Below are 57,671 nucleotides of genomic sequence, written 5' to 3'. Positions count from 1 at the left end.
ATTCAAGGATGAAAATTGTACTAAATGTAGATATAACAACTATTATGTTGTTTTAATGATATAAAAATATTTAATTTTTAAAGAAAGAATTTTCGGAATAATAAATATTATTATATATTGAGAAAGTAAAAAAATAGAAAAATATCAATTGAATCCCAAAAAATTACGTGTGAATATTATAGATATAAATAACACCTTGATATTTCAGATGAGTTTTCTACAAATTTAGATATTTATTGAATTAGGAGGATTGATAGTGCTAAAAATGTAGTTTGTTGCTAATTCAGTATTTTATATGCATCCATGGGATTTTAGAACGCACAGTTATTATTTGCTAGTAAGCATTTTAATATCAAATCTTTTGGGGAAGTGATAAGTAATGGTCACAGTATTAAATAATGAAACTAAAAGTTTATTAGTTGATAAAATTGCAAATAAAAATGCGTGTATTGGATATGTAGGCCTAGGTTATGTTGGACTACCATCGGCTCTTAAATGTTTAGAAGTAGGTTATGCGGTAAGAGGTTTTGATAAAAATTCAGCAAAAATAAGAAAACTAGAACGTGGAATAAGTTATATCAGTGATATTCAAGATACTGAAATCCAAGATGCTTTACATACAAATAGATTTTTTGTTAGTACAGAAATGAATTATATAAACGAATGTGATGTTGTAGTTATATGTGTTCCTACACCATTAGAAAGAACTAGTAAACAACCAGATTTAACATATATTCATTCAGCAGTTGATGAAATAGTTAAATACATTAAAAAAGGTACATTAATTGTCTTAGAAAGTACTACTTATCCAGGTACTACAAGAGAAGAAGTTTTATACAAATTAGAACAGAAAACTAATTTTAAAATTGGTGTAGATATATTTGTAGCATACTCTCCAGAGCGAATCGATCCTGCAAATCAATCTTATTCAATTCAAGATATTATAAAAATCGTAGGTGGAGTTACATCTAATTGTACCGATTGTGCAGCAGCTTTCTATAGTAAATTAATTAAGGATATTCATAAGGTAAGCAGTCCAGAAGTAGCAGAGACAGCTAAGTTATTAGAAAATACGTATCGTTTTATAAATATCGCTTTTATTAATGAAATGACACAAATTTGTAATGAGTTAAACATAAATATCTGGGAAGTAATTGATGCCTCAGGAACTAAGCCATTTGGATTTCAAAAATTCTATCCTGGCCCTGGCGTAGGAGGACACTGTATTCCGATTGATCCTATTTATTTTAAGTGGATTGCAAATAATAAGGATTTAGCAACAAAAATGATTGATGTGGCAAGAGAAATTAATGAAAACATGCCTAAGTACGTTCTTAATAGAGCACTACAGTTACTAGATGATAAAGATGGTAAGGATATTCTTATGGTTGGAGTTGCATATAAAAAGAATGTTAATGATGCTAGGGAATCGCCAGCTTTGGATATTATGAATGATTTAATGATAGAAGACTATAACGTGGATTATTACGATCCGTTTATAGAGGAACTCATTGTGGGCGATAACACATTGAAAAAATCTATAGATTTAAACTTAAGTCAATTAGACAAATACACTTTAATTATTGTTCATACAGATCATGATTGCATTAATTTTAAATTGCTTAATGAGGTAAATTGTTTAATTTTAGACACAAGGAACATATTTAAAGATGAATCAGTATATAAAAAAAATATTATAAGTTTGTAGGTGTTTACATGGTAGAGTTTATTCCTTTTTATCGACCGGAAATCAATGATGAAGATATAGAGAGGGTAGTTTCTGCCCTTAAATCTGGATGGCTTTCAAAGGGGCCAAAAGTGATAGAGTTTGAAGAGAATTTAAAAGAATATCTGAATACTGAACATGTAGTAAGTTGTAATTCAGGGACTGCCGCATTACATTTAGCATTACTGTCTCTGGGAGTTGGATTAGAAGATGAAGTAATAGTTCCAAGCTTTACTTTTTGTTCTAGTGTAAACGTTATTATGCATGTAGGTGCAAAACCTGTATTTGTAGACATAGATGAAGAGAATTTATGTCTTGATCTTCAAGATGTTAAAAGAAAAATCACTAAAAAAACTAAAGCAATTATTGCAGTTCACTTTGCTGGATATCCGGCTAAATTAAAAGAACTTCAAAAATTATGTAAAGAATACGGACTGTTTTTGATAGAGGATGCAGCGCATGCATTAGGAACAAAATATGATAATACTTTAATTGGTACACATGGAGATGTTATTTGTTTCAGTTTTTATGCCACAAAAAATATAACAACAGGTGAAGGTGGAGCGTTAGTCACTAAAAATGAATCGATTGCTGAAAAAGCTAGATTATATGGTTGGCATGGTATCACCAAAAATGCATGGAATCGTTATGGTGAAGAAGGAAACTGGCGTTATGATGTTCTATTACCTGGGTTTAAATATAACATGATGGATCTACAAGCTAGTTTGGGTATTAGTCAGTTAAAAAGAGCTGATGAAATGATTGAAAAACGTAAGAGAATAGCTGAAAGGTACCAAGAGGAATTAAAAGAGGTTCAAGAGTATATAACGTTACCTAATTATACTAACGATCCAAGTGTAAAACACGCATGGCATTTATTTGTTATAAAAATTAATTCTAATTCTCCTGTTAGTAGAGATCAGGTAATTCAAGAAATGAAAAAGAGAAATATTGGGCTTAGTGTTCACTTTATTCCTGTTCATATGCATCCGTATTATGAAGAGAGATTTAACGTATATTTACCTAAAACGGAAGAGATATTTAATCAAATTATTTCATTACCACTGTATAGTGCTCTTACAGACAATGAAGTTGAACATATTATAACGTCTTTAAAAAGTCTATATCAATTAAAAATAGGGAGGTAAATATTTATGAAAATTGGGGTTATTGGTGGCAGCGGATTTATTGGTAAGCATGTTACAAAGGAGTTATTAGCAAGGGGTTATGAAGTAGTTATATTTGATAAATTTAAACCAAGTATTGATGTTCCTTTTAAGGAAATTGATATTTTAGATATTGCAACTTTAAGAGAAAATCTTATTAATGTCGATGGGGTAATTCATTTAGCTGCATTAGTGGGTGTTGATAATTGCCGTTTAAATGAAGAAGATGTAGTGAGGGTGAACTTTGAAGGTACGAAAAATATTGTACAGGTTTGTAGCGAAAATAGTATAGAAAAATTATTATTTTCTTCCAGTTCAGAGGTATATGGGGATGGCGTGAGTGTTCCGTTTAAAGAAAATGATATTAAAATGCCAAAATCAGCTTATGGAAAAGCTAAACTAATGTCCGAAGATTATTTGAAAGAATATGCTAGTGATAGTTTGAAAATCAGAGTGGTACGTTATTTTAATGTATACGGTTCACAACAAAATGATAACTTTGTAATTTCTAAGTTTTTAAAACAAGCTCATAGTGGTGAAGATATTACTATTTATGGAGATGGACAGCAAATTAGATGTTTTAGTTATATAAGTGATATTGTTAACGGAACTATACTAGCCTTTGAATATGAAGGAGAGAACTTTGCAGATTTTAATGTTGGCAATAACAAACCTATATCTATGGAAGAACTAGCAATAAAAATTAATGAATTAATGGGAAATAAAAGTAAAATTAAATTTCTTGATTTAGGTGAAGAGGGAGTCAGAAATTCTAGCATTGAAATCTTTAGAAGAATTCCTTCAATAGAGAAAGCTAAATTATTTTTAAACTATCAACCAATTATTTCATTAGATAAAGGACTAGAGAAAATAATAGGGGAGAAGTATGGAAACACAGTATCTATATCCTAAGAACCCAAAGAAGATTAAGTATCCTATATATTCTTCTTTTTGGAGTATATCTGATCATGTGTTTTTTTTGAAAAGTGTATATAGACCTAATGATTCTAACCTTAAAAAAAATCTTCAAGATTTTTATCCGGATGCAGAAATTATATTAACTAATAGCGGTACATCTGCATTAGTGGTTGGTTTAAAGTACTTAAAAGTAGCAAAGGGAGATGAAGTGATTCTATCAAACTTTAATTGTCCTAATGTGATAGAAGCAATATTAACAGTGGGAGCAAAACCTGTATTAATTGATTTAAATACAAATCATTCAATTTCTCTTAATAAAATAAAAAAACATTTGAATGCTAATACAAAGGCAATTATTCTTACACACTTGTATGGATGTCATGACGATTTAGAAATTATTGACTGGGCTAGAGAAAATAATATTTATATCATCGATGATGCTGCACAAGCAATGTTTTCTTATCAAAATGGAAAGCCAGTTGGTAGTTTAGGCGACATTGGTATTTTAAGTTTTGGTGGAACGAAACCAATCCCTAGTATAGGGGGAGGGGCGTTACTACTTAATCGTACCATAAGTGAATTGTGTGACATGGATGAAGAAAAGAAAGAAGAAGTGATTTTAGATTATAAGAATCATTTAAAAACACAATTGGCTATAAGAATAAAAAAGAGTAGAGTACTGAGTTTATTTACTAATTATTGGAGGGAATTCGAGATTCTGCCCTTCTATAATAATAGTAAATTAGATTCTTTACCGGAGAAAGCGGACGTTATAAATCCAAAAAGAATGTCTATAGTACGTTCATTATTAATTGATAAACACCTACAAAAAACAAAGAGGATTTTAGACATAAATATATGTAACGCTAGTCTGTGTTATACAATGCTGCAGGAAATTGAAGAAAAGTATGGCGTTAAGATTATATTTTCAGCTCAGAACGTTTATTTGAACTATTTTACCATTATATTCAAAGAACCATCTGATAGGTATGAGTGTTCTGTACATTTAGCGGAAAAAGGTATACAAACTTGTTGGAATTATTTACCCCTGAGTGAGATCCCTATTTTTTCGAAGTACGCAACTGAGTCAGAAAATATAGATTATTTATGGCCAAGGGTATTATCAATACCTTTTAAATATCCTTTAGTGAATAAGGACCTTAAGTATATATGTAGTCAAATTCTGAAATATTTAGAGAATAAGAATTAAAAGGTGATTATATGGAAATCGAAATATGTACTGACGCCCAATATTGGGATGCCTGTATGGAAGAATACAATGGTTCTGTATTTCATAGTTACGAATGGGGAAAGTTAATGGAATTATTACCTGGTGTTCAATTTTTCCCAGTACTAATAGAAACACGAGATACAGTAGTTTTAACTCCTATGTATGTACAGGATGGTAGGCTTTTGGGAAGTTTAATTGGTTATGGAGGTCCAATAATAATTGGCCAAGACAAAATAGATTTTTCAGTTTATGAATCCATAATAAATAAGAAGTTTGAAAATAAAATTCAAAAGCTTTTATTACCTATAACGATAAATCCTTTTCAAAGTTATAGTAAGGAAAAGTGGGATTATAAAGAAACTTATATGTTAGACCTACCAAATAGGTTTGAAGATTTATGGACATCGTGTTCTGGGAAAGCTAGGACAAGTGTTAGGTATGCACGTAAACAGAATGTTGAAGTTCGTCCTATAACTGTAGCGGAATTAGATGAGTTTTACCAATTATATCAAGAACATAATAATAGTATAGGAGCGAGTTATTCATTTAGTAGAGAGTTTTTTTATCATTTAGTCCTTAATTTACAAGAAAAAATCCTTTTCTTAGGGGCATTCTTAGAAGAAGAACTAATTAGTTCCAGCATTTTTATAATGGATAAACAGGTTTTATATTATTGGATTAATATTAATAATACCAAGGGGAAAAATTCGCAATCTTCATATTTACTACTAAATGATGCGTTTGAATTAGCAATTCATAATAAATTAAAGTATGCGGATTTAGGATATTCACATAATAAAGGGATTGCTAGACCTAAGATATACTGGGGGGCAGCTTTGAAAAAATGTTTTTGTTTAAAAGAGGGGATTTAAACTATGATTATTAGTGGCCACCAACCAAGTTACTTACCTTGGTATGGTTTTTTTGAAAAAATTCATAAATCAGATGTGTTTGTATTTCATGATATAGCACAATTTGAAAAAAAAGGTTTTTTAAATAGGAATCGTATTAAAACTTCACAAGGAGCGTCTTGGCTAACGGTTCCAATACAAATGAAGAATTATAAAGAAATTCCATTTAATAAGTTAAAGATAGACAATACTCAAGATTGGGAACGGAAGCATTGGAAAGCGATAAGAATTAATTATTCTAATGCACCTTACTTTAATGTATATAAGGATTATTTAGAAAGTTTTTATTCAGAAGATTGGCTTAATTTAAATGATATGAACATGAATTTTATTCATTTTATTATCCATGAATTAAACATTGATACGGAGCTATATTATGTATCAGAGTTAGAAGGGATTACAGGTAAGAAAAGTGATTTTGTATTAGAGTTGTGTCAGAAATTTAGTGCCAGTACTTATTATTCTGGAAGTTTAGGGCAAGATTATTTAAACGAAAACGATTTTGAGAACGAGAATATAGAAATTATTTACCAAAGAATAAGAGATTATTCGTACAAGCAATTATTTGGGGAATTTATACCACATTTATCTATTTTAGATATTTTACTAAATTGTGGGCCAAAGGAAACAGAAAAATTAATTAAAGGAGTCTAAAATTCTATGAATGTACTTGTATTTGCCGCTCATCCGGATGATGAAATAATTGGTGTTGGTGGAACAATAGCGAAACACGTGAAACAAGGTGATGATGTACATGTTGTAATACTTGCAGAGGGAAAATCTTCTAGAGCTAAAGAATATAAAGAGCTAGATTTAGAGGTTAAGAACTTATCTTATAAAGAAACAGAGGGGGCATGTACTACACTTGGTGTAAAAAGTTTTGCAAGACTAGATTTCCCTGATAATCGTCTTGATACATTCCCTTTACTTGATGTAGTGAAAGAGATTGAACATCACATTAAAAAAATAAATCCTACAATTATTTATACTCAATATGGTGGAGATATAAATATTGATCATACTGTTGTTTACAGAGCAGTAATGACAGCGACACGCCCTCTGCCAAATACTAATATCAAATGGGTATTTGCATATGAAACTTTATCTTCTACAGAGTGGAATTATAATGAAAAAGATAAGTTCCTTCCTAATTATTTTGTGAATATTGAAGATCATTTGGAGGAGAAATTAAGTGCGATGAGACATTATGAATCTGAGTTAAGGGAATTTCCTCATCCACGCTCTATAGAAGCAATGAGACATAACGCATTTGTATGGGGTGCCAAATCTGGATACCAAGCGGCTGAGGCATTTATGTTAGTAAGGGGGACATGGTAGGTGAAGAGAATATGTTAATACCACAGGTCCCGTTCTTTGGTTTAGATAGTAAACAGATTGATTTAAAATGGGTTGAAAAAGGCTATGGATTAGAAGCAAATATTTTTGATGGGAAATCTTTATTTGATAACTCATATACAAAAAGGTTTTCTGAGGTCCTTTCTTTTGTTCAAACCCTTAATCCATCCTTGTTAACGCTGCATTTTCCTACTGATAATGCAGACTATCTCAATGATGAATTTATTAAAAAGCAACTATATGAATTTATTGACCTTGCTATAAAGTATAATGCATCTGGTATAACGGTGCATGCTAATCAATTCATGAATGTCGCGGAATTTCAGTGCTATAATCTTCTTGATAATAGAAAAAGGATTATAGAGTTCTTTAACATGCTAGATGAAGAAATAAAAGGAACTGATATATGGATTGGCGTTGAAAACCTACCCATTATTGGAAACTTGGGCGATGATTTTGATCCTATATTTATATATCCCGAAGATTTTACTGATTTGGTTAATTTGGAGTTATCTAACGTTGGAATAACATGGGATATATGTCATTGGTCTATAACCTATCTTACACGTTTAGGTATTTCTAAATTATTAAGGCAAGAGGAAATTGAATATAAGGATTTTCATAAGTATTTAAGCTTAATGGATCATATTAAACATTTTCATTTTAGTTCTTTTAAGCATTTAACGATTCCTTATAGTGAGGTACGTTGCTTTGAGGGAGAGAATCCGGTTAATGGATCTATTGATGAAAATTTATTACATGAAACTTTATTAAAAGTGAAGAACAATACCTTGGATAAAAACATAGGAATTGTATTTGAGGTTCAGGAAACTGATTATACGAATAGAAAGAGGTCATGGGAGACTCTTAATTGGTTTCAAAAGAATATTGCTGGTATGCAAACAAAAATGAATTTTTTGGAGATATAAAAAGCAATATCAGTTTATTTATTTTTACATGCAATTTGAGTTAGAGATTATTTTAATGAACCTTTTCTTCTAAGTAAGTGTGTTAGGAGGGAAGGTTTTACTATTAATCTTTTTTAATTATAGGGAGGACAAATGAAGAAACTAATTCTGACAAAGAAGTCTATTGTAACTTTTGGGGTTGTATTGCTTTTCCTTTTTAGTAATTTATCTGGAAAAGCAATACCAGTACATGCTATGACTAAGAACGACCAAAGTTCTCTCATGGCAGATAAAGTTCGTGCTAGTCGAGCTATTGAACATACACGTTTTCTGTCTGAGAAAATTGGTCCACGTCCAAGCGGGACTAAGGAAGAACATAAAGCAGCTATATACATTGGAGATACATTAAAAAAATTAGGGTATGAAGTTGAGTATCAGGCATTTCCTGTACCAGATCAATATATTGGAAGTATCTCTTTTAGTATGTATGGAGAAAAAGAATGGCAAGTTGGAGCAGCATCTAATGCATCTATACCTAAAGATCCTGTCGTGGGGAAGGTAGTTTCTATAGGAAAAGAGAATGATATTAAAAATTCACCTGAATCAATTCATGGGAAAATAGTATTATTGGAACAAGCTGATACGTATGAGAAATATAATGAACAAGTTGAGTATGCAGCAGAAAAGGGAGCAAAAGCTGTATTGTTATATAGTACGATTGGGGATAGGGGCAACTATGGAGAAGCCTTTAACCCAGTTTTAAAAAAGAAACAAGAAATACCTGTATTTGGGCTTGCTTATAATCAGGGAATAAGAATGAAAGATAAGATAGTGCATAATAAAAATATAGTTAGTTTAAAGGCAAAACACGAAATGAATTTGAGTTCATTAAATGTTATTGCGACAAAAAAGCCCAAATACAAGACAGATAATGAGGATGTAGCAATAATGAGTGCTCATTATGATAGTGTTATCGGAGCACCTGGAGCAAATGACAATGCTTCCGGCGTAGGACTTTTATTAGAGTTAGCATACAATTTTAAAGATATAGAGACTAATAAAGAAATTCAATTCATAGCCTTTGGAGCAGAAGAAAATGAATCTTTAGGTGCTTACCATTATGTTAATCAATTATCTACAACAGATAAGAAACATATTCTAGGGGTTTTTAATGCAGATATGATAGCGACAAGTTACAAACAGGCTAAGGACTTATATGCAATGACACTAGATGGTTCTCAAAATGAAGTAACAAATACTGCGGTAGCTACTAGTAAGGCATTAGGGAAATCGGTTGTATTAACTGGAAAGTTTGATTCTAGTGATCATGTGCCATTTTACGAAGCTGGAATTTCCTCGGCACTATTTATTTGGATGGATGTAGAGAGTTGGAATCCCCTAATTTATCATGTTGAAAAGGTATTCCATACACCTCAAGATACCGTTTTAGAAAATATTTCTCCTCAACGTATGCAGGAGGCACTAGAAATTATAGGGACAAGTTTGTATTACTTTATCAAAAGATAGGTTTTTCGGAGGTTTCAGCATAGCCGGCTAAATTTAGGTTTTAATAATAATATAGTAAAACTTTTGTTGGGATAAAAATATACTTTGAGCATAGGCGAGGTAACTATATGAGGAGTACATGGAAAGAATTAAGGGGGATGGACCTTAATGTCTGGATCCGCTTTATCGGGGAAGCTTTAAACGGTATTGCAATGATGATGTTAATGCCATTTTTTGCATTATATTTGAAGGACAAAGTGGATTCTCTACTTGAGGTAGGTATAATTATAGCCTTATCTCCAATTGCAGCAAGTATTGGTTCATTAATTGGAGGGCATATAGCAGATACTTATGGTCGGAAACCAACTATGGTGCTCTCTATGGCGAGTAATGGGCTACTAATGCTTGTTTTTTTGTTTATTGATGGTTTTATAGCATATGCCATTTTATCTATTGGTTTAGGACTATGTAATTCTTTCTTTGAACCAGCGGCATCTGCAATGGTTACCGATGTAACAGAACCCGAAAAAAGAACTGAGGCATATGGATTACTTAGAATGGCTCATAATATAGGAGCTGCGATAGGCCCTATAATTGGTGCAGCAGTTGTGGTTATATCAAAAGATGTCATATTTTTGATTACTTCTGGGACCATGCTGTTTTATACAATATTAATGTTATTGTTTCTAAAGGAAACAAAACCTAAAAATATCATAATACATGAGGAAACACATAAACAGTCAATAAGATTTACGTTAAGAGTTGTTATAAGAGATAGAATATTTCTATTTTATATAGTGACGGGAATCATTATATTTATGGGATTCTCACAATCGGAAGGTATGTTACCACTTCATTTTAGTAATGAGGATACAATGATTTTTGGAAATAGTAATCCATTTCCATATTTAATGACTTTAAATGGCTTATTGGTTGTATGTTTTCAATTTCCTATTTCAAAGTGGTTAACTCACAAATCAATTGGTAAATCAATGCTATATGGTGCCATTCTTTTTGGCGTCGGTCTTTTAGCAATAGGGTGGTTACCAAAGTGGTTTCATGTAATAGACGCAAATGATTTAGGGATCCTAAGCTCATTATTAATAGCTTATACAGTTTATACAGTAGGGGAAATGATTATGTCACCTGTTCAAATGACATTTGTTGCTAATATAGCTCCAGAACATTTGAGGGGGACTTATATGGGAGCGGCTAATTTGCAATGGATTACAGGTAATGTATTTGGACCTCTTCTAGGTGGTGTATTACTGGATCAGCTTTTAGGGCATATATTATTTACAATCTTAGGTGTGGGTTGTATTATTTCTGGATTTGTTTACTTACTATTAGATAGACTTATTGAGAATAGAAGTAAAGAAATACCTATAAAACAAACATCTTAATTTTAATATTATTAATGAGTTGAAAATTAAATTTTATGTTTTAAGAAATAAGTAAAGTGCACGTTTATTAATAGTAAACGTGCACTTTACTTATTAGTATTTAAAGTTAATTCATATATAGTAATTTTTTAGGTTACAACCTAAGTATATAAAAGTAAGTTACTGCTTCTGTTAATCAATTACAACTAAACTCCTTGATCTATCAATATGATTAAGTAACATACGATACTCTTCTTCGTACATAGTTACACGTTGTAGAATGGACTGATTTTCTGCCTCTAAATTTTCTATTTGGTTTTGTAACTTTGTAAATTCATTTGTTTTTTTATAAATTTGTAGAAAGAGAATAATATCATCTAATGTCATAGATAAAGAATTTGTTTCTTTTTTTTGTTCAGAGAGAGAAATATTGTTTCCCACTTTTCGATTTTGTTTTGCTTGTTGTATTTCCTCTTGGTATTGTTTTCTCACGTATGAATTCCAACGAAATCCACAAGCCGCAGGTGTCCGATTTAGTAATTTTGCTACTTCTTTGAATGCAGCTAACTGTGTTCCACCGTTACGAATATTCTGGAGTACTGTTGATGCGAGAAGTAAATCGTTATCGTTAGTCCAGGAATCTTGTCTTGAGCTTACCACGTTTTGCCCCCTTTATATGTTTTATATTACATATATGCAATTACCTATAATGATAGAAGCCTAACTTCTATTAAAATATTTAAGACTAAGTAGATGTAATTAGACATTCTTTCTTTAAAATGCGAAATTGCATAAAAAATTAGATTGACTATTTGCTATAGGTGTAACTATAATGGTTACAGTTATGCAGCTAAATTAATAGGTTTGATGGTATGAATTAGTTGTATTAATGATGTTTAAGCAAATATTAAAAAATGAACGGAGTTGGAAATATAAGAAGCTTATATAAAAAGAATTAAGGCCATATAAAGCATTTTATAATCATATATAAATTAAAAGAGGTGCACATTTTGAAAATTTTTAAGGGAATTATAGTTTCTTCAATTGCGTTAACCGCATTTAATGGGGTGGGTGGACTACTTCCAAGTGATAAATCAGAAGTTGCCTATGCAGCTAGTTACAATTATTCAAATAAGCAATTGAATTCTACTGTACATAAGCAAGTTACGAAACAATTAATTTTGAAATTTAAAAATGAGGCAAATTTGCCATATCAAGATGGAATAGAAAAATTCATTAAAGAAGAAAAACAAGATCCTGAATTAATTGGAATTTTAAACGAATACCCAAATATAACTATAAATCGACTTTTTAGTTCTTTAAATCCTAAAGAAATTAAAAATTTAGGTAGAGAAACAAACGACTCCGAACATATTTCTTCCAATTTGCTAAACTATTATATTGTAGAAAATCAAGGTGATATTGATGTACAAGCCTTACTAGCAAAGTTTGAGAAATCATCTCTTATTGAAACGTCATATCTACAGGAAGAAGAAACGCCACCTGAAGAGCGTTTACCAAATTTATCTGTTAATCAATATGATGAGCCTAGACTTACAAGACAAGGTTACCTTGAACCAGCACCATTAGGAATTAATGCACCTTATGCTTGGAGTATAAATGGTGGGGACGGAAAAGGAACTACTTTCGTAGATATGGAGTATGGTTGGTTATTAAGTCATGAAGATTTAGTGAATCAAAAGATTGAATTGATGTCCGGACAGAATAAGAGTGAACACCATGATCATGGTACCTCAGTATTGGGAATTGTTTCTGCAGAGGATAATAACATAGGTGGAATTGGGATTGCACCAAAGGCTAAGGTAAAGGTTGTATCCCAGATTAGGGATAACGGAAATTATAATACAGCTGATGCTATTTTAAGTGCCGTTAACAATATGCAAGCTGGAGATATTCTTTTACTAGAGGCACAAGCAACTTACGATGGATATGGAGATAAGAACTATTTTCCTGTGGAAGTAAAACCAGACATATTTGATGCAATTCGTATGGGAACAAATAAGGGTATTATTATTATTGAAGCAGGTGCAAACGGTGGAAACGACTTGGATCAATTTAGAGACCATAATGGTAAACAAGTTTTAAATCGTAATAGTCCTGATTTTAAAGATTCAGGGGCAATTATGGTTGGTGCAGCTTCTGCAAGGGTTCCTCATAAACGTTCATATTTCTCTAATTACGGTAGTAGAGTGGATGTGTATGGATGGGGGAATGCAGTAGATACTACAGATGCTAAACCAAGTGAATTTATAACAAATCTATATACATCTAGTTTTGCTGGAACATCTAGTGCATCGCCTATTATTGCTGGCGCTGCTGCATCAATTCAAGGAATTTCAAAAAATAATAAGGGAAAAGTATATACACCAAGCCAGCTTAGGAATATCTTAAGCGACCCTAGTACTGGAACGAAATCTAACGATCCAATCTCTGATAAAATTGGTGTTTTACCTGACTTAAAAGCCATTTTATCTAAACTTGGTTTTTCACCAAACTTAGGGAATGATTCTTCCATTGTATTTCCTGAAGAACAAGAAATAAACAAAGGAAATCAAGGTTCTACTATTACGTTCCCGAAAGAGGATTCCGATAATAGTAAAGGGAACTCTAATTTCATTTTCCCAGAATAATAAAAATACCTCCTATTTAGAATGAGGTAAAATAGTTTACTCAATAAGAACAAAGGATATGGATTCAATAGAAATATGAATTCATATCCTTTTAATTTTATGCTGTTTTTACTACCTTACAAAAACGTAATGTTAGCGTAATGGAAATGAATTTTGGCAGCAAATAGATTAGGATATAATTTTTGTGAGAAAAGATATGAGGTGAGTAATATGAAACGAATAGTGCTTATGTGTAGTGTTTTTGTTTTCTTTACAGTAATATTAACAGGTTGTAACCTAAACCGTCTTGGTACAGATACATATTATGTGCAAATTACCAAAGATGGTGAAAAATTAAAAGAGAAAAATGTAAATGGGGATACGACTTACGAATATAAATTACCTGGATTTGATAAGGATGGTAAAGAGAAAGAAATGGAGTTTACAGCGTTAAAAAACCTTCGTAAAGAAGCATTTTTACGTATATATTACTCTGAGAAAAAAGGCGTGAAATCTTGGGGAGAGGTTAAGAAAGACGAACTCCCTACAAAAGTAAAAGAAAAATTAAAGGTGGATTAATATATATAAGTCTTTGTTAGAGCAATATATCCTCAAATTATTAGAATGTATATTAAAATAGACTAAAGTTCTTCAGAGTTATAAAAGTAATAGGCTGACAGTTATTGTCAGTCTTTTACTTTTGCAAGAAGAAAATATAAAAGACATTTAACAGGCGAAGTGTTGGATTATAAACGATTATTTAAGATTCAAAGCTACAACATACCTATTCCTGAACTATAATAATTTTAGGCCAGAAATAAGCTTCTAGTTTTGTTTAAGTATTTGTATTAGTTTAAAGGCTTGATGATTGGTTATGATATAATAAAATTCAAGTATACTAAGGGGGATTAATGAGATGATTTTTCAAAGCATGATAACAGCTATTATAGAAAAATTACAAGAGACGGTGAATCCCTATTGGATAATTGTGTTTGGATCAATGGCTGAGAACAGAGAACGAGAAGATAGTGATATTGATATAGCTTATTTAAGTGACACAACTTTAGGGAACTATGAACGTTTTTTATTAGCACAGGAGTTAGCTAACATTGTTCATAGAGATGTTGATTTAGTTGATTTATCCGAAGCTTCTACAGTTTTTCAAGCTCAGATTATACATACAGGAAAGACAATATTTTGTTCGGATGAAAAACGTAAGGTTATTTTTGAAATGAAAACCTTAAAAATGTATTCAAAGTTGAATGAAGAACGACAGATAGTATTTGATGATATAAAGAAAAGAGGTTCTATATATGAAGAATGAGGTTATTTTAAATAAAATTTCTACAATAGAGCGTTGTATAAAAAGAATCCAAGATGTATATGGAAATGACCCTGAAAATTTAGAGGACTTTACAAAACAAGATTCAATAATATTGAACATACAAAGAGCTTGTGAAGCGAGTATTGATTTAGCAATGCATATTGTTGCAGGGAAAAAATTAGGACTACCCCAATCTAGCCGAGAGGCCTTTGATTTATTAGTTACAGCAGGACTACTTAGCGCAGAGCTGGCAAATAAGTTAAAGGCGATGGTTGGATTTCGTAATATTGCTGTACATGATTATCAAAGTGTAAATTTAGATATTGTTCGGCAAATTATTGAAAAACATTTAACTGATTTTAAACTATTTACAAAAGAAGTTATGGGGATATTAGAATTTTAGGTAAAAGAATAGAATAATTAAGTTAAGATAAATTAAAAAAGAGATCTAATAAATAGGTCTCTTTTTTAATTTCGAAAAACATTAAATAAAACCAGTCTCCATTCTTCACCGATAAACACATTAAAATAAATAGTAACGAATCTAGTGTGAAATTTTTAAGGCGATAAATATGAAATTAAAAATTATGTTTAGTAGTCTATTAATTATTATAGTTGTTCTGGTAGGCTACAACTTTGATGTCATCGATTTAAAAAATATAAGCAGAAGATCCAATAATTACAGAAATATTGTACCGCCTAACATTAAATTCTATAAAGTGTTATTTGTATTAAGGATGGGAAATATAAAAACTTTAGCATTATTATTTATAGATGTGATGGCTATCATATCTTTAGTATTGTTATATAAGGGAGAGCTAAAAATTAGCTGTATTTTAATGCTTATAAAAATTGCATGTTTTTGGTTATACGTACATAAACGTTCGGAGTCCTTAAATATTGCTATGAATATAGTGAAACAATCAAGATAAAAGAAAAAAGTTTTTTAAAAGGTATTACTCCTTGCTTTAGTTTTATTCCAGAAATTAAGAAAGGTGATGTTAATGAAAAAATATTGGCATAAGCTATCGTTGCTTCAAAAAAATGTATTACTAACGGTATTAGTAATTCTGACCCTTGTTGGAAGTATGGGAGCGTTAAGTTTTAATATGTTTCAAAGTAGTATGATGTCTATATTTGAGAGGCAGTCTTTTGAAACAGGAGATACAGTAATAAATCAATTAGATGTAGAAATAGTGAGAGATGTAGCAAAAGACCCCACGGAACAAAGAGTGAAGAAAGAAAAATTGACAGAGCAATTAGATAAAGCTATAAAAGATATGAAAAGTGTTGGGCAAACATATGTTACAGGAGCCAAGCTAAATGATAAAGCTGAATTACAAATAGTAGCTTTGGATACAAAATTAGCAAATACTGTTTCTGTAAAACCAGGTGAATATTATGAGCAGCCTACTTATTGGATGAAAACATATGATAAAGTAATACAAACAAAACAGGCACAAATGACAGAAGTGTATGAAGATGAATTAGGGTTCTGGGTAACAATTTTAGAGCCAGTTACAGATGAAAATAAAAATATAATTGCAATTGTTGCAGCGGATTTGGATGCTTCTATTATTCCTCTTACAAAGAAACAATTTATGATACAAGGTTTACTATTTTTTATAATATCATTAACAATCGCAATTACAATTCAAATATTTATCTCACGAAACTCTCTATCGCCTTTAAAGGATTTACAAGAAGGGTTACGTAAAGTTGGTGAAGGAGATTTAAGTATTAAATTGAATGAAAGATCTGATGATATAGGAATAACTAATATCTATTTTAATAATACTATTAAAAAGTTTAATAGTATTATAGATAAAGTAAGGCAGACCGCTGAACAGGTGTCGACATCTTCACAGGAATTGTCGGTAAGTACAAAAGAGAATAGCATAGCCTTTAAAGAAATTGCAAGTGCTATTACAGGATTAAATTTAGGAACACATTCTCATGAATATGTAGTGCAAAAATGTTTAGGGATTGTTCAAGAAATGGAAAGTAAGATGAAAGAAATTAAAGGAGCTGCAAAACAAGTTGGCAATGCTTTGGAAGACATGGACCAGCATTCTGTAGAGGGAAAAGATTTGATTAAGCAAATCGTGAATCAAATGAAAAGAATCAAAGATACAGTTCAGGATGTATCTTCTAGTATTTATGCATTAGAAGTACGATCTAAGGAAATTCATGAAATTCTTACTGTAATTACAACCATTTCAAATCAAACAAATTCATTAGCTTTAAATGCTTCTACTGAATCCTCATGTGCTGGAGAGATGGGAGAAGAATTTTCAGGTGTCGCGGACGAGGTACGTATATTAGCGGAAAGAACCGAGGCATCTGCAAGGGATATAGCTAAATTAATTGGTGAAACCCAGGCTGAAGCAGAGAGAGCTGTAAAATCCATACAGAAGAGTTCAAAGGAAGTTGAATCAGGAATAACACTTGTTCAAAGTAGTGGTGCTTTCTTTGAAAAGATTTCAGAATCTGCACAATCTGTTACAAATCAAATTAAAGCGAATTCGAATAATTCAAGTGACATTCTAAAAGATAATCAAACAATTGTTCAGTTTGTAAATGAATTATCACACATTGCAAATACATATGTGAATAGCAGTAGTAATGTGGAGACAAGTATGAAAGAGCAAGAACTATATGTACAAGATATTGCAGAGTTAGCAAATTCTTTAAATTGGCTCTCGCAAGAGTTACAGGGGTTAATAGGAGAATTCAAAAGTAAGTAGGATAGGAGAAGGTGTAGGTATAGAGTATGACCTATACCTTTATTTATTCCCACATAAGAGATGAAAGCTTAGGTATATATGTAAAATAGCTAAACGAATAATTTTTTTACATATTTTGTTGGAAATAGAGCATGATATTACCAAATTCAACGGAGGTGTTTAAAAAATGCAAATTCGCGAAAATAATAATTCAAACGAAATCTTAATAGCAGCGGCAGCAAGTGCAATTGAGCAAATGAAGTATGAAATTGCTCAGGAGTTTGGCGTTACACTTGGACCAGATTCAACATCACGAGCAAATGGTTCAGTAGGTGGAGAGATTACGAAACGTTTAGTTCGTATGGCGCAAGAGCAGTTATCTGGTCAATATAAAATTCACTAAAGTTAAAGGTATATCCCATTGAAGGGATATACCTTTTTAATTTGCTTTTAAAGAGGATCGTTACATTTTTTATTGTTGGTTAAGCTTAGAAACTGCAAATTTAGCTGTGAAATTCATTTTCTTCATGTAAGAAGAATTTACTCCTGCTTGAAATTGAACAGAAATATTACCGTCTTTTTGTGCTTTGAATACGCGACCATATGGTGAATTAGCATTGTATGTGCCAATTACTTGATTATCTGCATCAAAGATTGTATAAGAAATTGGGAACCCGGAATTTTGTACAAAGACTGTAAGTTCTTCCCCTTTACTAAGATTAAATGATTCTTTTTGAGAAACTTCATAGGAATTCATAGAGTAATATTTTGTAACTTCTTGAATTTCTAAATTCGTAGTTGCCGCACTCGCTTTTGGTGCCTCTGCTCCTGGTAAATTCATACCTGATAGTACTGCAATTCCTAGTGCTCCTGCTAAAATAGCTTTTTTCATAATGCTAGTTCCTCCTTTAATATATTTTGAGATTTGAAAAGGAAGTGAAAATATCTACCCCCCTGAAACCATTATAGTTACAATGAGAATGATTTTCAATATGGTTTGATATGTAATTCTGCATACATAAGGTGGCGCTATAAGATAATCTATCTGAGATTTAGAATATTCTTAGAAGAAATTGTAGCTGTTTTTTTATATACGTTGGTTTTATAAGTGAATATTTCGTTGAGTTTATTTTTGTTCGTTTACTTTAAATGAAATATTTTAATGTTGATAAAGTTTTATGAATTGGGATTATTGAACAAAAATGAGATATTGTGTGTTATGCTAAAGGAGTAACAAAGCAAACCATCCTGATAATATTGTGTATATTTACCCTATGTATGTCGTTTGTATTAGAAATAAGAAGTCTCTTAAAAAGAGACTTCTTATTTTTGTATGGAGGGGGTATTGCAGATAATTGATTATTATCATTTTTTTATTTACCATGTCAGGTATTGCCTTATTTTCTTATATACAACATGCTTGAAAACCAATGAAAAGAAACAAATGGATATTCTTTGTTGTAGTATTTTTCTTTTTAAATTATTTATTTCTTAAATTTGTATAGGTGAATGTAGGTAGGGATACGTTTTTTATAATGGATATTTTTTAAAACTATAATAAGGATTCAAATAAATAATACGATGAATAATTCCTAAGATGAAAATTGTATTAGCTAGTGAGAAAGAGGCATGTTATTAAATATTAGGGGTATGAGAAGGTAAGGAATCTAGGGAAAGGTAAAAAAAGAATATAAAAAGGAGTCGCTATTTGACTCCTTTTTATATGGGATAGCTAAATCATTGGAAACATTACCTACTGAAATACTTTTTCAATTGTAGGCATAACAGCTATTGGTGGTAGGGATTTAGTCCATGCAGCTGCATATACATTTAATTTCTCACCTAATGTGTAGTTTTCATCATCTGAAACAGGAACTCTTAAAATCTTATTTTGAGAAACTAGATCCCACCAATCATGTTGATAAGCAAGAGCTTCATCTTTTGTAGGCATAGCTGCAACTACTAAATAATTGTTCTCTACTGAAATGACATATCCAGTAAAAGGTTCTTGTTCTTGGTTCTGAATAGAATGAACAGGAATATTGTTGGCGGAAATCTTGTTAGAATCTGCAAAGGCCGGTGTTAATCCGAATGTAAATCCACATCCTAGTGTTAAAGCTGTTACCGTTGTTACGAATGTTTGTTTTTTGTTAAACATGATATATCCCCCTTATATTTTATCCTTACACTATCCATTTTCAATTTACATACATATAAAGCCTTTTAATATTAAGATACTTAACAATTCTGTCACAATTATTCCATAAATGTTAATATTATCTATTAATGGAATTTGGTTTATGTTATAATTCACTAGGTGAACTATTATTGTTCATTTCATCTCTTGATGAATGTATGCCCTTCCTTAAGTGTAAAGATGTTCGATTTTATTGGTGAAGAGAGGATATATTCCTCTTCTTTTTTTATTAATATGGGACTTTAGGGAATGAACAGAAAAAGAACCCTATGGGGTTCTTTTTCTAGGCATATTAACAGTAAGGAGAGTAATGAAATGCTATTTTCAAATCTTTACAAGGAGAAAAATTTGAAAAAGCTTATCATGTTATTATTTTTACATACATGTACCATAAAGTTAATTGATAATATTTAGACTTACTATTACTAATATTTAATTAAGATAGTTAGTACTACATTAATGGTATTAACTATCTTGATTGGTATGGAATGTGATAGAAAGCATAAGCTTGCCGCAAACTTATGCTTTCAGGATTTGAAGAATATTCTTAATATGGATTTTAAAGAAAATACAAATTTTTCACTAGATGTGAGAAAAGGGAATTGGAAATAGCTTTTAAAACAAGATATATTCTGGTCAAAAAATTAGAGGGCATCAATTCATTAAAGCGCTAAAAAACGTTTTAATGAATTAGTGTCCTTTTTGTTTTAAAAAGAGAATATATTTTCTCAACAGGACAAATGGTAATCAGCTATAAGTATTAATTATAAGAATAAAAGGAAAATAGAAATTAATAATAAAGGAGAATGCGAAATGATAACATTAATATCTGAAAGAAATCTAGCTGAAATCCACGAAGACGATGTAGATGTATTAAAAGTAATGGCACATCCTGTTCGATTACAAATTGTAAATGAATTAATGCACCATAAAATGTGTAATGTTACACAGTTAACGGAAATATTAAGACTCCCCCAATCCACTGTTTCACAACATCTATCAAAATTGAGGGGAACCGTGCTCCGTTCAGAAAGAAGAGGGTTAGAGATGCATTATTACATAGATAATGCTAAGGCACGTCAGATTGTTGAAATTTTAGGTTTGTAGGTTAATAATACATAAAAGGTTTCCTGTTACAAGGCAGGAAACCTTTTTTATATGTATAACTAATTGTGTGATAATATCATACCGTAGAAACTACCTAACAATAATTAAATTTAACAGCTTGGTTTATCTTGCCACACACAATTTAACATGATATATAGGTATAAACTTACAAATAAGGGTTTTAAATGAAAATCAGATATAACCATGGATAATGGTAAGTGTATTAAAGAAATTATAAAATTAATGAAATAAAAAATAATAAATAGTTGTTGTAAAGGCTTATTCTGATAATAAAAGGAATTAGATACATTAAATTCAACTATTCATAATATGTGATTCGTGGAAATGGTCAGATTAAAAGGTCAGAAATATACAAATAAACTAACAAGATAGCTCTAACCTAAAATGAGCAAAATTAGCTTAAAGGCTTTTGATATGAAGGGAAAAGAAGTAGCAAGCCATTCAAATTCAAAATATGAATCAACGCATAACAAAAGCCCCTATAAAAATAGAGGCTGATGGTATAAATAAAGACACATTATTTATGGAAGTATATGTAGAATTAATCAATCATAAGTTTGTTATTTCTGAATTAGCTGTAGAGCTTTCATCTGTTCTAAAAGAATTAAATTGTTTTGTTCAATCATCTTTGCCACAGCTTCAAAGTGAGCTTGATTCTCAAGAACCTCAATCTGCTTCTCTTTAGGAAGTGATTGAAGTATTTCTTTTATTTCTTTACACTCGTATATGTTATTCTCCGAGTCTTCGATTAATTTATTGCGACGATTGGTGTATTCAAGTGCACCTAAAGTCGCTAATGCGCGAGGATCTAATCCTAGAATTTCCATGTATTCCTCTCCTTTCCTCTACAATAATTCGATAGGGGGAAGGAGATTCCTTTAATAATTTGGTAGAGTTTTTATAGTTATATAACATATTTTTTATCATTTTAGCCAAGAAGACTCCTTCCTCAAGGAGCGTGAAGGGTCACAGCCCAGTGAGTAGGTGGGAGCTGAATTGGCTTCGAACAAGGGGTGGCAGGAAGCCATCTTAATTGTTCGACATATAGAAAGTGTTACTTTACTATCTATCGAATGTACGTTTGGTTTATAATAGTTATATACCGAAATGGAGGTGAATGAAATGATGATTAATAAAGCCTATAAATTTCGTATCTATCCAAATCAGGCACAAGCAATTCGAATCAACAAAACGATTGGTTGTTCCCGCTTTGTATTCAATCATTTCCTATCCTTATGGGATCACGCATACAAAGAGACAGGACAAGGCTTGACCTATGGTACATGCTCTGCCAAACTACCTGCCATGAAGAAAGCGTTTGTTTGGCTAAAAGAAGTGGATAGTATTGCGATTCAGTCGTCTGTTCGCAACCTTGCGGATGCTTATACGCGCTTTTTCAAAAAACAAAACAGCGCACCGCGCTTTAAATCTAAGAAGAACAACGTACAATCTTATACCACAAAACAAACAAATGAAAACATAGCCGTTGTAGGGAACAAAATAAAGTTGCCGAAACTAGGCCTTGTTCGATTTGCCAAAAGCCGCGAAGTAGAGGGACGTATTGTAAATGCGACCGTTAGACGGAACCCTTCTGGCAGATATTTTGTGTCACTATTAGTTGAAACAGAAGTACAAGAACTTCCGAAAACACATTCTGACATTGGAATAGATGTAGGACTAAAAGATTTCGCTATTTTGTCAGATGGAACACCCTATGAAAATCCGAAGTTTTTCCGATCATTAGAAGATAAGTTGGCGAAAGCACAGCGTGTTCTTTCTAGAAGAATGAAAGGATCTTCTCGCTGGAATAAACAACGAGTAAAAGTAGCTAGAATTCATGAGTACATATCAAATGCTAGAAAAGATTACTTGGATAAAATCTCAACTGAAATCATCAAAAACCACGATGTTATCGGTATAGAGGATTTGCAAGTATCGAATATGCTAAAGAATCACAAGTTAGCAAAAGCAATTAGTGAGGTATCATGGTCACAGTTTCGAACCATGTTGGAATATAAAGCAAAATGGTATGGCAAACAAGTCATTGTCGTATCGAAAACATTCGCTTCCAGACAATTATGTTCTTGTTGTGGATATCAAAATAAAGACGTTAAAAATCTAAACCTACGTAAATGGGACTGTCCTTCTTGTCGTACACACCATGATAGGGATATTAACGCAAGTATCAATTTAAAGAATGAAGCAATAAGGCTTCTAACCGCAAGGACTGCGGGGTTAGCCTAATCAATTAGAGTTCGATAGAACTCTTTACTTAGGAATCCCTCACTTCTAAACAAAGTGAAAGTGGGGGTAGTTCAAAATTCATACAAGAAAGGCAACTATAAAAAATAGCCGCCTTGCCTCAGGGAGAATTCAAGAAAATCAGAGATTCATCATGGATACAGATTGGCTGTTACCAATCTATTCTTAGTATTGGAAATAATTACATAAATTATTCGTAGGTTAAAATCTCAATTCATTGTAGGATGAGTGACATGCAAAGTAAAAAGAGCACTTTTTAAAAGTGCTCTTTTTAAGGTGTGTATTAGGACTTGAAAGAGGCATCAATGACAATTTAGAAGGAGATATTTCTATACAACATATGGAGGTACAATGGAAGGGTGACGATAAAAAATAAAAAGAGCAGTTAGAATGAACTAACTGCTCAGCTCTAGGGGAAATGAATGGTTTCAATTATCGAGACAATAAAAGGATAAGCAAAAAGGATTGAATTTGAAGAAAGTGTGTTGTTTTAATTGTATTAGGAGTTTTAATCATCGTATAACTATCTCCCCTATATGAATGGATAAATTGGAAAGAAGTCTTTGTATATCCTATAGGCTTAATTCTATGTATGATACTTGGACATTTTGGGTTACTAGAGTTTTATATATGAGTAGGGTTAGTATGTATTGTATGAGGTATCCTTAGGGCAATAGGAATTAGTGTTATATAGAAAGAATAAGTGCAGAGAGCATCTAAATGGGATGATTTTTTATTTTGCATAGAAAAAGGAACCCAGAAGGGTTCCTTTTCTTATTCCGATCTATCTTAAGCGCATATAAGATAATGTTATTTTACATCTTAATATTAGGAATTACAATAATTGATTAGAAATTATTGTGAGTTGGTGTAAATGGTAGAAAGAACCATGAACGTTCCTGCATGCTCTGGTTTTAATGAGCCTTGCATGTGGATATTAAATGTCTATTAAGTAAATTAATCAAATTTTTTCTACAGGTGTTTCATAAAGGTAGATTAATTCGTAAATATGAAGCATTACGCTATAAGATAGAAATACTTACAAATTTTAAAAGAATTCCATTTGTGTACCAAGAAGCAAAATATATTTATGATAAAATATAGAAAAAGATGATTAAGAAGGGACAATTAAAGTGAAACCAACAATTTATGATGTTGCGGAAAAAGCAGGTGTATCAATAGCGACTGTATCTAAGGTAATTAATCAAACAGGGCGTATTAGTGAAAAAACAATAAACAAAGTAAATCAGGTAATGGACGAATTAGATTATCAGCCAAGTAGTGTAGCAGCAGCGTTAACAGGTAAAAAAACATATACGATTGGGGTACTTGTCCCAGATATCTCAAATCCATTTTTTGCAGAAGTAGCAAGAGCTTTTGAAAATAGTGCACGAGAATCAGGGTATACACTCATTTTATGTAGTACGGACCATCAAACAAAACGTGAGCACGAATACATTGATTTATTATTTAAAAAGCAAGTAGATGGCATTATTATTGCGACGGAACTAAATGATTATAAACTTGTTAAAAAAATCGTGAACCGAGATTTGCCACTTGTTTTATTCACTGTAGATCATCCTTCCATCACGACTCATGTTGTGACAACTGATGATATGAGGGGCGGTTATTTAGCTGGGAATTATCTGACGCAGAAAGGCCATACATCTTTAACGATTATGATGGAGAAGGATCGAAAAAGTAGCTTAGGAAGACTGAATGGTTTCAAACAGGCTCTTACGGATGCAGGGATTTCGTTAGATGATGATGCCATCATAAGCTGTTATTCGACAGTAGAAGATAGCAAACGTGCAAGTAAAGAACTACTTAATTTGCCTAACAGACCTACAGCAGTTTTCGCTTGTACTGATTTAATTGCTATATGCCTTATGAATGAAGCAAGAAAACAAGGACTTTCAATTCCGGAAGATTTATCAATTATCGGATTTGATAATACAATTTATGCTGAGATTGCAGATCCTGGGTTAACGACGATTGAACAGCCAATTACACAAATGGCAGCTTGTACGTTTGAACAACTCTTAAAAACGATGGAAATGAAGGAACATGCTAAGCAAAAAATTACTATTATTCCTCAATTAGTAGAGCGATCCTCAGTAAAGGATATTACATGATAGCGTTTTTAATAGCCTATTTGAATGTAACGAAAAGAAGGTCATCGTAACCATGTGCAGTTATGATGACCTTCTTTTTATTTAGAGTTTATACTGAGAATTGCTCGCCGCTTTTCGTATTTAAATCCTGATTCATCTCATTTTCCTTTGGAATAGTAAGGAAATGAGTTAAAAATGCACCAAAGAAGTACAAACCAGCAAAGATCCACATCACGCCGCCTACTCCTAATGGGCCAATGAATGCAGTTACAACTAATGGCCCAACGAATGCTGATAATCCTGAACCTAAATTTAAGACAGACATTGCAGCTCCTTTATTTTCAGGAGATAAAGATGGAACTAATGCTGTAAGAGGTACATAACCAGCAAGTGTTGCTCCGTAGCAACATGCAACAAATAATATAGCCCAATAATTATGTCCTACCATTTGTGGTACATAATAGAGTGCAAGAGTTACAATGCCGCAACCGACTCCTCCGAACCATTTAATTGTATTTACCCAACCAAACTTGTCTCCAACAATACCAAAAATAATATTAAATACCATATTTACAAAGAATAGAGTACCCCAAATTTGAAGCCATTCCGTCATCGTAAAATTATATTTCATCATATAGGTAGGAAGGAAAACAACAAATCCAAACTGAGCGGCTGAATTTATAATTTTTACAATACCGCCTATACCAACCTTAGGATTTTCAAATGCGATGGTAATGCCTTTTAGTAACTCACTTGATTTGTTAGCGCTTACGGTTTGTGCTTTAAATCTATCCTTATTTACAACAATTGAGAACAATCCCCCGATGACAACAAAAATTAAAGCGCTCCATAATGTAGCGATTTCCCCGATTTTAGGAACCATATAGCTAGAATAAAAGGCTCCTATAACACTAAGCCCTAGCTGGAATACGAACCAGAACCAGCCAACTGCTCTTGAAAGCATTTGCTGAGGAGTACTGTAAGATACCCAAACTAGAAAAGAATAAGCAAATAAAGGATAACCGAACCCTCGTAGGGCATAACAAATTAATATTACGGGATAATTCATATGTTGAATTCCTATACCTATGAACCCGATTGAACCTAAAATGAATGATACTAAACCAAACGTCATGACTTTTCTTGGTCCCCACATTTGTACAAATACCCCTGAAAACCAAGAAGAAGCAGATACAGTTATTCCGTAAATAGTAAACAAAAATGCAGCATGTTCTAGCGTTAGGCCTCTCTCAACGAGATAAGGGGATAACCATCCTTGTTCTAAACCATCCCCAATCATAAAAACAATAATTCCTATGTATCCCCAAGTTAAATTAGAAGGGATACCAATCCTGTCTATAAATGTTTTGCTTGAACTAATAGCGTTCATTCTCCCACCACCGATAAGTTTTTTTGGTTAAGCGCTTAATTATTTTTTGATAAAAAAAGTATACGCTTACATTTTAAGACCGTCAATGAATTTTTTTGACAATTTACAACTTTCTTTTATAGGGGCATTCTATTTACTTATCGGACAATAAAATAATAGTGAGTATGAAAAGAAAGGAATACCTTATAGATGGGAGTTTGGCCTTTAAAAGGCTTCGTTTCCTTTGTTATATCAGTATTTTAAAAGATTATTTTTGTAGTTGTTTAGATTATTTGTTTCTAATTATTAATTTGTATATGGACGTAGTACGTTTACTTACGAAATTTGAAATTCGGATGAAAAGAAGAGTATTCGAAAAAATAAAAATGTTTTCAATTTAGAATCAAGTGTGTATAATGAAGAAAAATAGGGAAAGCGCTTAACTTAATTTGATGTGCTAAACCTTATAGACTTTCATTTTTTTCTTAAATTTAAATAAAGAGGGAGAAATCATATGAATGTTTTAACGATTGGAATTATTGGTGCTGGACGAATAGGGAAACTGCATGTAGATAACTTGCAGCTGATGCCACAAGTAAAAATTAAAGCGGTTTCAGATGTTGTGATTAGTCATCTAGAAAAGTGGGCCGAGGATAAAGGGATTTCCACTCTGACTACAAACTATCAGGATTTATTAGCAGATCCAGAAATTGATGCTGTCTGTATTTGTTCACCAACAAATACACATGCGCAAATTATAAAAGAAGCAGCTCTTGCGAAAAAACATATTTTCTGCGAAAAGCCTGTTAGTTTCTCAGTAGAAGAAACATTAGATGCATTAGAAGTAGTAAAAGAACAAGGGGTATCTCTTCAAGTAGGTTTTAATCGTCGTTTCGATCCTAACTTCAGGAAAGTCTATGATCTTATTCAACAAGGAGAAGTGGGACACCCACATATTTTAAAAATTACGTCTAGAGATCCACAACCACCAAGTATAGAGTATGTTCGCTCTTCAGGTGGATTGTTTATGGATATGATGATTCATGATTTTGATATGGCTCGTTATGTGATGAATAGTGAAGTCGTTGAAGTATTTGCATATGGCACAACATTAATTGATCCATCCATTCAGGAAGTAAATGATGTTGATACAGCAATTGTCACATTAAAATTTGCGAATGGAGCTTTGGGGGTCATTGATAATAGCCGCCAAGCTGTTTATGGATATGACCAGCGTGTTGAAGTGTTTGGTGAAAAAGGCGCGGTTGCTGCGGATAATTGCTGTCCGACAACAGTACAAGTTTCAAAAACAGAAGGTGTTGTAAAAGACAAGCCGCTTTATTTCTTCTTAGAGCGCTACACGCAAGCTTACATTGAGGAAGTAACACAATTTACAAAGTCAATTATAGAAGGACAAGCTGTTATTTGCAGTGGTAATGATGGGTTACAAGCAGAACGAATTGCGAAAGCTGCGAAGGAATCATTACTAACTGGAAAACCTGTTCAAATTGAACATAAACAGCCTGCATTAAATTAATAAAGAGAGCGCTTACTTCTAGATAGATAAAGAGTAATGAATAGTAAGTTTATAAAAATATGAACTATGTCATGCACTCTTTCATAAAGCATGGGAGGTAGAAACAATGAATCCACTTATTTTTAAAGAAGATTGTCCATTAGACCTAGTTGCAGTTGGACGTTTATGCGTTGATTTAAATGCCAACGAAACACAACGTCCTATGGAAGAAACAAGAACATTTACTAAGTATGTGGGAGGTTCTCCTGCGAATATCGCAATTGGTGCGGCGCGTCTTGGCTTACAGACAGGATTTATCGGTAAAGTTTCCGATGATCAAATGGGCCGCTTTATTACAGGATACTTAAAGGATAACAATATTAATACAGATCGGATACGTATCGATCGTACAGGTGCGGTGACAGGTCTAGCTTTTACAGAAATTAAAAGCCCTGAAGATTGCAGTATTTTAATGTACCGTGACAATGTCGCAGATTTAAATCTTGATCCAACAGAAGTTTCTGAGGACTATATTAAACAATCAAAAGCTCTCTTAATTTCAGGAACGGCTTTAGCGAAAAGTCCTTCTCGCGAAGCGGTATTTTTAGCACTAGAATATGCGCGTAAGCATGATGTAGTCGTATTTTTTGATGTGGATTACCGCCCTTATACATGGCAGTCAGAAGCTGAAACGGCTGTGTATTACAATCTAGCAGCTGAAAAATCTGATGTCATTATTGGAACGCGTGAAGAATTCGATATGATGGAAAAACTATTAAACTATGAAAAATCTAATGACCAAGTTACGGCTGAAAGATGGTTTTCTCATCATGCGAAAATCGTTGTAATTAAACATGGCGGGGATGGGTCAATCGCTTATACGAGAGACGGTCAATCTCACAGAGGCGGTATCTTTAAAACAAAGGTGTTAAAGACGTTTGGCGCTGGCGACTCGTATGCTTCTGCATTTATTTATGGCTTAATGCAAGGGCTTGAAATCCCTCAAGCGATGCGATTAGGTGGTGCTTCTGCTTCGATTGTTATTTCTAAACATAGCTGTTCGGATGCAATGCCAACAAGGGCAGAGATTTCTGCATTCATGGAAACGGCTGAGGAAATTGTATAGAAACATCATAAACCATTAATTAAGCAAGGGCGTATCCTATTGGACGCTTCTACATTACATAAAAGGGAGAGAATGAATATGACAGTACAAACAGCACAAATTGTAAAAAACTACATTGGCGGCGAATGGGTAGAATCTATTTCAACTAAGATGGAAGCTGTATACAATCCAGCAACAGGGGAAGTAATTGCCCAGGTACCACTTTCAACAAAAGTAGATGTTGAACAAGCTGTATTAGTAGCAAATGAGGCATTCAAATCTTGGTCTAAAACTGCTGTACCAAAACGCGCTCGTATTCTATTTAAATATCAACAATTATTAGTAGATAACTGGGAAGAGTTAGCGAAACTGATTACGATTGAAAACGGAAAAAGTTATAACGAGGCTTACGGTGAAGTTCTTCGTGGTATTGAGTGTGTGGAATTTGCTGCAGGTGCTCCTACATTAATGATGGGAAAACAGCTACCTGATATTGCAACAGGTATTGAGTCGGGTATGTATCGTTACCCAATTGGTGTTATAGGCGGCATTACACCTTTTAACTTCCCAATGATGGTTCCATGCTGGATGTTCCCACTTGCAATTGCTTGTGGTAATACATTTGTATTAAAACCTTCAGAGCGTACACCACTTCTAGCAGCAAGATTAGCAGAATTAGCTGAAGAAGCAGGCTTACCAAAAGGTGTATTAAATATCGTAAATGGCGCTCACGATGTAGTAAACGGTCTTCTGGAACATAAATTAGTGAAGGCAATTTCATTTGTAGGTTCTCAGCCTGTCGCAGAATATGTATACAAAAAGGGAACAGAAAACTTAAAACGCGTGCAAGCATTAGCAGGTGCGAAAAACCATTCCATTGTATTAAATGATGCGAATCTTGAACTAGCAACAAAGCAAATTATTAGTGCTGCATTCGGTTCAGCTGGTGAGCGTTGTATGGCTGCATCTGTTGTAACAGTAGAAGAAGAAATTGCAGATCAATTAGTTGGAAAACTAGTAGAAGAAGCGAACAAAATTGTCATCGGAAATGGTCTTGATGAAGATGTATTTTTAGGACCAGTTATTCGTGATAACCATAAAGAGCGCACAATTGGTTACATCGATTCAGGTGTAGAGCAGGGCGCTACATTGGTTCGTGATGGACGAGAAGATACAGCTGTAAAAGGAGCTGGCTACTTCGTTGGTCCAACAATTTTTGACCATGTTACAAAAGAAATGAAAATCTGGCAAGATGAGATTTTTGCTCCTGTTTTATCGATTGTTCGTGTGAAATCATTAGATGAAGCGATTGAAATCGCAAATGAGTCTCGCTTTGCAAATGGAGCTTGTATTTATACAGATAGCGGGGCAAGTGTACGTCAATTCCGTGAAACAATTGAATCCGGCATGTTAGGTGTGAATGTTGGGGTTCCAGCACCGATGGCATTCTTCCCGTTCTCTGGCTGGAAAGATTCTTTCTATGGAGATCTTCATGCGAACGGTACTGACGGCGTTGAGTTTTATACTAGAAAGAAAATGCTTACATCTCGTTGGGAAAAGTAATCATGAAGAGAGAAGTAGAATCTCTCTAGGTGCTTGGAAGCGAAAGTAAGGAAGGTAGTAAAACATAAGAAGGAAGTATTAGGAGTCTATCAAATTCCTGATACTCCTTTTTCATATGTAGAATGACTGATAGAGATAGAAAGGAGCAAACAATATGCAAACTGTTAGAATGACGACGGCACAAGCTTTGGTGAAATTTTTGAATCAGCAATACGTAGAGTTTGATGGAGAACAACAAAAGTTTATTAAGGGAATCTTTACGATTTTTGGTCATGGAAATGTAGTAGGCCTTGGTCAAGCTTTAGAAGAAGACGCTGGGGAATTAGAAGTATATCAAGGGAGAAATGAGCAAGGAATGGCAAATGCTGCGATGGCGTTTGCAAAACAAAAACACAGAAAACAAATTATGGCATGTACTTCTTCTGTTGGTCCTGGATCAGCAAATATGATTACCTCTGCTGCAACAGCTTCTGCAAATAATATTCCCGTTTTACTACTTCCAGGTGATGTATTTGCAACAAGACAACCTGATCCTGTTCTTCAACAAATTGAACAAACACATGACTTATCTATTTCTACGAATGATGCTTTCCGTGCGGTAAGTAAGTATTGGGACCGGGTGAATCGTCCTGAGCAATTGATGACAGCTATGATTCAAGCCATGCGTGTTTTAACGAATCCGGCAGATACAGGTGCTGTAACAATTTGTTTACCACAAGATGTCCAAGGGGAAGCTTGGGATTTTCCAAGTTACTTCTTCCAAAAGCGTGTTCATCGTATTGAACGTCGTCTACCTACAAAAGCCAGTTTAGCGGATGCGGTAGAAATGATTAAGAAAAAGAAAAAGCCAATTATGATTTGCGGTGGTGGTATAAGATACGCAGAAGCGGCAGAGGAATTCAAACAGTTTGCTGAAACATTCCGCATTCCATTTGGAGAAACGCAAGCTGGGAAAAGTGCGATTGAAAGTAGCCACCTATATAATCTTGGCGGCATTGGGGTAACTGGAAATTTAGCAGCTAATACAATTGCAAAGGAAGCCGATCTTGTTATTGGAATCGGGACAAGATTTACTGATTTTACAACGGCATCTAAGCAATTGTTCCAGAATAAAGAGGTTGAGTTTTTAAACATCAACATTTCGGAATTCCATGCGAACAAACTTGATGCATTGAAGGTGATAGCAGATGCAAAAGAAACACTTCTTGCTCTAATAGATGAACTGCAATCGATTGAGTATCAATCTAGTTACACAGTAGAAATCACTGATGCAAAAGAGGCTTGGGAAACAGAATTAGCACGTCTACATAATATTCGCTTTACAGGTCAAGGTTTCACGCCGGAAGTTGAAGGTCATTTCGATGAGAATTTAAATGAGTATGTAGACGCACTTGGTACAGAATTAACACAGACTACGGTCATTGGACAAATCAATACATTAATTGATGAAGATGCAATTATTGTTGGCGCGGCAGGAAGTCTTCCGGGTGACTTACAAAGAATGTGGGCATCAAGAAAACCAAATACATATCACATGGAGTATGGATACTCTTGCATGGGTTATGAGGTTGCGGGCGCACTAGGTGCAAAGATAGCTGAACCATCGAAGGAAGTATATGCAATGGTAGGGGATGGTAGTTACCAGATGCTTCATTCTGAGCTTGTCACAAGTCTCCAAGAAAACAAAAAAATTAACGTCTTATTGTTTGATAACTCCGGATTTGGTTGCATTAATAACTTACAAATGGGCAATGGAATGGGGAGCTTTGGAACAGAGTTTCGCTATCGAAACCAGGAAACTTGTAAATTAGACGGGGCAATTATGAAAATTGATTTTGCAGCTAGCGCAGCTGGATATGGTGTGAAAACCTATCATGTTACATCACTAAAACAATTACGGGAAGCACTTATAGATGCGAAAAAACAAACAATTTCTACATTAATTGATATTAAAGTATTACCAAAAACAATGACAAATGGATACGAGTCATGGTGGCATGTAGGTGTTGCAGAAGTATCTAAAAGTCAAAGTGTACAAGCTGCGTATGAGAGTAAAGTAAGTAACTTGCAACAGGCAAGGTCATATTAGATTAGGACACAAAGAGAGCTTTTATCTACATGCATATTGTCTAGGAAGTTCTCTTTTTAACAATCAGATAAGAGAAGTTGGCAAGTTTCTATCACATTTTGTAAAGAGGAGAGACAAGGGGATGTTCAAAGAAAATACAATTAAGCTTGGAATTGCACCAATTGCTTGGACAAATGATGATATGCCGGAGCTAGGAGCAGAAAATACGTTTGAACAATGTATTAGTGAGATGGCACTAGCTGGATTTAATGGAAGTGAAGTAGGGAATAAATACCCGAGAAATACAGTTGTATTAAAAAAATCTTTGGAATTACGAAACTTGGAGATTGCTAGTGCATGGTTTAGTACGTTTTTAACAACGAAGCCGATTGAAGAGACGGTAGAAGAATTTATTAAGCATAGGGATTTCTTGCATGACATGGGTGCAAAAGTCATCGTTGTTTCAGAGCAAGGGCATAGTATTCAAGGTTTAATAGATGTACCACTATTTAAAAATAAGCCTGTTTTTACAGAAGAAGAGTGGGACAAGCTAGCGGATGGGTTACATCATCTCGGTAAATTAGCTCAGGAAAAGGGGCTGCATATTGTATACCATCACCATATGGGTACGGGTGTTCAAACAACGGCAGAAATTGAAAAGTTAATGGATATGACGAATCCAGAGCTTATATCCCTACTTTTTGATACAGGTCATCTTGTTTTTTCAGGAGAAGAGCCGCTTTATGTTTTGAAAAAATATTTACCTCGTATTAAACATGTACATTTAAAAGATATTCGCCAGGAAGTAGTAGATGCTGTAAAGGAAAACAATTTAAGCTTCTTACAGGCAGTGAAGAATGGTGCATTTACAGTTCCTGGAGATGGCGTAATTGTATTTGATGAAGTGTTTACTACCCTTGCGAACTCTGAGTATAAAGGATGGTTTGTGGTAGAAGCAGAGCAAGACCCAGCTTTAGCGAATCCTTTTGAATACGCATTAAAAGCTCGAAAATTTATACAAGAAAAAGCAGGTCTTTAATTCCCGCATTTTGAGATTATCCCTAAGTTAATGATATGACAATCAACAGGTCTTTTTTACAAAAGGAATAAAAAGACGAGAAGGTTGATTTTACATTTAATAAATAATATTGAAATAGGTGAGTATGTAATGCCATTAGTTCAAATGAAAGATATTTTAATAAAGGCAAATCAAGAGAAATATGGGGTTGGAGCTTTCAGTGTCGCTAATATGGAAATGGTAATGGGAGCTATTCAAGCAGCAGAAGAGTTACATTCGCCGCTTATTCTACAAATTGCGGAAGTTCGTTTGAATCATTCGCCAATTCATATGATTGGCCCTTTGATGGTAGCTGCAGCGAAAAAAGCAACTGTTCCAGTAGCAGTTCACTTTGATCACGGTATGACGTTTGAAAAAATTAAAGAGACATTAGAAATTGGTTTTAGTTCGGTTATGTTTGATGGCTCTCACTATGCGTTAGAAGAGAATATCCAAAGGACAAAAGAAGTTGTGGAGCTTGCGAAACAGTACGGAGCGACAGTAGAGGCTGAGATTGGCAGAGTAGGTGGTAGTGAGGACGGATCAGAAGATATTGAAATGATGCTGACAAGTACTAAAGAAGCAAAAAGATTTGCAGAAGAAACAGATGTTGATGCGTTAGCTGTTGCGATTGGAAATGCGCACGGGATGTACAATGGAGACCCTGATTTACGATTAGACCGCTTGCAGGAGATTAATGGGATAGTCGATATTCCTTTAGTATTACATGGTGGGTCTGGCATTAGCCCAGAGGATTTCAAGCAATGTATTCAACATGGTGTTCGAAAAATTAATGTAGCAACAGCGACGTTTCAGAATGTAATTGCTGCGGTTAACACTGCTGCCCTAAATACTCCTTATTCAGATTACTTTACGTATCATCAAGATGTAATTGAGGCCGTATACGAAAACGTTAAAAATCATATGCTCATATTCGGAAGTGAAAACAAAGCATAATCAGAAAAGCTTTCTTCATTAAATAATAGAAGAAACTCATAATTTAGTTAGCTGACAAAGGTAGAGAATAATAAAGTAGCCATTAAAAAAAGGGGGAGAACATCATGTTAGGAAAATTAGGTGAATTAAATGAAGGCTATAATGTATTAACAGAAATGAACGGTCAATGCAGTGATATGTTAATGGATATAGGCATATATAAGATGTCTAATGGAAAAGAAGAGTTGCTATTTGATAATAAAAATGAAACGGCAGTACTTTTACTAGAAGGGACAATACGTCTAGAGTGGGAAGGAATGGAACAAGTTATTCAAAGACAGTCTGTGTTTGAAGAAAACCCTTGGTGTTTACATGTGGCTAAAAATGTGAAGGTTACAATTACTGCTCTTTCAGATAGTGAAGTGCTTGTTCAAAAAACAGATAATGACCAGGAATTTGCGTCCAAGTTGTATAATCCAAATGAGTGTCAAAGTGTTGTAGCTGGAGAAGGCGTATGGGAGGGAACAGCGCAGCGTGTTATTCGTACAATTTTTGACTATAACAATGCAGCATATTCTAACATGGTTGTAGGAGAAGTTATTTCTTATCCAGGGAGATGGTCCAGTTATCCACCGCATCACCATGATCAACCGGAGGTATATTATTATCGCTTTAACAAGCCACAGGGATTTGGATGTGCAATGGTAGGTGAGGACGCTTATCGCGTTGTACATAATAGCTTTATTACAATTCCAGGTGAGCTAGACCACCCACAAGCAACTGCACCTGGATATGCAATGTATTTTTGTTGGATGATTCGGCACCTTGAGAATAACCCATGGAATGATCGTATCATGGAGGAAGACCACAAGTGGTTATTAGAATCAAACGCGAAAATTTGGCCAGAAAAGGAATAGACGAAAATAAATACGAGCACTCCTATTTTTAGTTTAGCGAGTGCAAATATTCAAAAAGAAACTTCAATAGTAACACAAGAAGTGACGCAATACTCAAATGGAAACACTGGTGGTTAATAGAAAGGCTGCACTGGAACTTAGCGAAAAACCTTGCAATTTTGTAGGAATGCAAGGTTTTTTTTCTTTATTCCAATTTCATTTCACCTTAATACTGATGTGAAATGAAATTGAGGATTTATAAAGAATTTACTATACGAATAAAAAACATTGATTGATAGCTGTATGCCTGAAAAATTTTGAATTCGTTAGAAAAGGATTTTGAAATGTAAAATCGTATGTGAAATTTTAAAGCTTATTGGAGTTTTAGATTTATTATTGTTTTATTTATGAAGCTATTTGTAGTTGAGAAAATGTAAAAGCCCTGTTATGAAAGACAGGGCTTTTCAAAAAGGAATGACAGTTAACAACTGAAGCCACCTTTATATTACCATTATTAGTAATTTAATTCTATTTAGTTAAGTTGAGAAATAATATATGTTTTGACACTCCCCACGGATAAATCCACAAGCTGACTAACGTCAGTGGGATTCTTGCTACCAAAGGCGAAGTCTATTTCTAGTATCGCTGACGTGCAAGATTGCTTCTGTCTTTTTTATCTTCTTTTGACTTTCGGTTTGTGTGATAATTAAATCGAAAGGGCGTGTGAAAATGAAGATAGCTGTAATACAAGCAAGTACCCAAACTAGCAAAAATGAACTGATTTTTGAAGAGACAAAAAGGGCTGTGGCGGAGCATGGATATGAAGTGTTTAATTTTGGTGTTACAGTTGAAGAATCCGAGTTAAGCTATATTCAAGTGTCCTTAGCAGTGGGGCTACTATTAAATTCAGGTGCAATTGATTTTGTCGTCACTGGATGTAGTAGTGGTGTTGGTATGTCAATTGCCTGTAATACACTACCGAATGTCATTAGCGGCTATCTGCCAACTCCAACAGATGCGTTCTTATTCGGTAGGATAAATAATGGAAACTGTGCATCACTGCCGCTTGGATTGAACTTCGGTTGGGCGGGCGAATTAAACCTTCGCTTTACGCTTGAGAAACTATTTGAAGAACCGTTAAATACTGGGTATCATGAAGAATCAGCTGAACGAAAGAAACGTGATGCAGAGCTTTTTAAAACAATCAAAGGGTTTTCACATCATGATATTGTTCAGATTCTAAGTCAGTTAGATGGAGCCGTTATTAATCCTGTTCTTCAAAAACAAGATTTAGTGGAATTCCTCTTGCGGAATGGCACCAATATAGATATATCAAATTATCTTATTGAACAAACAAAGCATTTTAATTATGGTAGGTAAATACTGTGTTTTTTAATACATTTGGCGATTTTATCGTTAATCATAAGTTGATTCAATACCCTTAATCAATTGCGAATATGACCATCATTCCATTTGTTTTAGAACTTTTTCACAGGTAAATATAGAATTTTTAGTAAGGCGTTTTCGTTCAGGAAAGCGCCTTTTTCGTCTACTTACGGAAACTTGAATTGATGCTTTAGACAGTGTTTGTTGTTAATAAGATTAAAATCTATTATAAATATATATCTTATATATTAAAAAGAAATAAAGATAAAACTTTTATAGGTTAATTCAAAATAGAGGCTAGACTTACTCCTGCAAGGGGAAACTTGATATAAGAACATATAAAATCATAAATGACAGAAAAAGTATCCGTAGATTCAAGGATTATTAGACTTTTAATTCTACAAAAAAGCAGAAAGAATATACTATATTTCTACATGAAATCGGAAAGAATTTGATACCAATCGCATTATATATATTCAACCTTGTAAACAGAAGTTATTTTACTTATTTTAGTGATAAATTTGGTATTAATCCTCTAATTATCCACATTTCATTCAGATTAGGCGGCTATTTGTTAACATTACTCAGTATTTACACATAACTCACATTATTATTGATGATTTTTATTAGATAAATACAACAACATTAGTAATTACAATGATTTTAGAAAGATTATATCCACATTGGATCCTTTTTGTCCTCATATCCACTATTTTTATAATTTTCCTTTTGATTTTTTGTAGGTATTATGAGATAGGTTTTCATACAGTAGAAGCATACACTCTAGTATTATGTGGAGAGTTATGTATTGATAGAATCGAATTTGTATAAAAATGCATAAAAAAAGACTCCATTTTACATGAAGTTCTTTCGATTTGGTATTTATAAATAGAGTAGTAGGAAGGTGTTACTAATCAGACAAACACGAATAGCCCTCTACTTTTGTGTTTTTCAAAAATAGAGAGCTCTTTGCTATTATTTTATTTCCATTGCGGTTAGCACCTGATCTGGAGCTGTTATTGTTACTCCAGCACGTACTAAACGTTCGAAGGTACGCATAAACTCTAGTAAATGAAACTGCTTTGGTAGCTCAATAACACGAAGTTTTTCTTGTGGCAGCTTATCAATTGCCTCGATGAACCATTCGCGCACATCACTTGGAATCGTGCGTTCTTTATGACCACGAACTTTTAGCTTTTCACGCATTTCAATTTCTAAAGCGATATATGCATGGAGATTAACCCCCTGATCATATGCATATTTTCTAAATAACGTTTCTTCTTGGTATTTTAGATAATTACGGTGATAAGATTCTTCCGTCACAGGTACCGCAAACTTCTGCTTCAGTAGTGCATGCACATTTTTAAACATCTTCTTAATGTTGTGTAGAGAGTACATAGAATAATGTAAACCGAAATTAAAGACAGCTTGCTCACGGTCACTATTTCTCTCTTTTGGTATATGTTGCGCAATAAGAGGGTAGATACCTTCTTTCGCTGCAGCATCAAGGATTTGATATTGAGATGTTTGATGTAATAGTTTTTTCAATGTATATACAATTTTCGTTGGATATCCTTCTTTTCGATCAACCATATCACGAAGTCCACGAATGACACTGCGGATTTGACGATGACAAGTATGCTTTAGTACATGAATGAATTTATTCATGTCTGCAGACAGTTCACCAATATTCATCTCCTGTAGAACTGCTTCTATAAACTTCGCCTTACGAGCATAGGTAGTTTTTGGTGTAAATGGATCCCTGTGTTGCTCTTCTCCAGATTCTTTTGTACATAGAAAGTCCGAATGAATAGATAAATATAAGGTTGTATATCGTTTTGTATGCTTTACCCCTTTTTGCATTTTGCAAATTTTGAATAGAGGATTCCCCGTACATGGTAATGTTGTTGTTAATTCGTCGATAACGGCACGGATTTGATGCGGATACTTTTTATGTAAGAAACGATACATTCCGCCAAAGTGAGTTTTGTTGCCTCTTTCGTCCTGCTTGTCCAATGAACGCTTTAATGTTGTTTCTGTATGTTGTTGCATCGCAATGTCTAAGAATAGTTTCTTAGCCGCTACAGATAGCTTAAAGAAAGCCTTGGTAAATACAACAGGACTAATATATACGTATGGATTTGCTTTTTCTGTTTCCTCATTCATAAAATGAGTGAGCTTGATTGTATATCGGCCATCTACTCCGTTTTCAATGGAGATAATGTTATGTAAGTTTAATTTCTTTAATGCAATATAGAATTGAGAGTGTTGGATATAAGCAAATTCTTCTTTATATTGCTTGTAATCTTCCCACATCATATGTATTGTTACATTTGGAATGACACCATTAGTAAAGCATTTCTTATGTAGATATAAGAAAACTTCGAGATCAGCATTCGTAATGCCGTATAATTTATGTTTTCTTCCCGTTTTTTCTGCAAGTGCAGACAATGCGCGACGTGAAAAAGATGGCTTGGCTTTTTCGACAAAGCCTTCTTCGTCAGCAATACGTTCTTCATATGTCATGTGCTGCAGAATATCTTCTAAATATGTATCTTTATAGCTGTAGTATTTCTCTTCAAATGTTTCCACAAATTTTTGCCAAGATTTTAATGTTACTAGCACAGCATTGGTTGTTTCCCCATTTAAGCTACGTTGATTTCGTATTACAAATGATTTCCCCATCTTTTTCACCTCCGTTCTGCAAATTCAGAAATATATGCCAAAAGACTATAAAATATTCCAATTTTGATTATATCAAAACGAATTTTGTAAAAACGTGCCCTTTAAGAGAGTTTTTAAAAAGAGGAAACACACGCTAATCCCTTGAGCCACAAGGTCTCAAAAAAAAGTTGCAAAAAATCTTATGTGCAACTTTTGTGAAAATGTGTTTCCTGTTTCGATGCTAGAGGAAACAGGGAAATCACTATAAACCTTGAACTAATCACGTTTTTTATCCTTTGGTCATTAGTTACGCGCGCGACTTGAGAAAAATGTTTCCTGTTTTCCGTTTTTTTACGCGCGCGACTTGGGAAAAGTGTTTCCTATTTTGTGTTCGAAGAAGGAATAAGTTTCCCGAAAGTAGTTTATTTGTTACAGGTGTTTCCTCTTTTTTCGTTATACGCGTAACTTGGGAAAAATGTTTCCTTTCGATAAAAGAAGAAACATTACAAATTGAAACTAAAAAGTCAGCAAGGTATGATTAAATATACTGATAAAGATATTAAGAGAAAATTTTAAAATAACATTTACTTGGTGCACATGTATGTGTAGGGGGAATCGATTATGAATCAACGAACAGAGCAGGCTATATATAAATTAATAGATGAGGGTTTATTTTTTAGTGTTAATAAAAGTAAACTTGCAAGCCTTTTTTTAGAAAAAGAACTAGGAATTAATGTATCGCAATTAAATAAAGAAGAAATTTCTAAAATGATTTGTGAGAGATATGGCGAGAGATATGATCGTGAATTAGAGAAGTTATCAAATAAAGAAGAAATCTACATATTTGTAGCTCATGAAATAATGGAAATTCTAGAGGATAAAGAGCCTTGTGAATGTTTTAACCGTGAAGTTTTTCTTGTTGCGAAGGATTTGAAAAAAATAAATTCTATGATACAAGAATATCAATTGAAACAGAAGGGTAAGAATATTGACTGGTATGAAAAGAAAAAATATCAATACTTAATAGAAAAACTTGATAAGGCAAAAGATGAAATTTGTGAATATATGATAGAGAAAATAAATTCATGTGTATATAAAGAAGTCAGGGATTGGAGTAAAACAATCACCTTCTCGAATTCCGGAAGTTTCAATCAAATGTTACCGATTCGATATTCTTTTCGAGGTAGGGAAGAAGAATATGAAATGTCAGTGTTTGATGGATTAAATTATAAATTTCAATTTATTACATTGAAGGAACGGAATGAATTGAAACACCTACACATTACTAATAAAGATGCATTTAAAGAACGGGTAGAAAGATATATAAGGGCAAATGAAATAGACAATAAAATATTATCTCTTATTGAGGGAAATCATGTACTTAATAAGAGAGGAGTGCTTAAACAAGCAATAGAGATTTATAGAGAAGAAAGAATGGATTTATTCTGCCAAATTATACCACTTCAAATTGAAGGGATTATATATGATTATTGTATTGAGCTAGGAGTATCTCCATCCAGAATAGAACGTACTTCTCTGGATAAAAAAGTGGAAGAAATAGTGAAAAAAGATAGATGGTTCAAATGCCATGAATACTTTAAGTATGATTTTATTGAATTAAGAAATACAGCTGCACATGGAAGGTTGCACATGAATGTAAATTTCAAAGATACTGCCAATATGTTAATTTTAGATTTAATGTATTTATGTGAGACTATAAATAATTCTAATGCGCTAGAGGTTAACAGAATAAGAAAACTAATTAAATTGTATGAAGAAAATATTAATAATGTGTGTGTACCTGTAGATGAGATAGTATATGAATTTATAGCAAAATACAGAGATAAGTCCATTCCATCTATTTATGGCAAGGAAAATGTAATAAAAGAAATATATAAATATGCTATGAGTGATAAACTATTGGATCGTATTTATATCTATCTAATGCATCCTTCGATAGTAGAAGCATTATCAGAGGAGCATAAACAAGAAATTGAAAAAGTTTTACGTTATTTGAAGAAATCACAAAAAATTGCAGAGCGCTGTGCCAATTTATTGGAATTGTTAGCGCCGAATTCAAAAGAAGAATAGTTCATAAGTAATTACGCTTGCACATAATATTAGGTGAATCGGAGGGCCACATGGACCAATTAAAACATTTGTTTCAAAGTACTTTATTAGTGGCATACCCACTTTTTCAAAATGTAAAAAATAATGAACGAATCTTTCACAAATGGAAAGGACTATGTACATTAATTAATAGTGACGTAACTTATATAGATGATCCTATGTATACATCTGCTGCTTTTAAAAAGCTAGCAAATTGGATATCGTATAAGGAATCGCAAGGTGTTGGTATTATGGAAATTGTTGCTCATATAGATGTATACCGACCTGAAGTATTTGAATTGCTTTCTTATGATATTGAAAAAGAATTTGAAATTCTTTTAGTGAAACAAAAACAAGAAAAAAGACAAACAGAGGAGCAGCAGAGCTTCATTGAGCATAGTAGTGCTGGTTTTATGTACCATTTAACGGACACAATTGCAAAAAATAATTTTACAGAAGATAAGGAATTAAATGCACATATAGCTGAGCTACCAGATAAGAGTAATAGTTTGGTAGTGGTATCGTCACGTTTTAATGATGGAGACATGAAATTAAGAGGTGCAGGGGAATTAAATAGGTGGAATACATTAGTTGATTCTACTTTTGTTGATCGTGTAATGGATGATTTAACTGCAGACTGTTTAGACATTGTAACAGAGATATGGGTAAAGTCTGCAAGTACAGAAAGTAGCGCTGTACATATAGGTTATGAAGAAATATTAGAAATGTGTAGCATGAAGCAGGTGAGAAATGGTAAGTCTTATTATCGCAAAGAGGACCGTTTAAAGATTATGGAGCGTCTAGCTGCACTTGCAAGTATTTTTATATATGTAAACGAAGATAACGAAATAGTTATATTAAATGATGATGAAAACCCTAATGAGTCACTTGCTTATAAAAAGCAACGAGTACGAAGATTATTCGTAATGGATGAAATAGTCTTTGCTAAAGATATAGAGACTGATGAAATGTTGGGTATTGAAAGTATGAATGTAGCGCCAGGAACATTTTTATCGAAGTATTTATTTGGATCGGAAAAATTGACAGGTTTATTATCGAAGAAGGCTCTTGAATACAATAGTAAACAGCAAAGATATCATAAAAGGTTAACCAGGTATTTAAGTTGGAGGTGGCGAATTCAGCAGGCTTACCAGCATTTAGTACACCCTTATTCAATCGGTGGCCCAAAAGGTCTTTTAAGTGTTATGGGTGTAAGTATGAATCAAAACCCTGCTAGAATAAGGAATGTTTTTGAAAAAACGCTTGATGACTTAATGCGTGATGAAGTAATAAAGGAATGGCAATATCAAACACCAATTGATGAGGGGAAATGTTCAGGGCGTAACTGGCTTGAAAATTATTGGTTAAACCTTAAAGTAACGGTCACACCTACTGACGAGTTAGTATCTTTACAGCAAGAGCTTCTACAAAAGAAAAAAATAACTCCTAAGAATAAATTGATGGAAACAGTAGTAAAAGACCCAGTAATAGAAGTACACGATATGGAGCCAGAAGAAATTCAAATACCTCAATTAGAACAGCAACAGGTAAATAGGGATATTAGTTGGTATCAGCAGAAGATTCTCCACTATAAAGAAGAAAATAAGTGTAGTTTAAGAGATATTGCAAAAGAAATAGAGATATCACCATCTAATCTTTCGAAATTATTAACAGGTAAAAGGAAAAGATTAAGCGAAGAAACGCGTAATAAATTAGATAAGTGGATTGAGCGTCAAGAGGTAGTTGATCTGTTATAAATTGTAAATTAATTAATAAATGCTATTGTAGAACTATATATTTTTGTTTGTTTTCAAAAATATATAGTTTGCAATAGCTCTTTTTGTGTTATGTAGTTACAATGATTAAAAAAATCTATATTAGAAGGAGATAGCTTTCCTTAATTCATCAAATGTGATTACTATTTCTCCCTTTACGGATTCACATCCTTGTGCAAAAAGCTCGTAGGAAAATGAGCAAGTATAATCATCTAGCTCAGTACTCTCTCCGTTAAGATGTTTTTCTTTAACTCGGAATTTAAACTGAAGAGGATATGCAGTCCTATAAGTTCCAGGATGAACGGTATCATCTATACCTCCTGCAAACATATAACCATTTTTCTTTCGAGAATCGTTTGTTTGGGGAACTAATTTAAGAGCTTCTTCATATCCTTCAAGTAAATAAAGATTTTTTTCTGCTTTGATTTGAATTGCAGGATAAACAGCAACATATCTTCCTATATTACGAATACCAACTATAAGGGATAAAGCATGTTCCCTTTCAGGACCGGAACCACTAAGTAGACGCTGTTGTATTTCATAATGCACTTCTAAAACAGGTCTTTGTCTTCTACCAAATGCATCTGAAAGATGTGAGTGCTCCATTTGATTAAAACTATCTCCAATACGCATATAGTATTTATTTTCTCCTAATAATGCTTGATGTGGTGGTAAATCACTAGCAGGTACATAAGTTACAACAAACCCATCATTGGTATCGGATTTAGGAATAAATATATTTTGAATATCAGGTAATAAAGGAGTTAGTGCATCTGAAAGTAAACTATTTAAAGTTGTTTGAAAGGCTTTAGCATTAATTATAGGTTCTTCATTGCTAGCGGCATCTAGTCCATCTTCATTTTTGCGCGCATTAACTCCCCAAACGATAACTCCCCCAGAGGTGTTAGCAAATGCTGATAACGCTTTTGCATAGTTCCTTTTATCATCTTTAGAAATTTTGCTACCATCAGGAACACTTTTTAATTTGAAGTCTAAGAATACTGATTCTTCCTGGTGCTGGTTTATCATACGTGAAATCTCTTTATACCCATATTTTTTCAACCTATCAAAAATTAGTTCGGCATTATTCATTTTGGAATACTCCTTTTAAAATTTGTATTTTATAAAACTAGTAAGTCTATATTCCCATATAAACTTATCAGCTGTCTAATAAATATATATATATATATATTTAAAGTAATAAACTTATTTAAAAAATAATAAAGCAGTTAAAAATGCGGGCTATATTGTTAAGGAGCACATATGTTTTATTATGAAAATATTGCTGGAAAACATGCTTAAATGATTAATAAATTCCCTGTAGAATGGATGTATGCAGCATTTATTAAAATAAGATTTGAAGAGGGGAAGAATTATATGATTTTGCCAATAGAAAAATGGATGGTTGAACAAGACTTTCCTATAGAGGTAACAAACCTTCTTGATGAGGGTTTTACATGTTATAAAGCAGGAGCGTATAGAGCCGGATTACTTTTTTCTTATCTAGGTTTCGAAAAGATTATCAAGAATCGGCTCTTAGATGCTAGGTGTCCAGATAATGTTCCAGAAGGGGCATGGACAAGTATACAAAGAGATGTAAATAATGACTCTAAATGGGAAGAAACCGTATTTGATACGATAACTGGTTACTCCAGGAATCCAATATTTCTTCAAGACAACAAAAAACGAGAAGAGATGAATCGGCATCTATCTTACTGGAGAGATAGAAGAAATGATGCTGCACACGCCAAGGAAAACGAAATTAATTATGCACATGTAGAGTCCTTTTGGACATTTATGCAATCTTATTTACCAAAACTTGTTGTCCGAGGAAGTAGAACTGCGATATTAGATAGTATTGAAAAGCATTTTGACCACAAATTCACACCAGAAAACACAGATTTCTCTCACATCATGCAGCAAATAAAGCACTCTTTATACGATGAGGATTTGATAAGCTTTTACCAAGAGGTTCAGCTAATATTTGAAGAAATTGATCCTTTCTTTATGATTTTCGAAAATAAGGATATGAATAAATTTTGGGATGAAATCTTTAAGCTAGGAGATCCGTTTACAACAGAATTAATCCGATTTTTAAAGGATGGAAATAGCTTTAATATTTTCAATGCTTTCATTTCGGAATACACTCAGCGTATAGCTTTATTCGATGGGGATAAGCAGTTTATTCATAATTTATGGTACGATAAAATGAAGGAGTTAAATAATCCCTATAAGTTACTCGCGGCACTGTTACGTAACAATCTTGTTGAAGAGAAGAGTAAGAGAACTGCTTTTGAAAAGTTAATGTTGAATTTAAAAAACACGACTCCATCTGACGACCTTGATTACAAGACTTTAATTGAAAACGGCTACCTTACGGTCTTTAAAGAGCGAGTATTTACAATGGACGATGGTATCAGCGTATCAGGTGTTGATTTTAAATGGGCAAATAGCAATATTAATCCCATATGTCACTATATTTCAAATAATGTATTAGACGAGCAAGTTGTTCGGTGGCTATGTGTAGCATTTTATAGTCCGCCTTATCCAGATAAATTACGTGCCAGTTTAAATGAATTATTTAGTAGGGAAAAAGAGTTGAAACAAAAGTTTATAAAAATTGCTCAAAAAATAGGAGTTACCCCGCCCGTCAATTTAGGGTTTAATGAACAGTAAGTAGATAAAACTGATAATTCCTTGTCCAATTTCAACTATTGAGCGCGATTGTGGGATGAAACTTAGATTTTCAAACGACTATATTGTTATATTCGTTAGTGAAGTGAAGTATCTTAAAACAAAACAACAACTTTAAAGAGCCTTTCTACAATATGATTTGTAGCGAGGCTCTTATATTTTTAAAACAGAATTAAAAAACATTATTATCACTTTACAGCTGAGTGTTATTTGCTAATATTTTGGCTCCAGTTATACAAAATGGTGCTATCTTCTTCATGTTTGTTAGGGTCAGCTGAAAATCTAAAGCTTACATGTATCTCATTTTTTAACTTCTCATATAGTGTAGGGCGTAAAATTCTTGCTTTATTATCGTTATATGGACTACGTTCTCCATATCCACCACTTGCTTTTTCAGGATTTCTTTTCACGCTGTAGCAGTATATTTTATTGGGGTCATCTCTATCGCTTTTACTAAGTGAAGCAACCATGGCAACTTCTAAATCTGATGGTTTTTTTGTACTTACTTTCTTTGGAATGAACTTTGATAATGTTTGATAAAATGATTGAATTGCATCTCCGACATTAGTTCCAAAAGGGATACCAAAATACGTCCTTAATGACTTCGCATCTATTAAAAGTTTAACTGCATTTGCTGGTGTAATTAATTTGTCTGCAATGTTGTTTCTATTTAAAAACTCTAATTTTAACAAAGCAAATTCTGGTACTTTTTCGTTTTTCATGTATAATTTCACCAACACAATATACTCTTGCTTTTTATATTTAAACACAAAAGAATCAATACACCAACCCTTATCCATCATGTCACTCTTTAAATCTCTTAAATTACTTAAAGTATCCAACATTGTCTCCTCCATGTAAAAAAATGATATATATAGCATTTATACAATTGTAACATTCTATATATTTTGAAAAAAGAGAGGTATCATTGCTTTAGAAATAATTCAAGTACAATGTTTCTTTAAAAATTGGAAAATATCTTGCTACCATAATCTTAATTGTGTAATATATAGTTATATTGTTAGTTTATTTGATTCCGTTTATTCCCACACCTTTTTTTGTGTTGTGGTTGAGTTGTAGAAGCAAGTTGCGTCTTGTTTCATTTATGAAAGGGCTTCTTTGAGCCGATTAGTGTATTTATAGCTTATTTTGCTATGCACATTATTAATCGACTTGAAGAAGCCCTTTTTGTGTTGTTTTCAAGTTTGCAGGCGGGGTTATTTATTATTCATAAAATAACAAATTAAACAGTAGAGGAGATAGTAAAATGAAAAAAGATTGTAGACACTTACAACTAGTACCAACAGTAGAGGAACATAAAACACGAATGGAAAAAAATCAGAAATCATATGCTGCAGCAGCAATGTCATCTGAATCCAGAGCAAGAGTGAATCAAATGAGAGGATGTTTTGAAGCTGAAATTATATTACCAGATGGGAAATTTCAATACTTTAAACCAGATACTCTTAATGAGAAGGTTGCTATTCAAGAAATCGCTTTATACATTGAAGGCATACAGGAAGCAAAAGAAGGCTACGTAATCTTATGGCGCTTTGTCGGGCAACAAAGTTTTTACCATGGTACAAAGATCGTAGCTGAACCGAAGTTTCGTACAATCCTACGTAAGCTGAAAGATTATTTTTTCGATTACGAAGAAGTTGTATATGAACCTGAAAAATAAGAAAGATAGAGGGATATGAAAATGAAAAAAGATAGCATTTGGACAGAATTAGATGAACCAAAAGAGCAGGAAACAAGAGAGCAATCCCAAGAGCCGGATGATATTTTTGCTGGTATGGATGAGCTACCGGAAATTACAGATGAAGAACTACCTTTTTAATAAAGTCGAGGTAGTTTATAGAGGGTAAAAGGAAGAACTAAGTGATGTATTTACTTGGATCTTCCTTTTTTTATTTTTAAAAAAGAACTTGGAGGGAACGATTATGCGTTTAGGAAATGATTTAGCGGCGGGATTTTATCCAACACCACTAACAGAAGGGAATCATTTAATACAGTTATTACAAATGGAATCAGAGCGAGCTTATGCTTGCTTTGATCCATGTTGTGGAGAAGGTACAATTTTACGAAGTTTTGCAGATGCGATGAAACAAGTTGGTATACAACTTGATACATATGGTGTGGAATTAGATGCAAATCGATATAACAAAGCAAAAGAGCAATTAGATGTAGTGATACGCTCTAGCTTTGAAAGTATGATGACTAGTCATGACTATTTTCCACTTATCTTTCTAAACCCACCGTATAATACAGAGCTTCGGACAGAAAAAAAGAAATCAGAGAAAATGGAATTTAACTTCTTAAAGCGTGCACACCATTATTTACAAGATGGTGGCATTATGGTGTATGTCATTCCATACGATCGTTTTGCCCGTGATGAAATTAGCTACTTTTTAGCCAAGAATTACGAGGAAATTGGATTAATGCGTTTTGGTGATGAAAATAACGAATTTGAGCAATTTAATCAATGTGTCTTTATTGGCCGTAAGCGTGCAGCTACGAAAAATGATACATATTTTAACGATCGATTCGCTAATTTTTGTGAGAATATGTCAGAATTGGTTTTTGTTAAAGAACATGTAAATACATTAGCAGAAATGGTGAATCGTAAAAGTTGGGTTATACCTGAATTGCGACATCAAAACAAATTGATTTTCACATCTCGCGTGGATTATAAAAATGCTTATGAAGGTGTAGGCAAATCAGAGGGGATCTTAACATTAAAGAAACGATTAAATAGAGGAAATGGCTACTCACTTCAAGCTGAAAAAACAGCTGCAGAGAGAGCGAAAATGCCAATTGCTTCTGGACAATTAGGGCTATTGCTGATAACGGGTGTGGCAGATGGTTTGCTTGGTGAAGGTGATACACTCCATGCTGTTCGTGGTTCTGAAAATGTGTTTTTTGAAACTTCATTCGAGAAACTGGAAACAACAACGAAAGAGGTTGTATTACAAAAACGCCGCGCTAAATTTATCATCGCAACACCAACTGGTGAAGTCAAAGAACTTGTCTAGGAAAGGAAGAGAGATATGTCTGTACTGTTAGGGATAGGAGCACTATACATTGTATGGGAGTTTAGCAATCGTATATTTCGTATTGCTATTGTACTTACAGTTATTTGTTTAGGTGCTTCTCAATTAGGTGCAGGTACATCTTTAGAAGTATTAGAGCAACTCTCTGTCTTTCAAGGTGCAGGTGATTTGTTACATGCGGCTGAACAGTCATTACCAGAATGGAAACAGTTTATAGATTTTTAACCAATAAATTGAATGAGTAGGACATGAAACGTATCGAATAAGATGCGTTTTTTATTTTAGGAGGGAAACTTATGTTACAAGAAATAATTAAACAAGATACATTTGACCAGGAACAAACACCAGCAATGTTGCAATTGGAGACAGGCACTGCTTCACATTCAGCTTTCTGCTTTGCTATGGCAGTTAATCATAACAACCAAATGCAATTTGCAGTGTTAGGTGCGAATGACAGTACATTAAAGTCATTCAGAGCGGCCATATCAATGGGGACTAGTCGTTTGTATTTTGGAGAGGGACAAAAAGAAGAATTACATTATGTATTAGGCAAAAAAATGAATGTAAATTCGAAAGGACAATTTGAGTTTATAAATACACAAACAATAAATAGAAAAAAGGGAATTATTGCGTTTTCTAAAGAATTAGAAGAAAAGTATATTGTGGCAATTGATGAAGCACCAGAAATGCAAGTAAGAGATTTCTTAATGGCTCCTCCGTATGGTCTCCCAATTTTAGAAGAATGGGCGAAGCCAATTTATGAAGAGATGTTAACAAGAAATTTGTTACAACCATTAAATGTGTATTTTGATAGGAATGAATTTACTTCTCTATCTATTGCGCAGGTAGCGTTAAAAGAAGAGGATTGTAAAGAGTTTTTATCAGAAATGATACGTACTGGAAAATGTCAATTCCCGCAAGTGGGTACAGGTGAAAAGATCAATGAAATTAATGATTTAAATGAATATCTATTGGAATATTCACCTGTCATGCTTGATAAGGTAACAAAATTAGATGAGCCTTTACATCAACCGATGAAAGAACAGGCATTATCTCATTTTGATACATACCAAAGACCATTATTCCCTGTACAGGCACATGTAGCAACAGGTGCAGCAAAAGCATTACAAGTACAAAAAGGGATCATTATACAGGGGGAAATGTCGAGCGGAAAAAGTGCAATTATGACAGCGACAGTAGATGGATATTTCCATTTGACAGGACAAAAGGGATATCGTACCTGCGTATTTGTTCCACCGACTCTAACTGAGAAGTGGGCAAAAGAAGAAATACGACACTTAATACCAGACGCAGAAGTACATCTGATTAAACGTACAGAGGATTTAATTCGCATTCATCAATCTTGGATCCAGGCTGGAAGACCAAAACCAGAAAAACCAACCTTCTTTGTCATTAGTTTTACTACAATGCGAGGGGATTCTATTAAACAGATGCCATTACCTTATAAACAAATTGCACTTTCCAAGAAATCGGAGGAAGAGGTGCAAAGATATTATAAGAATGGATACTATTGTCCAGATTGTGGTGCTAAGTTACGTAAAAAAACGTCTTCTATTATGGTTCAACAAGCTAATGGTGAACAGAAAGAAGTCTGCCAGTATAAAGATTTTACGGCAAGTGACTTAGATTCGAAAACAAATAAAAACAGTGTATGTGCTGATTGTGATTCAAACATTTGGAGTCCAAAAGTAAAAACGAAATATGAGAGTTTTAAAGATTGGACCCAATATGAAAATAAATTAGTGCAAGCAATAAAAGAGGGAAATAAGCCGCTGCAAAAGCAACTAGAGCTAGAGAATCGTGTGAAGCCATATGATGCGAAACAATCAGGACGAGCATATCGAAAGGTAGCTACTGTTGAGTATATTCGTAGAAAAATGAAACACTTCTTTGATGCTCTTATCGTTGATGAAGTTCACGAATGTGTGACACGTTACCTTATAAGTGTCGCTTAATTGATACGAAATAGGTGGCTTAAAAGTATTTTAGGTACAACTGATATACCGATGTCAGGAATGAAAGCCGTCATGTTGAGCTGAAACTGACAGTCTAATACTCCTACATGCATTTATCTTGATAGAGATACATTGCGTTATGTATGAAACTAGGTGAAGTCGGCTGAATCTAATTCTAAAGCCACTCTTACAGAGAGGGTATGGTTAGAGATAGGCCGGGACGCTATAAAATACCTATGATGAGAATGTTCCATGGGGAACTGACGAAGACTGCGAATGTACGCGCCTATAGGACTAAAGAATGGGAAACCTTTCTTGCTACTTATGTAGTGTGAGATACCGATGAGTAAGATTATTCGTTATGAAAATCGGCATAGTCAACAAAGAGACTATAAGGCTCACAGGTGTAAAGCAGCCATCTAAGGGTATATGTAAAGCTAGGTATATTGGAACGTGGTAAGCAGCCAACTTCTATACCAAACACCTATCAGTGGGAAGTTCACTATAAGATTCAGTAACGAATCGAAATGTGTTTATGGTTGTGAAAGTAGGGTCACAGTACCGCTGAAGCTATGGAAACATAGTGGAGGGATAGGCCCAAGTCTAGTTTTACTAATAGAAATTCGAGTTAGAGTTGTAGCTCATATTTCGGGTAAGAAGGTGAGTTGGAAATCACTTGGAGGAGCTGATTTCTACACCAATGAGCGCGATAGCAAATCGACATAAACAATACTACGATTTCACAGGAATACAGAATGATTTATTCCAAAGAAGTCGTGAGGGTACTAAGAATTTCAAGAACCTACTAGAGATTGTCATTTCGGATGAAAATATTTTATTAGCATATAGGCAAGTTAAATCAAACACCGGTTCAAAAACCCCGGGTACTGATGACAAAACGATTTTGGATCTTGCTAATACTAATCAAGATGAGTTCATTCATTATATGAGAGAACTAGTGTTAAACTACAAACCAAAATCGGTTAGACGTGTATGGATAGATAAAAATTACTCAAAAGGGAAAAGACCTTTAGGTATTCCTTGCATACAAGACAGAATCGTCCAACAAATGTTCCTGAACGTTCTGGAACCAATATGCGAAGGGAAATTCTACAATCATTCTTATGGTTTTAGGCCAACACGTACTACACGACATGCGGTTGCAAGAGTTCAAACATTAGTAAATATCAACAAATATCACTACACGGTTGATATTGATATAAAAGGTTTCTTTGATAATGTAAATCACTCCATTCTTCTTAAACAAGTCTGGAATATTGGCATAAGAGACAAACGAGTAATCGCTGTAATTAGCAAAATGCTTAAAGCACCGATTAAAGGAGAAGGTATACCAACAAAAGGCGTACCCCAAGGTGGAATTCTTTCACCACTGCTATCTAACATTGTCCTCAATGACTTAGACCAATGGATAGCCGATCAATGGGAATGCTTTGAAACGAGGTACCAATACTCCGTCAACTATTCCAAATACGTTAACCTTAGAAGAAATTCTAAACTTAAAGAAGGATTCTTAGTGAGGTACGCAGATGATTTTAGAATCATGACTAACACTCACGATTCAGCGGTTAAATGGTTTCATGCAGTAGTTGATTTTTTAAATAAAAGATTAAAGCTTGAAATCTCACCAAATAAATCAAAAATTATTAATCTTCGAAAGAAGTCTTCTTCCTTCTTAGGTTATAAATTTAAATCTACTATCAAGGGAAACAAAAGGGTATTCTTCTCGCATATAGATGATGACAAACAAAAACAAATCATCACGAAATTAAAAGAAAGAATCTATGAGATACAAAAGCATCCTTCGGCCGGCAATGCAAATCTTTACAATTCAGTAGTATTAGGAGTCCAAAATAATTTCCAATATGCTACGCACATTGTTAAGGATATGAGCGACATTGAATATAGGGTTTTACGAACTCTTAACAACCGACTGAAAAAAATTGCATGGTATGGCAAGCCCAATGAACTTCCAGAGAAAGGGGCATACCTAAAGTTTTACAAAAATACACGTAAAACATACAGGGTAGCAGGTGTATATCTTTTTCCTATAGGACAGGTTACAACAAAGAATAATCTAAATTATTCACAGTCCATTAACCCCTATACAGATGAAAAAGTATTCGATTGGGACAAAGAACTTACCGAGCTGATGAAATCCAGACTTCCTAATAGAAGCATCGAATATATGGACAATAGACTATCCAAATATTCCGCACAAAAAGGGAAATGTTTTATTACTGGATTACCGCTTAAAGCTAGAGATGTTCACTGTCATCATAAGAAACCCACTTTCCTTGGTGGAACAGATGAGTTTCAGAATCTTATCATCGTTCATAAAGATATCCATACATTAATCCATGCATCACTAGAAGGCACCGTACTAAGGTATGTTAATAGATTCCAATTGCACACAAAACAAATTGAGAAAATCAACCAACTCAGGAAGCTATGTAAACTCGAAAGAATTACTATTAGATAAAACTAGAGGGAACGCCGTATGAGCTGAAAGGTTCACGTACGGTGTGGAGCGGGGGAAAAGGTGGAGATTACTTCAAAACCTTACCTATCGCTATTAAAGAGCGAAACAGCACAAGGAACTGCTTTAGGAAGTTTAGCAAAGGTTTGTAAGAAAGTCGTAGCTGGAACAGGTACATTATTTGGTGGGCGCGCAAGCGACGTATTCTATACGTTATGGCGTCTGTTCCCTCAAAAAATGGTGAAAAGTGGGTTTGAATATAGCTCTTTAATGGAATGGAATGAAACCTACGGAAATATCGAGAGAACATATTACCATGATGGTGAGGTCACATCTAATATAGCTTCACGTGGAGCACAAGGTAATTTAGATAAAACCAAGGTCGTACCTGGTATTTCACCTTATGTGTTTACCCAATTTTTAATGGATACAACCATTAATGTGCGCTTAAAAGATGTGTGGCCAAATCCTGTGGAGTTAATTAATGTACCTACGATTCTTGTCGAGATGTCGGAAGAACAAAAACAGGCTTATGAGCATATGAAAGAGTCTTTTGAGAAGGCGATTGAAGGGGCGAAAGGTACACCAGATGTTGGGAAACTATGGCTCTCTTATATTCGTACAGGAAATTCGTATCCAGACAATATGAATCACTATCCAAACTATCACTTAGATAATGCGGAAAGAGAATTAGTTTGGTCCAACGAAGAATTCAGATTTGATGAGGATTGTATACAGCCGAAGGAGAAGAAGCTGCAAGAAATATTGCATACTGAAATCTCTGAAGGCCGTCCAACCATCATTTATGTATCTGATACAGGATCTACAGTGAAAGAACGAGATATTCAGCCTCGTTTACAGAAGGTTGCAGAGCAAGTACCTGGTGCAAAAGTAGCTATACTTCGCACAAATACAGTTACTCCGCCAAAACGCAGTGCATGGTTAAAAGAGCAAGTAAATAGCGGTGTGAATGTTATCATCTGTTCACAAGAATTAGTTAAGGTAGGATTGGACTTGCTGGCGACGCCGACATTAATTTTCTACCAATTATCATTCAGCTTATTTACATTAAATCAGGCTGCAAGAAGACATTGGCGCATCGGTCAAACAAAGCAATGCAGAACATTCTATCTTGGATATCGAGAAACATTCCAAGAACAGATGGCGCAATTAATTGCCCAAAAGAATAAAGCTGCTGAAGCAATGAATGGTGATGCAACAAGTGATGGACTGAATGCAATGCTTGGTGATACAGGAGATCTTCAGACGTTATTAATTCAAAATATTAAAAGCGGAAATCAATTAAAAGGTTCAACAGAAGAATGGACACAGGCAGCATCGGAAGAATCTAAGCGAGTACTTGCAAATATCGGTAAAGTAATTACACCAGTGTTTGAATCAATTGAGATCCAATTTATAAACTGGGTGAAGACATTACCGAGTACATTTGACGTATCGTATATGGAAGATGCAAAATTTGTGCAAAAAGCCGTTGAATATATCAAAGAAGAAAAAGTTCCTGGCGTTGTAGTAAAGCAACGTAAACTTGAAATTGACGGGAATATAGAAGATATCATACGTACTTTAACAACATTGAATGCCGATAAGCGTATGCTTGTACAAAAACAAGACATTACACTATGGGATGAATTGATTGTGGAAGTAGATGCTTCTCAAAAGAAAGGGAAAGGAAAAGGAAAACGAAAAAGTAAAGTAATTGAAGGTCAATTTGAGTTTGATTTATTTGGTTAAACGAGAGGGGAAAGTTATGTTTACGAAACTTCTTATCGCACTAATTTGCTATATGGTTTATGTAGTTTGCAAAACCAAAAGAAACATGTTGCTAGAAGAGAAGAAAAAAGAAAAAGGACCAGAACCGGTGGAACGACCTGTTTATTGGTGTCCGAGAGAAAATAGACCTATTGGTAGGGAACAAGAACGTGTTACTGTTCCAACGAAAGAAATTACCTTAGAAAAGGATGTAGCAAATATATACGATTTAGTTGCTACATCTATTCGAATAAATGTAGGTGAAGAAGAAAAAGCGTTAGAGCAGGACAAGGAAATTGTAAAAGAAGTGGAGTATGCTGAAGAATTTCATCATACTCCTGTTTCTGAAGCAGAATATGAAATTCCTTTTCCGAGCGATGAGGATATACCAGAGGATGTATTTGAATATGAGGAGATGTTTTCGGAACTAGAACAGTTACCAATCCCACTAGAAACAGAACAGAATCTACCTTTTCCACAAGGAGTGTCAGAGGTAAAAGATATGAATTGGGTTGGGTGGACTGCAAAAGTAATAAGGCGAGAACAAGGACTGACACGCGTATTGAATATGTCGGATAACAAGCGTTATTGGATTCATACAGAGGGAGAGATATTACCAGAAAATCAATTACTGTATATGGAATTAAAGGTCGATTCACCTTATTCTTATACACTAGTTGAATGGAGTAATAGACAACTAGGGAATATTTGAACTACTCACCACTTAAAGTCCTAACGGACTGTTTGAAGTGGGAGATTCCTGGGAACACCGATGTATCCACCGGTTATCTTAGCAGGCTCTACCCGTAGTCCCTACGGTGAGAACTGAAATGTCTTGTACGTTAACTCACCATACTACCTACTTTAGCTTGGTTTTCGCAATTTTGAGAAGCGTGGGGCGATAGAACGTTGAAGATTTTACGGTTGCAACGTTTTTCTGCAACCAACCTCATATCTTCAGTTTTCGAAGAGCAATCTGTACAAGTAAATGATAGCAAATATATTGGTTTATGCCAACCGACAGAAGACTCCCACCTAAAATTGGTGTTTCACACCTTCACATTTTTGATGAAGGAGTTTGCTGTCGGAAAACGATAAACCTATTTCCTAGTTGTATTTTCTTAGTTAAATAGCATGATATACAGCATTTTTCCACTCATTTGTACAAGGATAAAACATTTTTTTATTTTTGTACAAATGAGTGGGACAGAATGATTCACCATATAAGAATATTCGACTATAATGAGACATTGTACGTCATTGTAATATTAAAATGTTTAAGATTAAGTGATTATAACCTTAAAACAGGAGAACTGAGAACTCTCCGCAATATTACAATGCTTAAAATAGATTAAATCCAAACATGAGGATTATATGAAGTAAAAAATATTTATGAGTTAAAAAAATAACAATTTCGAAAGGTGAATGTAAATGAATATTAATTCCCTAAGTAACAATGTAGTAGAAAAATTAGAACAAACGGTGCGCTATGAAAAGAAACAAGTTCAGGTATTACGTGTAAGTAAAAGTAGTTCAAATGTACATGCTTACATGATTTTTCCGGAATTCTCAGAGGTTAAAATTTCAAATACCGAACTGGATGAATATATAGAAAACCTGTCAACAAGCGTGAAGTATGTCATTGATCGTAAGTTGAGTCAACAAGAAATCGAAAAGCAAAATCATTCTTTCATTATGACGTGTGAAGTTGAGGAAGATGGTGTGATAGATGATGAAACTCTTCATTTTAAT

The 57,671-nt window shown here is 33.7% G+C and carries 47 protein-coding genes (1 of these 47 only partly in view); 39 read left to right on the top strand and 8 right to left on the bottom strand.

Annotated elements, in window-relative coordinates:
• The first annotated feature begins 379 nt into the window (after positions 1 to 379).
• The 10 genes from AU379_RS24085 (at position 380) to AU379_RS24040 (ending at position 11,125) form a co-directional block, all read left to right on the top strand.
• Complete coding sequence (locus AU379_RS24085) at positions 380 to 1,708, top strand: nucleotide sugar dehydrogenase (RefSeq protein ID WP_061139854.1); 1,329 nt, start codon at positions 380 to 382, stop codon at positions 1,706 to 1,708.
• Positions 1,709 to 1,716: 8 nt separating this feature from the next.
• On the top strand, positions 1,717 to 2,874 hold the full coding sequence (locus tag AU379_RS24080; protein WP_061139853.1) for a DegT/DnrJ/EryC1/StrS family aminotransferase: 1,158 nt from the start codon (positions 1,717 to 1,719) through the stop codon (positions 2,872 to 2,874).
• Between the two features lie 6 nt (positions 2,875 to 2,880).
• Positions 2,881 to 3,804 carry an NAD-dependent epimerase/dehydratase family protein gene (locus AU379_RS24075; protein ID WP_061139852.1) on the top strand — a complete coding sequence of 308 codons (924 nt, stop codon included), beginning with the start codon at positions 2,881 to 2,883 and terminating at the stop codon, positions 3,802 to 3,804.
• Entirely contained in the window at positions 3,779 to 5,020 is a 1,242-nt protein-coding gene (locus AU379_RS24070; protein WP_061139851.1) for a DegT/DnrJ/EryC1/StrS aminotransferase family protein, read from the top strand. The genes AU379_RS24075 and AU379_RS24070 overlap by 26 nt, the downstream gene beginning before the upstream one ends.
• An 11-nt stretch (positions 5,021 to 5,031) precedes the next feature.
• Positions 5,032 to 5,913: a GNAT family N-acetyltransferase gene (locus tag AU379_RS24065; protein WP_000401944.1), complete on the top strand. Its 882-nt coding sequence runs from the start codon at positions 5,032 to 5,034 to the stop codon at positions 5,911 to 5,913.
• 3 nt (positions 5,914 to 5,916) lie between these two features.
• Positions 5,917 to 6,606: a WbqC family protein gene (locus AU379_RS24060; protein ID WP_044307591.1), complete on the top strand. Its 690-nt coding sequence runs from the start codon at positions 5,917 to 5,919 to the stop codon at positions 6,604 to 6,606.
• A gap of 6 nt (positions 6,607 to 6,612) precedes the next feature.
• Positions 6,613 to 7,290, top strand: coding sequence for a PIG-L family deacetylase (locus AU379_RS24055; RefSeq protein ID WP_044307592.1), 678 nt, complete (start codon positions 6,613 to 6,615; stop codon positions 7,288 to 7,290).
• Between the two features lie 11 nt (positions 7,291 to 7,301).
• Positions 7,302 to 8,237 (top strand): TIM barrel protein, encoded by a 936-nt coding sequence (locus tag AU379_RS24050; protein WP_061139992.1) that lies wholly within the window; start codon positions 7,302 to 7,304, stop codon positions 8,235 to 8,237.
• A 132-nt stretch (positions 8,238 to 8,369) separates the two neighbouring features.
• Positions 8,370 to 9,743 (top strand): M28 family metallopeptidase, encoded by a 1,374-nt coding sequence (locus AU379_RS24045; RefSeq protein WP_061139850.1) that lies wholly within the window; start codon positions 8,370 to 8,372, stop codon positions 9,741 to 9,743.
• Between the two features lie 107 nt (positions 9,744 to 9,850).
• Positions 9,851 to 11,125: an MFS transporter gene (locus AU379_RS24040; RefSeq protein ID WP_061139849.1), complete on the top strand. Its 1,275-nt coding sequence runs from the start codon at positions 9,851 to 9,853 to the stop codon at positions 11,123 to 11,125.
• A gap of 171 nt (positions 11,126 to 11,296) precedes the next feature.
• On the opposite strand, the gene AU379_RS24035 is transcribed toward AU379_RS24040, so the two are convergent.
• Positions 11,297 to 11,764 carry an RsfA family transcriptional regulator gene (locus AU379_RS24035; RefSeq protein ID WP_061139848.1) on the bottom strand — a complete coding sequence of 156 codons (468 nt, stop codon included), beginning with the start codon at positions 11,762 to 11,764 and terminating at the stop codon, positions 11,297 to 11,299.
• A 350-nt stretch (positions 11,765 to 12,114) separates the two neighbouring features.
• Between AU379_RS24035 and AU379_RS24030 the strand changes: the two genes are divergently transcribed.
• From AU379_RS24030 to AU379_RS24000, 6 genes are all read left to right on the top strand, one after another.
• Positions 12,115 to 13,755: a S8 family peptidase gene (locus AU379_RS24030; RefSeq protein ID WP_061139847.1), complete on the top strand. Its 1,641-nt coding sequence runs from the start codon at positions 12,115 to 12,117 to the stop codon at positions 13,753 to 13,755.
• A 210-nt stretch (positions 13,756 to 13,965) separates the two neighbouring features.
• Positions 13,966 to 14,313, top strand: a complete 348-nt coding sequence (locus AU379_RS24025) for a YxeA family protein (RefSeq protein WP_061139846.1) — start codon at positions 13,966 to 13,968, stop codon at positions 14,311 to 14,313.
• Between the two features lie 337 nt (positions 14,314 to 14,650).
• Positions 14,651 to 15,058: a nucleotidyltransferase domain-containing protein gene (locus AU379_RS24020; RefSeq protein ID WP_061139845.1), complete on the top strand. Its 408-nt coding sequence runs from the start codon at positions 14,651 to 14,653 to the stop codon at positions 15,056 to 15,058.
• Positions 15,048 to 15,461: a DUF86 domain-containing protein gene (locus tag AU379_RS24015; protein ID WP_061139844.1), complete on the top strand. Its 414-nt coding sequence runs from the start codon at positions 15,048 to 15,050 to the stop codon at positions 15,459 to 15,461. The genes AU379_RS24020 and AU379_RS24015 overlap by 11 nt, the downstream gene beginning before the upstream one ends.
• Positions 15,462 to 16,062: 601 nt before the next feature.
• A complete protein-coding gene (locus AU379_RS24005; protein WP_061139842.1) occupies positions 16,063 to 17,805 on the top strand; it encodes a methyl-accepting chemotaxis protein in 1,743 nt (580 codons plus the stop codon).
• A gap of 166 nt (positions 17,806 to 17,971) precedes the next feature.
• Entirely contained in the window at positions 17,972 to 18,187 is a 216-nt protein-coding gene (locus tag AU379_RS24000) for an alpha/beta-type small acid-soluble spore protein (RefSeq protein ID WP_001167049.1), read from the top strand.
• A gap of 69 nt (positions 18,188 to 18,256) precedes the next feature.
• Here the strand turns inward: AU379_RS24000 and AU379_RS23995 are convergent, their stop codons facing one another.
• Together AU379_RS23995 and AU379_RS23990 are read right to left on the bottom strand one after the other, a co-directional pair.
• The gene (locus tag AU379_RS23995) at positions 18,257 to 18,676 is read right to left on the bottom strand and encodes a hypothetical protein (RefSeq protein ID WP_061139841.1); all 420 of its coding nucleotides are present in this window, start codon (positions 18,674 to 18,676) and stop codon (positions 18,257 to 18,259) included.
• 861 nt (positions 18,677 to 19,537) lie between these two features.
• The gene (locus tag AU379_RS23990) at positions 19,538 to 19,942 is read right to left on the bottom strand and encodes a DUF3221 domain-containing protein (RefSeq protein WP_061139840.1); all 405 of its coding nucleotides are present in this window, start codon (positions 19,940 to 19,942) and stop codon (positions 19,538 to 19,540) included.
• Positions 19,943 to 20,794: 852 nt separating this feature from the next.
• On the opposite strand from AU379_RS23990, the gene AU379_RS23985 reads away from it, so the two are divergent.
• A complete protein-coding gene (locus AU379_RS23985; protein WP_061139839.1) occupies positions 20,795 to 21,088 on the top strand; it encodes a metalloregulator ArsR/SmtB family transcription factor in 294 nt (97 codons plus the stop codon).
• Between the two features lie 581 nt (positions 21,089 to 21,669).
• On the opposite strand, the gene AU379_RS31055 is transcribed toward AU379_RS23985, so the two are convergent.
• Positions 21,670 to 21,936 (bottom strand): hypothetical protein, encoded by a 267-nt coding sequence (locus tag AU379_RS31055; protein WP_000404243.1) that lies wholly within the window; start codon positions 21,934 to 21,936, stop codon positions 21,670 to 21,672.
• A 295-nt stretch (positions 21,937 to 22,231) separates the two neighbouring features.
• On the opposite strand from AU379_RS31055, the gene tnpB reads away from it, so the two are divergent.
• Together tnpB and AU379_RS23970 are read left to right on the top strand one after the other, a co-directional pair.
• On the top strand, positions 22,232 to 23,353 hold the full coding sequence (gene tnpB, locus AU379_RS23975; protein WP_061139838.1) for an IS200/IS605 family element RNA-guided endonuclease TnpB: 1,122 nt from the start codon (positions 22,232 to 22,234) through the stop codon (positions 23,351 to 23,353).
• Between the two features lie 1,151 nt (positions 23,354 to 24,504).
• Complete coding sequence (locus AU379_RS23970; protein WP_061139837.1) at positions 24,505 to 25,506, top strand: LacI family DNA-binding transcriptional regulator; 1,002 nt, start codon at positions 24,505 to 24,507, stop codon at positions 25,504 to 25,506.
• Between the two features lie 88 nt (positions 25,507 to 25,594).
• Here AU379_RS23970 and AU379_RS23965 read toward each other — a convergent pair whose 3' ends face one another.
• On the bottom strand, positions 25,595 to 26,875 hold the full coding sequence (locus AU379_RS23965) for an MFS transporter (RefSeq protein WP_061139836.1): 1,281 nt from the start codon (positions 26,873 to 26,875) through the stop codon (positions 25,595 to 25,597).
• 493 nt (positions 26,876 to 27,368) lie between these two features.
• Here AU379_RS23965 and iolG point away from each other — a divergent pair, with 493 nt between their 5' ends.
• The 8 genes from iolG to AU379_RS23925 all read left to right on the top strand — a co-directional run bounded on the left by iolG (position 27,369) and on the right by AU379_RS23925 (position 37,375).
• On the top strand, positions 27,369 to 28,391 hold the full coding sequence (gene iolG / locus AU379_RS23960; protein ID WP_061139835.1) for an inositol 2-dehydrogenase: 1,023 nt from the start codon (positions 27,369 to 27,371) through the stop codon (positions 28,389 to 28,391).
• 106 nt (positions 28,392 to 28,497) lie between these two features.
• Positions 28,498 to 29,496, top strand: coding sequence for a 5-dehydro-2-deoxygluconokinase (gene iolC, locus AU379_RS23955; RefSeq protein WP_061139834.1), 999 nt, complete (start codon positions 28,498 to 28,500; stop codon positions 29,494 to 29,496).
• Positions 29,497 to 29,574: 78 nt separating this feature from the next.
• Positions 29,575 to 31,038 carry a CoA-acylating methylmalonate-semialdehyde dehydrogenase gene (locus AU379_RS23950; protein WP_061139833.1) on the top strand — a complete coding sequence of 488 codons (1,464 nt, stop codon included), beginning with the start codon at positions 29,575 to 29,577 and terminating at the stop codon, positions 31,036 to 31,038.
• A gap of 154 nt (positions 31,039 to 31,192) precedes the next feature.
• Complete coding sequence (gene iolD, locus AU379_RS23945; RefSeq protein ID WP_061139832.1) at positions 31,193 to 33,127, top strand: 3D-(3,5/4)-trihydroxycyclohexane-1,2-dione acylhydrolase (decyclizing); 1,935 nt, start codon at positions 31,193 to 31,195, stop codon at positions 33,125 to 33,127.
• 121 nt (positions 33,128 to 33,248) lie between these two features.
• On the top strand, positions 33,249 to 34,145 hold the full coding sequence (iolE, locus tag AU379_RS23940; protein ID WP_061139831.1) for a myo-inosose-2 dehydratase: 897 nt from the start codon (positions 33,249 to 33,251) through the stop codon (positions 34,143 to 34,145).
• A gap of 129 nt (positions 34,146 to 34,274) precedes the next feature.
• Positions 34,275 to 35,120 (top strand): class II fructose-bisphosphate aldolase, encoded by an 846-nt coding sequence (locus AU379_RS23935; protein ID WP_061139830.1) that lies wholly within the window; start codon positions 34,275 to 34,277, stop codon positions 35,118 to 35,120.
• Positions 35,121 to 35,224: 104 nt separating this feature from the next.
• The gene (locus tag AU379_RS23930; RefSeq protein WP_061139829.1) at positions 35,225 to 36,016 is read left to right on the top strand and encodes a 5-deoxy-glucuronate isomerase; all 792 of its coding nucleotides are present in this window, start codon (positions 35,225 to 35,227) and stop codon (positions 36,014 to 36,016) included.
• Between the two features lie 708 nt (positions 36,017 to 36,724).
• Positions 36,725 to 37,375, top strand: coding sequence for an RpiB/LacA/LacB family sugar-phosphate isomerase (locus tag AU379_RS23925; RefSeq protein ID WP_061139828.1), 651 nt, complete (start codon positions 36,725 to 36,727; stop codon positions 37,373 to 37,375).
• Between the two features lie 981 nt (positions 37,376 to 38,356).
• Here AU379_RS23925 and AU379_RS23920 read toward each other — a convergent pair.
• Entirely contained in the window at positions 38,357 to 40,066 is a 1,710-nt protein-coding gene (locus tag AU379_RS23920; RefSeq protein ID WP_061139827.1) for a hypothetical protein, read from the bottom strand.
• Between the two features lie 600 nt (positions 40,067 to 40,666).
• Between AU379_RS23920 and AU379_RS23915 the strand changes: the two genes are divergently transcribed.
• Together AU379_RS23915 and AU379_RS23910 are read left to right on the top strand one after the other, a co-directional pair.
• The gene (locus AU379_RS23915; RefSeq protein ID WP_061139826.1) at positions 40,667 to 42,136 is read left to right on the top strand and encodes a hypothetical protein; all 1,470 of its coding nucleotides are present in this window, start codon (positions 40,667 to 40,669) and stop codon (positions 42,134 to 42,136) included.
• Between the two features lie 50 nt (positions 42,137 to 42,186).
• A complete protein-coding gene (locus AU379_RS23910) occupies positions 42,187 to 43,911 on the top strand; it encodes a sigma-70 family RNA polymerase sigma factor (RefSeq protein ID WP_061139825.1) in 1,725 nt (574 codons plus the stop codon).
• Positions 43,912 to 44,031: 120 nt separating this feature from the next.
• Here the strand turns inward: AU379_RS23910 and AU379_RS23905 are convergent, their stop codons facing one another.
• On the bottom strand, positions 44,032 to 45,021 hold the full coding sequence (locus AU379_RS23905) for an ATP-binding protein (protein WP_061139824.1): 990 nt from the start codon (positions 45,019 to 45,021) through the stop codon (positions 44,032 to 44,034).
• Positions 45,022 to 45,231: 210 nt separating this feature from the next.
• Between AU379_RS23905 and AU379_RS23900 the strand changes: the two genes are divergently transcribed.
• Positions 45,232 to 46,605 carry a hypothetical protein gene (locus AU379_RS23900; protein WP_061139823.1) on the top strand — a complete coding sequence of 458 codons (1,374 nt, stop codon included), beginning with the start codon at positions 45,232 to 45,234 and terminating at the stop codon, positions 46,603 to 46,605.
• A gap of 224 nt (positions 46,606 to 46,829) precedes the next feature.
• Here AU379_RS23900 and AU379_RS23895 read toward each other — a convergent pair whose 3' ends face one another.
• Positions 46,830 to 47,468, bottom strand: a complete 639-nt coding sequence (locus AU379_RS23895; protein ID WP_061139822.1) for a DUF6037 family protein — start codon at positions 47,466 to 47,468, stop codon at positions 46,830 to 46,832.
• A 422-nt stretch (positions 47,469 to 47,890) separates the two neighbouring features.
• Here AU379_RS23895 and AU379_RS23890 point away from each other — a divergent pair, with 422 nt between their 5' ends.
• The 9 genes from AU379_RS23890 to AU379_RS23855 form a co-directional block, all read left to right on the top strand.
• Positions 47,891 to 48,304, top strand: a complete 414-nt coding sequence (locus tag AU379_RS23890; RefSeq protein WP_000710692.1) for a DUF6018 family natural product bioysynthesis protein — start codon at positions 47,891 to 47,893, stop codon at positions 48,302 to 48,304.
• Between the two features lie 21 nt (positions 48,305 to 48,325).
• Complete coding sequence (locus tag AU379_RS30730; RefSeq protein ID WP_170925789.1) at positions 48,326 to 48,463, top strand: hypothetical protein; 138 nt, start codon at positions 48,326 to 48,328, stop codon at positions 48,461 to 48,463.
• 103 nt (positions 48,464 to 48,566) lie between these two features.
• Positions 48,567 to 49,658, top strand: coding sequence for a DUF6094 domain-containing protein (locus tag AU379_RS23885; RefSeq protein WP_061139821.1), 1,092 nt, complete (start codon positions 48,567 to 48,569; stop codon positions 49,656 to 49,658).
• Positions 49,659 to 49,673: 15 nt separating this feature from the next.
• Positions 49,674 to 49,901 carry a hypothetical protein gene (locus AU379_RS23880; protein WP_061139820.1) on the top strand — a complete coding sequence of 76 codons (228 nt, stop codon included), beginning with the start codon at positions 49,674 to 49,676 and terminating at the stop codon, positions 49,899 to 49,901.
• A gap of 71 nt (positions 49,902 to 49,972) precedes the next feature.
• Positions 49,973 to 51,652, top strand: a complete 1,680-nt coding sequence (locus AU379_RS23875; protein WP_061139819.1) for a DEAD/DEAH box helicase family protein — start codon at positions 49,973 to 49,975, stop codon at positions 51,650 to 51,652.
• A gap of 700 nt (positions 51,653 to 52,352) precedes the next feature.
• A complete protein-coding gene (ltrA, locus tag AU379_RS23870; RefSeq protein WP_061139818.1) occupies positions 52,353 to 54,152 on the top strand; it encodes a group II intron reverse transcriptase/maturase in 1,800 nt (599 codons plus the stop codon).
• Positions 54,153 to 54,212: 60 nt separating this feature from the next.
• A complete protein-coding gene (locus AU379_RS23865) occupies positions 54,213 to 55,901 on the top strand; it encodes a helicase (protein WP_082770000.1) in 1,689 nt (562 codons plus the stop codon).
• A 16-nt stretch (positions 55,902 to 55,917) separates the two neighbouring features.
• Positions 55,918 to 56,631 (top strand): hypothetical protein, encoded by a 714-nt coding sequence (locus AU379_RS23860; protein WP_061139817.1) that lies wholly within the window; start codon positions 55,918 to 55,920, stop codon positions 56,629 to 56,631.
• A gap of 719 nt (positions 56,632 to 57,350) precedes the next feature.
• Positions 57,351 to 57,671, top strand: partial view of a hypothetical protein gene (locus AU379_RS23855; RefSeq protein WP_001024823.1) — the 5' portion only. 309 nt of this gene lie beyond the right edge of the window; the window shows 321 of its 630 coding nt (coding positions 1–321); it begins with the start codon at positions 57,351 to 57,353; the stop codon falls past the right edge of the window.

It is taken from the genome of Bacillus sp. JH7, assembly GCF_001563515.1.
In the GTDB taxonomy this organism is placed as follows: Bacteria; Bacillota; Bacilli; order Bacillales; family Bacillaceae_G; genus Bacillus_A; species Bacillus_A cereus.
The sequence above is the reverse complement of the archived record's forward strand: the minus strand, read 5'-3'. Positions and strand labels throughout refer to the sequence as shown.

Coding starts and splice junctions, on each gene's coding strand:
- AU379_RS24085 (WP_061139854.1), top strand. CDS start 380: ATGGTCACAGTATTAAATAATGAAACTAAAAGTTTATTAGTTGATAAA.
- AU379_RS24080 (WP_061139853.1), top strand. CDS start 1,717: ATGGTAGAGTTTATTCCTTTTTATCGACCGGAAATCAATGATGAAGAT.
- AU379_RS24075 (WP_061139852.1), top strand. CDS start 2,881: ATGAAAATTGGGGTTATTGGTGGCAGCGGATTTATTGGTAAGCATGTT.
- AU379_RS24070 (WP_061139851.1), top strand. CDS start 3,779: ATGGAAACACAGTATCTATATCCTAAGAACCCAAAGAAGATTAAGTAT.
- AU379_RS24065 (WP_000401944.1), top strand. CDS start 5,032: ATGGAAATCGAAATATGTACTGACGCCCAATATTGGGATGCCTGTATG.
- AU379_RS24060 (WP_044307591.1), top strand. CDS start 5,917: ATGATTATTAGTGGCCACCAACCAAGTTACTTACCTTGGTATGGTTTT.
- AU379_RS24055 (WP_044307592.1), top strand. CDS start 6,613: ATGAATGTACTTGTATTTGCCGCTCATCCGGATGATGAAATAATTGGT.
- AU379_RS24050 (WP_061139992.1), top strand. CDS start 7,302: ATGTTAATACCACAGGTCCCGTTCTTTGGTTTAGATAGTAAACAGATT.
- AU379_RS24045 (WP_061139850.1), top strand. CDS start 8,370: ATGAAGAAACTAATTCTGACAAAGAAGTCTATTGTAACTTTTGGGGTT.
- AU379_RS24040 (WP_061139849.1), top strand. CDS start 9,851: ATGAGGAGTACATGGAAAGAATTAAGGGGGATGGACCTTAATGTCTGG.
- AU379_RS24025 (WP_061139846.1), top strand. CDS start 13,966: ATGAAACGAATAGTGCTTATGTGTAGTGTTTTTGTTTTCTTTACAGTA.
- AU379_RS24020 (WP_061139845.1), top strand. CDS start 14,651: ATGATTTTTCAAAGCATGATAACAGCTATTATAGAAAAATTACAAGAG.
- AU379_RS24015 (WP_061139844.1), top strand. CDS start 15,048: ATGAAGAATGAGGTTATTTTAAATAAAATTTCTACAATAGAGCGTTGT.
- AU379_RS24005 (WP_061139842.1), top strand. CDS start 16,063: ATGAAAAAATATTGGCATAAGCTATCGTTGCTTCAAAAAAATGTATTA.
- AU379_RS24000 (WP_001167049.1), top strand. CDS start 17,972: ATGCAAATTCGCGAAAATAATAATTCAAACGAAATCTTAATAGCAGCG.
- AU379_RS23995 (WP_061139841.1), bottom strand. CDS start 18,676: ATGAAAAAAGCTATTTTAGCAGGAGCACTAGGAATTGCAGTACTATCA.
- AU379_RS23990 (WP_061139840.1), bottom strand. CDS start 19,942: ATGTTTAACAAAAAACAAACATTCGTAACAACGGTAACAGCTTTAACA.
- AU379_RS23985 (WP_061139839.1), top strand. CDS start 20,795: ATGATAACATTAATATCTGAAAGAAATCTAGCTGAAATCCACGAAGAC.
- AU379_RS31055 (WP_000404243.1), bottom strand. CDS start 21,936: ATGGAAATTCTAGGATTAGATCCTCGCGCATTAGCGACTTTAGGTGCA.
- tnpB (WP_061139838.1), top strand. CDS start 22,232: ATGATGATTAATAAAGCCTATAAATTTCGTATCTATCCAAATCAGGCA.
- AU379_RS23965 (WP_061139836.1), bottom strand. CDS start 26,875: ATGAACGCTATTAGTTCAAGCAAAACATTTATAGACAGGATTGGTATC.
- iolG (WP_061139835.1), top strand. CDS start 27,369: ATGAATGTTTTAACGATTGGAATTATTGGTGCTGGACGAATAGGGAAA.
- iolC (WP_061139834.1), top strand. CDS start 28,498: ATGAATCCACTTATTTTTAAAGAAGATTGTCCATTAGACCTAGTTGCA.
- AU379_RS23950 (WP_061139833.1), top strand. CDS start 29,575: ATGACAGTACAAACAGCACAAATTGTAAAAAACTACATTGGCGGCGAA.
- iolD (WP_061139832.1), top strand. CDS start 31,193: ATGCAAACTGTTAGAATGACGACGGCACAAGCTTTGGTGAAATTTTTG.
- iolE (WP_061139831.1), top strand. CDS start 33,249: ATGTTCAAAGAAAATACAATTAAGCTTGGAATTGCACCAATTGCTTGG.
- AU379_RS23935 (WP_061139830.1), top strand. CDS start 34,275: ATGCCATTAGTTCAAATGAAAGATATTTTAATAAAGGCAAATCAAGAG.
- AU379_RS23930 (WP_061139829.1), top strand. CDS start 35,225: ATGTTAGGAAAATTAGGTGAATTAAATGAAGGCTATAATGTATTAACA.
- AU379_RS23925 (WP_061139828.1), top strand. CDS start 36,725: ATGAAGATAGCTGTAATACAAGCAAGTACCCAAACTAGCAAAAATGAA.
- AU379_RS23920 (WP_061139827.1), bottom strand. CDS start 40,066: ATGGGGAAATCATTTGTAATACGAAATCAACGTAGCTTAAATGGGGAA.
- AU379_RS23915 (WP_061139826.1), top strand. CDS start 40,667: ATGAATCAACGAACAGAGCAGGCTATATATAAATTAATAGATGAGGGT.
- AU379_RS23910 (WP_061139825.1), top strand. CDS start 42,187: ATGGACCAATTAAAACATTTGTTTCAAAGTACTTTATTAGTGGCATAC.
- AU379_RS23905 (WP_061139824.1), bottom strand. CDS start 45,021: ATGAATAATGCCGAACTAATTTTTGATAGGTTGAAAAAATATGGGTAT.
- AU379_RS23900 (WP_061139823.1), top strand. CDS start 45,232: ATGATTAATAAATTCCCTGTAGAATGGATGTATGCAGCATTTATTAAA.
- AU379_RS23895 (WP_061139822.1), bottom strand. CDS start 47,468: ATGTTGGATACTTTAAGTAATTTAAGAGATTTAAAGAGTGACATGATG.
- AU379_RS23890 (WP_000710692.1), top strand. CDS start 47,891: ATGAAAAAAGATTGTAGACACTTACAACTAGTACCAACAGTAGAGGAA.
- AU379_RS30730 (WP_170925789.1), top strand. CDS start 48,326: ATGAAAAAAGATAGCATTTGGACAGAATTAGATGAACCAAAAGAGCAG.
- AU379_RS23885 (WP_061139821.1), top strand. CDS start 48,567: ATGCGTTTAGGAAATGATTTAGCGGCGGGATTTTATCCAACACCACTA.
- AU379_RS23880 (WP_061139820.1), top strand. CDS start 49,674: ATGTCTGTACTGTTAGGGATAGGAGCACTATACATTGTATGGGAGTTT.
- AU379_RS23875 (WP_061139819.1), top strand. CDS start 49,973: ATGTTACAAGAAATAATTAAACAAGATACATTTGACCAGGAACAAACA.
- ltrA (WP_061139818.1), top strand. CDS start 52,353: ATGAGCGCGATAGCAAATCGACATAAACAATACTACGATTTCACAGGA.
- AU379_RS23860 (WP_061139817.1), top strand. CDS start 55,918: ATGTTTACGAAACTTCTTATCGCACTAATTTGCTATATGGTTTATGTA.